Origin of the sequence: Pseudomonas sp. RIT411, from assembly GCF_003057735.2 — a bacterium.
Classification (GTDB): Bacteria; Pseudomonadota; Gammaproteobacteria; order Pseudomonadales; family Pseudomonadaceae; genus Chryseomonas; species Chryseomonas oryzihabitans.
The window spans coordinates 395609-450489 of the sequence record NZ_QBIZ02000002.1 but is presented as its reverse complement, the minus strand read 5'-3'; the positions used below and the strand labels follow the sequence as shown (position 1 = coordinate 450489).

The window sequence follows — 54881 nt, the reverse complement described above, 5'->3', positions numbered from 1 at the left end:
AGGTCTCTGATCCGAACTCTTTTTTTTCGATAGCTCTAGTGAGCGCATTATGCAATCGCACGCTGCATTGACAAGCTCGGAGAAAAGTGATGAGACTGAAGCTCTTGTAGGAGGCGGGGATAGTTAAAGGAAGAATCTGTTGAGGTGAAGCAGAAACGTGTGAGTTACCAGTTATATTGGCTTTGACATACTCATCGAGTATGCTTATTAATTCACTAGCGCCTTTTTTTTCGAGGTTAGGAACTATAAAGAGGCGCTGAATATTGTCACCTTTATTCTGAATGTATTCAGAAAAACTCTCAAAAGGCAGCCCCCCCTCGGAGGCGGCTTGCAACACGGCATGGTGCAGCCTGGCACTAACCGGCTCACGCTCTAAGATTTCTAGAATTTTTAGGTCGAGATTATCTTTCATTCCGTGGCAACTTTTGTAGTGGTAAACTGATCCCGGGCACCGATTTAAGATTTTCTTCCTCTATTTTCAGCGCAATTCAGTTATTTAAGGCATGCGGCCACTCTGTGTTGCAATATCTCCATTTTATAGCTGATATTGGCGCGCAGCTTGTCGGCGGTTGCCCAAAGGATTTTCTTCATATCCTCGATGCCGCTGGCGGGTTGTACCTTGGCCGCCTTGCCCTTGGTGACGCTGGCTGCGGTGTCGGCCAGGTAGGCGGCACTTACCTGTTCAACTGCTGCCGACTCAAAACGCTCACGCGCCTTGTTGAGCATCTGCTCAGCAAGGCCGCTGGCAACCGGTTGCGCCCAAAGGAAAGGGCCACCCAGGCCGCGCCCTTTGTACAGCACACCCTGGCCGATCAGCCCACCGCGCGCCGCACAAAAGGCTTCTTCGCGCAGCTGCGGAAAATGCTCTTTAACGCGCCCCAGCAGCGACTGATTGCCAATGTTCGAACAATCAACCGGCACCAAGACCGGCAGGGCCTGCTCCAACTCATTCATGCACAACACTCCGCAGCCGCCCGTTACAGTGCAGGCCAGCCCAATTCAAACTGGGGTGGCAATTAAGACGTGGTCAGAGGGTGGCGCGGCGGTATGCGGCGGTTACCGCAGCACATTCAGAGGGCCATCCCTGGTTTAACGCAAGTTGCCATTTTGCCATGCCTGTCACCATATCCACTGACGAATCGCGGGTAAAGCCAGACGCGCCCTTGATTCATCGGTCAGCTCCTGAGCTCAACACCAGCGTGTTTCTCATACCGGCGGATTTTGGTGGCCGACATGAAAGCTCGGGGGTCAAGAACGGCGACGGGCGACTCGTGGTGCTCAACAAGTCGGTCATCGAGGGCAGCGCGGGCTTGATCCGGTCTGGGTATTTCCTTACAGACAATCCAATCGAAACGGCAAGGCCACTCCGGTTCACCGGATGAACGACTCGGCATGGAAGAAGGCCAGGGTCAGAGCTGCGAAGAAATTCCAGGAGCGCTTCATGCGCCCAGCTCCAGCTGGGTTTGCTTCGATCCGCGTTCACGATCTGAAGCACACCTTCGGTCGAAGACTTCGGGCAGCGAGTGTGACGGAGGACGAAAGGAAGGCTCTGCTGGGCCACAAGAACGGCAGCATCACCAGTCACTATTCGGCCGCCGAGTTGGGCAAATTGATCGATGAAGCCAACAGGATTTCGGCCACCGACTCGCGCGGGCCGGCCCTGACAATTTTGAGGAGGATGGCAGGATGAAAAAAGTCCCGCAAAAGTCCCTGACACAAAAAAGCCTGGTCATTACTGACCAGGCTCTAATGTAGGGATTTGTTGGTCGGGACGGAGTGATTCGAACACTCGACCCCTTGCACCCCATGCAAGTGCGCTACCAGGCTGCGCTACGCCCCGACTGTGTTCCTCTAGGGAACGGCGTGCATCTTACTGCAACACTTTGATTAATGGAAGCTTTTTTTCACTTCTTCAGTACGACGAGGACTTCTTCGAGTTCGCTGATCATCTGGCGGATGAGCTGGTGGTACTGCGAACCCTCGTCGCGGGTCTCGTCGCCCTGGGTGAGACGCTGGCGCGCCCCGCCGATGGTGAAGCCTTCGTTGTACAGCAGCGAGCGGATCTGGCGGATCATCAGCACGTCATGGCGCTGGTAGTAGCGCCGGTTGCCGCGGCGCTTCACCGGGTTCAGCTGGGGAAATTCCTGTTCCCAGTAGCGCAGCACGTGCGGTTTGACCAGGCAGAGATCGCTCACCTCACCGATGGTGAAGTAGCGCTTGCCCGGTATGACCGGCAGCTCGTCGTTATGACTTGGTTCCAGCATAGGCCTCGACCCTGGCTTTCAGTTTCTGCCCGGGGCGGAAGGTCACCACACGGCGCGCCGTGATGGGTATCTCCTCCCCTGTCTTGGGATTGCGTCCGGGGCGCTGGCGCTTGTCGCGCAGGTCGAAGTTGCCGAAACCGGACAACTTGACCTGCTCGTTGCTTTCGAGCGCATGACGAATTTCTTCGAAGAACAGTTCGACCAATTCCTTGGCTTCACGTTTGTTCAGACCGAGCTCTTCAAACAGACGTTCGGCCATCTCAGCTTTCGTCAGGGCCCCCATGCGCTATTTCCTTAAGGTGGCGTTGAACCTTCTTTCCAGAGAAACGAGGATTTTCTGCGTCGTTTCGTTGACTTCTTCATCGGTTAATGTGCGCGATGGATGTTGCAAGGTCAAGCCGATGGCGACGCTTTTTCTATGTGGATCAATGCCTTTGCCTTGGTAGACGTCGAACAGACGCAGCTCCTTGAGACCTTCTCCGGCGTTTTCACGGATGTCGGCCAGGAGGTCGCCTGCGGCTACGGTTTCGTCCACCACCAGCGCCAGGTCACGCCGCACTTCCGGGAAGCGCGACAGCTCGCCAAAGCGCGGCAGGCTGCCGGTGGTCAGGGCATCCAGCACCAGCTCGAAGAGGAACACCGGACGATCCACGTCCAGTTCGCGCGCCACTTCCGGATGCAGGGCGCCCAGGTAGCCGACTGGCTGCCCTGCCCTTTCGATCAACGCGGTCTGCCCCGGGTGCAAGGCCGGATGCTCGCCTGCGACGAAGCGGAAGTCAGAACCCGCACCGGACTGGGCCAGCAGCGCCTCGACATCGGCCTTGACGTCGAAGAAGTCCACCGCCTCACGCCCGGACGACCAGCTCTCTGGCAGACGCGAGCCGCAGACCGCACCAGCCAGTACGTTTTCCTGTACCAGGCCTTCCAGCTGACCGACGAATCTCAGCCCCGACTCGAACAGCCGGACGCGGTCCTGCTGACGGTTGAGGTTGTATTGCACGGCCTTGACCAGACCCGGCCACAGCGACGAGCGCATGGCAGCCATGTCGGTGGAGATGGGATTGGCCAGCATCACCGGCTGCGCCTCAGGGGCGAACAGACGGAAGGTCTTTTCGTCGATGAAGCTGTAGGTGATGGCTTCCTGGTAACCGCGAGCCACCAGCAGGCGACGCAGCTGGCTCAGCTCGCCCTTACTCTCGGGCAGGGGCTGCGGCGCTAGACGGGCCTGGGGGAAACGGATCGGCAGCTGGTTGTAGCCATAGAGGCGCGCCAGTTCTTCGATCAGGTCCACTTCGATGCTGATGTCGAAACGGTGGCTGGGTACTCCCACCTGCCAACGACCGGCTTCCAGGCGGGCCACGGCCAGCCCCAGGCCGCTGAGCAGACGCTCGACCTGGGCATCGTCCAGGGTCAGACCCAGGACGCGCTCGATGCGCTCGGCGCGCAGCAGGATCGGCTCGACCTGCGGCAGGTGCTCGGCGCTGACCGCCTCGATCACCGGACCCGGCTCACCGCCGACGATGTCCAGCAGCAGGCGGGTCGCGCGCTCCATGGCCTTGCGCGCCAGCTCGAAGTCCACGCCCCGCTCGAAGCGGTGGGAGGAATCTGTATGCAGGCCATAGGACCGCGCCTTGCCGGCCACGGCGATGGTGTCGAAGAAGGCGCTTTCCAGGAACAGATCACGGGTACCGGCCGCGACACCGCTGTGCTCGCCACCCATGACGCCGGCGATGGCCAGGGCACGTTCGTGGTCGGCGATCACCAGGGTATCGTTGCGCAGTTGGATGTCCTGGCCATCCAGCAGCACCAGGCGTTCGCCGGCATCGGCCAGGCGCACGCGGATGCCGCCCTTGATCTGGTCCAGATCGAAGGCATGCATGGGCTGACCCAGTTCGAGCATCACGTAGTTGGTGACGTCGACGGCGGCGTCGATGCTGCGCACGCCACTGCGGCGCAGACGCTCGACCATCCAGTCCGGGGTCGGGCGGGACAGGTCGACGTTCTTCACTACGCGACCCAGGTAGCGCGGGCAGGCCTGGGGAGCCAGCACCTCGACCGGACGGGTTTCCTGGTGCGTAGCCGCTACGGCCTCGACCTGCAGCGGCTCGACCGCGGCGTTGTACAGGGCACCCACTTCCCGCGCCAGACCGGCGATGGACAGACAGTCGCCGCGGTTCGGGGTCAGGTCGACGTCGATGATGGCGTCGTCCAGCTGCAGGTAGCTGCGGATGCTCTCGCCCACCGGCGCGCCGGCCGGCAGCTCCAGCAGGCCGCTGTTGTCGTCGCTGATCTGCAGTTCGCTGGCCGAGCAGAGCATGCCGTGGGATTCCACGCCGCGCAGCTTGGCCTTCTTGATGGTGAAGTCGCCGGGCAGCGTGGCGCCGACGGTGGCGAAGGGGACCTTGAGGCCCGCGCGCACATTGGGCGCGCCGCAGACCACCTGGAAGGATTCCTGACCGTTGCTGACCTGGCAGACGTTGAGCTTGTCGGCATCGGGATGGCGCTCGACGGAGACCACCTCGCCGACGATGACGCCCTGGAAGTGCCCGGCCGCCGCTTCGACGCCGTCCACTTCCAGGCCGGCCATGGACAGCCGGGCAACCAGATCCTCGTGCGTAGCCGCAGGGTTCACCCAGCTACGCAGCCATTGTTCACTGAATTTCATAGGACTCCCGTCTGGCAGCTAGCGGAATTGCGCCAGGAAGCGCAGATCGTTGTCGAAGAAGAGGCGCAGGTCATTGACCCCGTAGCGCAGCATGGCCAGGCGCTCGGCGCCCATGCCGAAGGCGAAGCCCTGGCACTTCTCCGGATCGATGCCGGCCATGCGCAGGACGTTGGGATGAACCATGCCGCAACCCAGTACCTCGAGCCAGCGCGAAGCCGGTTCGCCGTCCCGGCTCGGGCGGCGGATATCCACCTCGGCCGACGGCTCGGTGAAGGGGAAGTAGGAGGGACGGAAGCGGACTTCCAGCTCTTCCTCGAAGAACTCGCGCAGGAAGGTCACCAGGGTGCTCTTGAGGTCGGCGAAGCTGACTTCCTCGTCGATCACCAGGCCTTCGACCTGATGGAACATGGGCGAGTGGGTCTGATCGCTGTCGCAGCGATAAACCCGACCCGGGCAGATGATGCGGATCGGCGGCTGCTGGCTCTCCATGGTGCGGATCTGCACCGGCGAGGTGTGGGTGCGCAGCAGCATGTTGGCGTTGAAGTAGAAGGTATCGTGCATCGCCCGCGCCGGGTGGTGGCCGGGGATGTTGAGCGCTTCGAAGTTATGGTAGTCGTCTTCGATCTCGGGACCGGTGGCGACGCCATAGCCGATGTTGGCGAACAGGCGCTCGATACGCTCCAGGGTGCGGGTGACCGGGTGCAGGCCACCGGAGGCCTGACCACGTCCGGGCAGGGTCACGTCGATGCGTTCCGCGGCGAGGCGAGCGGCCAGGGCGGCCTGCTCCAGCGTCGCCTTGCGGCTGTTGATTGCGTCCTGGACACGTTCCTTGGCGGCGTTGATCAGCGCGCCAGCCTGGGGACGCTCCTCCGCGGTGAGGTGGCCCAGGGTCTTCATGATCTGGGTCAGCTCACCCTTCTTGCCCAGGTAATTGACCCGGAGCTGTTCCAGGGCATTGGTGTCTTCGGTGTGCCGCACGGCCTCCAGTGCTTGGGAGACCAGCGCATCCAGGTTTTCCATCTAGGGACTCCAGATACAAAATAGGGGAAGAGCTATGAGGCTCTTCCCCTATTGATAACGTTGCTTCGCGCCAGAGGCGCGAGATTGCCGGGGGGCTTAAGCCAGCGAAGCTTTAGCTTTCTCGACAATCGCAGCAAACGCCGCTTTTTCGTTCACGGCCAGATCGGCCAGTACCTTGCGGTCGATCTCGATGGCCGCTTTCTTCAAGCCGGCGATCAGACGGCTGTAGGACAGACCGTTGATACGAGCACCAGCGTTGATACGAGCGATCCACAGAGCGCGGAACTGACGCTTCTTCTGACGGCGGTCACGGTAGGCGTATTGGCCTGCCTTGATTACCGCTTGCTTAGCGACGCGGAAGACGCGCGAACGGGCACCGTAGTAGCCTTTGGCGAGCTTCAGGATTTTCTTGTGACGGCGACGAGCGATGACGCCACGCTTAACACGAGCCATGAGTAACTTCCTCTAGATTCTTGACCAGGATTAACGAAGGCGCAGCATGCGCTCGACCTTTTGGACGTCGGATGCATGCATCAGCGACGTACCGCGCAGCTGACGCTTACGCTTGGTGGTCATCTTGGTCAGAATGTGGCTCTTGAAAGCATGCTTGTGCTTGATGCCACCAGCAGTTTTCACGAAGCGCTTTGCAGCGCCGCTTTTGGTTTTCATCTTTGGCATGTTCGGATACTCCGCATTGAGTGATTACGCATAACAGCAAGGCCTGCCAGTGCCCTGGTAGTTACTTTTTCTTCTTGGGGGCGATGACCATGATGAGTTGGCGTCCTTCCATCTTAGGATGCTGCTCAACGGCGCCATGTTCGGCGAGGTCAGCTTCGACCCGCTTCAACAGCTCCATGCCCAGCTCCTGGTGGGCCATCTCCCGACCACGGAATCTCAACGAGACCTTGGCCTTGTCCCCCTCGGTTAGGAAACGTACCAGGTTGCGTAGTTTTACCTGGTAATCCCCTTCTTCCGTCCCTGGACGAAACTTGATTTCTTTGACCTGAGCCTGCTTCTGGTTCTTCTTCGCCGCCGCGACTTGCTTCTTCTTCTCGAAGACGTGCTTGCCGTAGTCCATGATCCGGCAGACCGGGGGTACGGCGTCGGCGGTGATTTCCACCAGATCCAGCTTGGCGTCTTCAGCAGCCTGCAGGGCCTCCTGGATGGAGACGATGCCTACTTGCTGACCATCGGCGCCAATAAGGCGAACTTCCCGGGCGGTGATATTTTCGTTGATCGGTGCCCGGGGGGCGGCTCGCTTGTCTTGTCTCATGTCACGCTGCTTGATAGTGATTACTCCGAATCTTGCCGGCCACGCCGGGAAACCGCTTGCGTGAGCAGCTCGCGGAAACGCTCGATGGGCATGGAGCCCAGATCAACGCCTTCACGGGTACGCACGGCAACGGATCGTGTCTCAACCTCCCGGTCTCCAATAACCAGGAGATAGGGAACCTTGAGCAAAGTATGCTCGCGGATTTTAAAGCCGATCTTCTCGTTTCTCAAGTCGGCTTTGGCCCGGAAGCCCTCAGCGTTCAATTCGCCGACGACCTGCTGGGCAAAATCGGCCTGCTTGTCGGTGATATTGAGCACCACCGCCTGGGTCGGGGCGAGCCAGGCCGGGAACAGACCGGCATAGTGCTCGATGAGCATGCCGATGAAGCGCTCGAAGGAGCCGAGGATGGCGCGGTGCAGCATTACCGGACGCTGACGGCTGTTGTCCTCGGAGATGTAGCTGGCGTCGAGGCGCTCCGGCAGGTTCGGATCGTACTGCAGGGTACCGCACTGCCAGTTACGACCCAGGCAGTCCTTGAGGGTGAACTCGATCTTCGGCCCGTAGAAGGCGCCCTCGCCCGGCTGGTATTCCCACTCCAGACCCGAGGCATCCAGCGCATCGGCCAGAGCCTTCTCGGCGCGATCCCAAAGCTCTTCGGAGCCGACGCGCTTGGCCGGGCGCGTGGAGAGCTTCATGATCACGTCGGTGAAACCGAAGTCGGCATAGACCTGCAGGGTCAGCTTGATGAAATCGGCCGCTTCCTTCTCCACCTGCTCTTCGGTACAGAAGATATGGGCGTCGTCCTGGGTGAAGCCACGCACGCGCATGATGCCGTGCAGGGCGCCGGACGGCTCGTTGCGGTGGCAGGCACCGAATTCGGCCAGGCGCAGCGGCAGGTCGCGGTAGGACTTCAGCCCCTGGTTGAACACCTGCACGTGGCAGGGGCAGTTCATGGGCTTGACCGCGAAGTCGCGGTTTTCCGAGGCCGTGGTGAACATGTTCTCGGCGTAGTTGGACCAGTGCCCCGAACGTTCCCAGAGGATGCGATCAACCACCTGGGGCGTCTTGATCTCCTGGTAGCCGTGCTCGCGCTGGACCTTGCGCATGTACTGCTCGAGCACCTGGTAGACGGTCCAGCCGTTGGCGTGCCAGAACACCATGCCGGGCGCTTCTTCCTGCAGGTGGAAGAGATCGAGCTGCTTGCCGATGCGGCGGTGGTCGCGCTTCTCGGCTTCCTCGATGCGCTGGATATAGGCCGCCAGCTGCTTCTTGTCCGCCCAGGCGGTGCCATAGATGCGCTGCAGCTGCTCGTTCTTCGCGTCGCCACGCCAGTAGGCACCGGACAGCTTGGTCAGCTTGAACGCCTTGAGGAAACGGGTGTTGGGCACGTGCGGGCCCCGGCACATGTCGACGTATTCCTCGTGGTAGTACAAGCCCATGGCCTGCTCCTCGGGCATGTCGTCGATCAGGCGCAGCTTGTACTCCTCACCCCGGGCCTTGAACACCTCGATGACCTCGGCACGCGGCGTCATCTTCTTGATGACGTCGTAGTCCTTGTCGATCAGCTCGCGCATCCGCGTCTCGATGGCCGAGAGGTCATCCAGGGTAAAGGGACGCTCGAAGGAGATGTCGTAGTAGAAGCCTTCGTCGATCACCGGACCAATGACCATCTTGGCGGTCGGGAACAGCTGCTTGACCGCATGACCCACCAGGTGGGCGCAGGAGTGGCGGATGATCTCCAGGCCGTCCTCGTCCTTGGCGGTGATGATCTGCAGGTTGGCATCCCGCTCGATGAGATCGCTGGCATCGCGCAGCTGGCCATCGACGCGACCGGCAATGGTGGCCTTGGCGAGACCGGCACCAATGGACTGGGCGACTTCGGCTACGGTGACGGGCTTGTCGAATGGACGTTGGCTACCGTCGGGGAGAGTAATGACAGGCATGGCGCCTCCTCAACTCAGTGGTGACCCATACCAAGGGCCACATGGTGGGATTGGCCAGTAAGCAGCCGCACCGCTGGAAATCCCGCCGCACAGTGGCAGGGCCGCAAGGCATTCCGGGCGACGCGAAAGGATCACTGGAAAGTTTGGGACGGAAATCCTTTCAGAAACTGAGACCTGGCGCAACCTCGCGAGGAACAGTCGCCAGCTCAACGGGCCGCGTCGGGGTACTTCTTGAGGAACTGCTTCTGCATTTCCTGGCAGTTCTCCATGAGTGCCTGGCGATCGGCCGGCGAGGTTTCCGGGGCATTGGCCCGCGCCAGGCACTGATCGATGGCCTGCTGCTCGTTGGCCCGATTGGCCGGCGTCGCATTGTGGCGATAGACATAGATGATGGAGCCGAAGACCACGACCGCGAACAGGATCGATAGCAGGATCAATCCCAGGCAGCCGCCTTTACCGATCTGCCGCCCTTCACCACCCTGCGTCATCACTCTCTCCTCGCGGTAACGGACCCCTGCTCGCGCCTTGGCGAAGCAACGAAGCCCCAAGAAAAATCGTCCGCCAGTCTACGTGAAAACCCATGGCATCACGACCGAGGCACGCGGTCACACCCTCCCGAGCAATCGGCAGAACCTTTATTCGCACTTCCGGAAAGTTCTAACGCGCAAACCAGACTCACGCCCGACCCGATCAATTCCGCACTTCAATCAAGGCGCGGAAAGATCACGCGTAGTTAGCTATGCCAACTTGTTCAGCGGCTATTCAAGAAAAGCCCCGCACCTATTAATCCAGTGTTAAGCGATACGGCGGAGTATCGATTCCAGGCACTGCAGAACCTGGTTCTGGTACCTGAGCGATAGCCTTACTTCAATTGCATATCCGCTGGAGGCAGCAAATGAACGTCAAGAATAAACTGGCAAAGAGCATGCTGGTCGTCGCCATCGTAGCCGCCTGCTCATCTGCGGCCATCGCCGCGAACCAAGCCCCCTCGGCAAACGAACTGGGTAGCTTCCAGGCCCTGTCCACCCAGGGACAACGGGCCTTTACCGACATCTCCGCCGCACGCCTGGAACTCTTCCAGGGGCAAACGAAGCAGGCGGTTTCCCATGTCAAGGACGCCCAGCAGGCACTCAAACTTGCGCAATCGGACAATACCGCGCTGAAAAAAGCCGCGAGCGAATTGCAGGTCAAGGATAATCAAGGCAAGGCCGATACCAGCACTACCATAACGTCCTGGCTACCCATCTGGGGCGATACCGTAGTACAGGACAGTTACATGGCCAGCCCGCAAAAAGTTAAGGCGGTGGCCGATGCCAATAACAAACTCAAGCATGGCGACGCCAAGGGTGCTGCAGAAACCCTGCGCCTGGCCGATGTGGATATCGACACGGCCATCGCCCTGGCACCGCTCAAGCAGACCATGACGGACGTCGACCAGGCGGCCAAGCAATTGGCCAGCGACAAGTTCTATGAGGCCAACCTGACGCTCAAGCAGGTTCAGGATGGTGTGCGCTACGCCTCGACGGCCCTGGACTTCACGGCGAACAAGCATGGGCTGCAGCCGGCAGGCTCCTTCACCGAAACCGTTACCCCGAGCAGCTGATGGTTTGGCAGGGGCAACAGGGCGATCGCAGGGTCGCCCTGTTAAACGACCCGACACCCAGCAAGTCCGCCTCGATCCCAGCGCGGAGCAGGCAAACACGAAAGGGGCGGTCTCTCGGATCGCCCCTTTTCCATTACCCGCCACCGATGCGGATGTTGTTACCTGGTCCAGCTGACCCAAACCCTACCCCTCCCGCACGGGCCTCGGCGAGACCTGTCCACAGCCGCTGACGCATGAACTTCAAGGTGCCGGACATAGACTGGCGCTGCAGGAGAGGCCGTCGGCGTGCGACTGCACCTGAGCCTGTCGCCATGCTGAGACGCCGCCCGCCCACGGATTCGCACAGGCTTCCACCCCCTCCCCGCAGGCAGAGCTACCCGGTCCTGCCGAGATACCTCGATGCCAGCCAGTCTCTAACCCACCCGGATCAGGCACGGCCTTCGCGCGCCGCAGATACAGCCGTGATATGCACGATTGTGCGTATTCTTGCTTAATCATGCATGATCAGCTAACACTGGTATGAGGTGTGATCACCCCTACTGTCACTTTTTTCCGGAGCCTCTCCAATGCAACACGTGGAACTCGCCGCACAACAGCCTTCGGGAGCGATCGAGCAATGGGCGACCCGCGCTGGCTTCCTCATTGCGGGTTCTGCCATGGCCGCCTGGGCACCCCTAGTGCCCGTCGCCAAGGCGAGGATCGGCGCCGATGATTCGACGCTTGGCCTTCTCCTGCTTTGCCTGGGCCTGGGATCCATTGTCGCGATGCCCATCGTCGGCATTCTCGCCAGCCGCTTCGGATGCCGCGCGGTGATCGCGACCAGCTCGGTAGCACTCGCCCTGGTGCTGCCGCTGCTTGCCGTCGCCGATTCGATTTTCGGCATGGCCATCGCCCTGGCGCTGTTCGGGGCAAGCGTTGGCGCGCTGGACGTCGCGATCAATATTCAGGCCGTGATGGTCGAGAAGGACAGCGGTCGCAACATGATGTCCGGCTTCCACGGCCTGTTCAGTGTCGGCGGGATCGTCGGCGCCGGCGGCATGAGCGTTCTGCTGGGGGCTGGAATCCAACCGCTGGTGGCGACCCTGGTGTTCAGCGCGCTGCTGATCGTTCTACTCGCGGCCTCGATCAAGGGTCTGCTGCCCTACGGCAATCATGACGCCGGACATACCCCGTTGTTTACGCTGCCGCGCGGGATCGTCGCCTTCATCGGCTTGCTCTGTTTTCTGATCTTTCTCGGCGAAGGCGCGATCCTGGACTGGAGCGCCCTTTTCCTAATCGATACGCATGGCGTCGACCGGGCGCAGGCCGGCTTCGGTTACACGGTATTTGCCTTGGCGATGACCATTGGCCGCCTGACCGGCGACTGGATCGTTAAGACGCTGGGCGGCCTGAAAGTGGTCGTAGGCGGCGGCCTGCTTGCCGCGGCAGGCTTCCTGATGGCGGTCCTGGCACCCACCCAGCCCTTTGCCTTCGCAGGCTTTCTGCTGGTTGGCCTCGGGGCTTCCAACATCGTCCCCGTGCTCTTCAGTGCCGCCGGACGGCAGACCCGGATGCCTGCAAGCCATGCCATTGCAGCGATCACCACCATCGGGTATGCCGGCATTCTCATCGGTCCGGCCGCGATCGGCTTCGTCGCGCAGCACTGGAGCCTGAGTGCAGCGCTGCTGCTGGTGGGTGGCGGAATGGCGTTCGTTGCGCTCACCTGGCCGATGACCGCCCGACAGCGAGACGCCTAGCGCCTCGCATTCGCCGAGGCAAAGGCCAGGGCCAGGGCCGAGCAGTACGTCGCCGGGACCCATCTGAAGCCTTCACCGCTGCCACCCCAATCAAACCCCAAACGAAAAAAGGCGACCCTTTCGGATCGCCTTTTTCCTTACCCGCCAGCAGTGCGGGTTTTGTTTGGTAGGCACGATTGGATTCGAACCAACGACCCCCACCATGTCAAGGTGGTGCTCTAACCAACTGAGCTACGTGCCTGCTGTGGGTGCGCATTCTACAGCGCGGGACTTTAGCGTCAAGCCCTTTTTTCAGCTAAACGCCTGAAAACGTGAAATTTTTTTGAAGGCTAGGAAACCCGCCGGGCCGGACGTCGCGGATAGAGCAGGATTGAAAGCCAGAGCGCGAGGGTTTCCACCGTTATCGCCAGGGCCAAGCCCAGCCCTATTCCCCAGCCGATGGCTTCGGGGGTAAGCACTACCTGATAGCGATACTGCTGCAGGGTCTCGTCGCGCAGTTCGCTGTTGGGCCGTACCAGGATGTGCCAGGCCCGCTGGTACCAGGGACCCTGCAGCGCCTGCCACTCTTCGTTGAACAGCGCATTACGGCGCAGCAGTACGCCGAGGCTGTCGGCGTCGCTGCGAAAGACCGGATCCTCGCTGGCCCGGTAATGCGCCAGCAAGCCGTCGAGATTGCCTTCGAAGTACTGCTGCGCGGTCCGTCTGAAGCCGCTCAGGGCCTGATCGGATTCGAGGCGATGGGCATCCACGCGCTGCTCGTAGTCGAGCATGAAGCCGGGGATCTGCACCCCTACCAGCAAGGCCAGGGTGAACAACAGCAGACGAATATAACTGCGCAGCATCGTGAAGTGGCTTCCTGTCTAGACGCGGCCCTGGGAGACGATCTCGCCATCCCACCAGAGATGCCATTCCCCGGGCTGGTGCAGGGTCCAGACCTCGTCGGAGGTCAGCGGCTCGGTAGTGATGATGGTGACGACGTCATTGGGCGTGGTCTCGGCCTTGAAATCGATATGGACTTCCGCATCACGCAACTGGGCCGGACCGAAGGGGGCGCGGCGGGTGATATGGGCCAGCTTGGTGGTGCAGAAGCTGAACAGCCAGTCGCCGTCGCTGAGCAGGCAATTGAAGACGCCCTTCTTGCGAAAGCCGTCGCAGGCATTCACCAGCTGCGGCAACAGCATCTCCACCGGGACGGGTTCGGGAAAGCGCTCGCGGACCTGGTCCAGCAGGCTGCAAAAGGCCGTCTCGCTGTCGGTATCACCCACCGGCCGGTAGAAACGCGGCTCGGGATGGAAATCCTGCAGCTGGCCGTTATGGGCAAAGCTCCAATAGCGGCCGCCCAGTTCCCGTACGAAGGGGTGGGTATTGGCCAGATTGACCGACCCGACGTTGGCGTGACGGATATGGCCGATCACCGTGTGGCTCTTGATCGGGTAGCCCTGGACCAGCTTGGCCACCTCGGAATCGGCGCCTGGCAGGGCATCCTTGAACAGGTGCAGGCCCCTGCCCTCGTAGAAGGCCACGCCCCAACCGTCCCGATGCGGACCGGTACGACCGCCCCGCTGCATGAGGCCCTGGAGACTGAAGACCAGATCCGTGGGCACGTTGGCACTCATGCCCAGCAATTCGCACATGTCCGTCCCTCCGGGGTGGCTGCCTGGTTCAACGGCGGCTGCAGCCGCTGCCCTTCGCAATTATGCTGAAGGGGACACGTCCTGGGCGCAAGCCTGGATTACAGACGGGGTTCGACGCGCTCGCTGCGACCCCGGGGTTCGCGGCGTTCGACCGGGGCTGCCGGGGTCCGTGCGGCCACCGACGATTCCGGTTGCGGATCATCCGTCGGCCCTTCGCCGACGACCGGCGCGGGACGCGGATGAGAGCGGCGGTACAGCCAGCGACAGAGGACGAAGATCAGGTAGAGCACCACGCCGATGGTGCCGGCAGCCGCCAGGTTGGCCACCGCCGACCAGGCACTGTTGCCCACCTTGAATACCAGGTCCAGCACCGTCACGGCGATGGCCGGGGCATAGAGGCCATGCTCGGCGTCCACCAGGGCCGGCGTCACCAGCAGCACGGCCACCACCAGCCGGATGGGTTCGCGCAGCCAGCGCCAGAGCCAGCCGGTGGCCTTGAAAGACACCACCAACAACAGCAGCGCGGCGATGGCGTAGACGGCCCAGGCGATCAGGTACTCTTGCTCGGTCATTGCGATCCATGGCGATAGCGGAAAGGAGAAGCCTATGATAGCGGTTTTGCCCCGCCCGCGTGTCTTTGCGCGGCGCCCAAGGAGCCCGCATGACCCAAGCCCCCATTGCCCGCCGCGCCCCTGGCGACGATCCCTACGTCTGGCTGGAAAACCGTGACGCCCCCGAGGTGCTGGCGCACCTGGAGGCCGAGAACGCCTACCTTGAAGCCCAACTGGCACCCGAGGCCGCCCTGCGCGAGCAGCTGTTCGAGGAGATCCGCGCGCGCATTCGCGAGACGGATCTATCTCTGCCCGTCCCCCGCGGCGACTATCTCTACTATCAGCGTACCCAGGCCGGTGACGAATACGGCCGCAACTATCGCTGCCGCCGCCCGGCCAATGGCGACCTGACGCCCGATCCCACGACCGAGGAATTGCTGTTCGACGGCAACGCCATCGCCGACGGCGGCTTTCTCTCCGTCGGCCGCTTCACCATCAGCCCGGACCAGACCCGCCTTGCCTACAGCCTCGATCAGGTGGGCGATGAGACCTACCGGCTTTATGTGAAAGAGCTGGCCACCGGCATGGTGACCGAACTGCCCTTCGAGGAATGCGACGGCAGCCTGACCTGGGCCAACGACAGCCGTACCCTGTTCTTTGGCGAGCGCGACGAATCCCATCGTCCGCACAAGCTCTATCGCTATCACCTGGGCGATGCCGAGCCGCAACTGGTCTTTCACGAGACCGATGGGCGCTTCTTTCTCGGCTGCTATCGTTCGAGCTCCGAGCGCAAGCTGCTGTTGCTGTCCCACAGCAAGACCACCAGCGAAGCCTGGGTGCTGGACGCGGACCGGCCGGACGAGGCCTTCGTCTGCCTGGCGCCACGCGAGGAAGGTCACGAGTACTTTCCCGATCATGGCGTCGATGGCTGGTACATCCGCAGCAACCAGGACGGCATCAACTTCGCCCTCTACCAGGCCGCCGAGAGCAGTCCCACCCGCGCGCACTGGCAACTGCTGGTGCCCCACGACCCCGAGGTGATGCTGGAGGATGCCAGCCTCGGCGCCCACGCCCTGGTGCTCAGCCTGCGTACCGCCGGACTGCCGATTCTGGAGGTGCGCCCCTATGGGCAGGCGCCCTATCGCGTCGACCTGCCGGACGAGGTCTACAGCCTGGATGCCATGGACGTGCTGGAATTCGCCAGTCCGGTCATGCGCCTGCGCTACGAGGCGCTCAATCGCCCCGCCGAGATCCGCGAACTGGACCTGGCCAGTGGCGCCCAGCACGTGCTCAAGCAGGTCCCGGTGGAAGGCCCGTTCGATGTCGACGCCTACGAGAGCCGCCGCCTGTGGGCCACCGCCGCCGATGGCACCCGCATCCCCATCAGCCTGGTCGGTCGTCGCGACCTGCCGCAGAGCGCACCGCTGTACCTCTATGGCTACGGCGCCTATGGCCACAGCCTCGATCCCTGGTTCTCCCATGCCCGCCTGAGTCTGCTGGATCGCGGCGTGCGCTTCGCCATCGCCCATGTCCGCGGCGGCGGCGAACTGGGTGAAGCCTGGTATCGCAGCGGTAAGCTGGAACACAAGCAGAACACCTTCGACGACTTCATCGCCTGTACCGAGCATCTGCTGGAACAGGGCCTGACGACCCCGCAACAGGTGGTCATCAGCGGTGGCAGCGCCGGGGGCCTGCTGATCGGCGCGGTCGTCAACCAGCGGCCCGAGCTCTATGCCGCCGCCATCGCCGAGGTGCCCTTCGTCGATGTGCTCAACACCATGCTCAAGCCGGATCTGCCGCTGACCGTGACCGAGTACGACGAATGGGGCGATCCGAACGAGCCGGAGGTACGCGCACGCATCGCCGGGTACGCGCCCTATGAAAACGTGAAGGCCCAGGCCTATCCGGCCATCCTGGCGGTGGCGGGCTATCACGACACCCGGGTGCAGTACTGGGAAGCCGCCAAGTGGGTGGCGCGGCTGCGCGAGCGGCGGACCGATCAGGCACCCCTGCTCCTGCTCAAGACCGAATTCGGCGCCGGCCACGGCGGCATGAGCGGGCGTTACCAGGCCTTGCGCGACGTGGCCCTGGAATACGCCTTCGTCTTCCGGGTACTGGGCCTGACCGGCTAGGGAACGGCGGGGGCTCTGGGCAGGTCTTTTCCACAGCTAAAGGAGAATCTGCCATGCACCTAGATGCCCCCACTCCCCCTCTCGCTCCTCCGCCTCGCGACGCCGCTGCCATCAAGGGCGTCGAACGCCTGGCCTCCGTGGCCGGCGGCGGCCTGCTGATCAGCCGCGGCCTGGCGCGTGGCGGTCTGCTCGGCCTGCTGACCGGCGCCACTGGTGCCTGGCTGCTGAAGCGCGGACTGCGTGGACACTGCTCGATCAAGAGCACCCTGACCAAGGTGCGTTTCGAACGCGACGTCCGCCGTTCGCTGGCCTGGCATTCGGCGGCCTCCCAGACCCGCCGGGTCGTCATCGCGCGCCCCCGCGATGAGCTCTATCGCTTCTGGCGCGACTTCTCCAACCTGCCGATCTTCATGCGCCATATCGAACGCGTGGACGTGCTCAACGACCGCTACTCCCACTGGGTGGTCAAGGCACCCATGGGGCGTTTCGAATGGGACGCCGAAGTCACCGACGACATCCCCGGCCAGTTGATCGGCTGGCGCTCGTGCGGGTATGCCGGCCTGAACAACCTGGGCTGGGTCAGCTTCGCCGACGTGCCCGGCGGCACCGAGGTGACGGCGGTCATGGCCTACGAGCCGCCAGCCGGTCGCCTCGGCCATCTGTTCGCCCGGCTGCTGCGCCGCGACCCTGGCACCCGCATCGCCCAGGACCTGGCCGAGCTAAAGATCCTGCTGGAACGTGCCCATGCGGTCGGCGATCGCTACGGCGCCGTCGAGCGCACCTCGCACATGGAGTCGCCGCTGGGTTGACCTCCGGCTGTGCCGCGGCGTCTCGCTCGGGACGCCGCCACCCTCCTCCCGAGCCGTTGAGCCGCTACTGGCTTATCTCCTAACGACCCCAAATCCCGCTTTGCGACACTTGGGTAACAACCGGCGTGTCGCCGCTTGCGACGCCTGGAAAACCGATGTTAGCTTTCGAACAACGGAGCTCTTAATGACAGCTCGATAACATCGCAGGCTATCTGGTGTGACGAAGCCACTTTTCTTCCAAGCCCTCGAAGGCGCCTTCGCCGACCTCACCCCCACTGGCAAACGCATCGCCGGCTACCTGTTGGCCAATCCGGAGAAGTTGCCCTTCGAGACCGCCGACAGCATCGCCCAGCGCACCAACACCACCGGCATCTCCGTGGGTCGGCTGCTGCGCTCGCTGGGCTATCGCAACCTCGACGACGTCAAGCAGAGCCTGAGAGACGAAGGCCTGGAAGCCTGGCGCATCACCGACCGCTTCAGTGCCTTTCGCCAGCAGAGCGGACGCAGCGATGCGCTGGACCGTTCCCTGGCCGCCGAGCTCGCCGCCATCGAGGACGTCTACCAGCTGGCCCGCGGCCCGGTGTTCGAGCAGGTGGTCCAGCAGCTGACCGGCGCGGACGCCGTCTTCATCGCCGGCATCCAGACCACCCGCGGGGCGCTCGGCAGTTTTCACAGCCTGCTGGAGTACATCCGGCCCAAGGCTTTCTACGTCGACGGCCTGTCGGGCACCTACGCCGACATCTTCAACAGCGGCTTCGCCCGTCCCTACCTGGTGGTGGCCGACTTCCGCGCCTATTCCAGCGTGACCCGCAAGCTCTGCGAAGCCGCACGTGATGCTCAGCTGCCCATGGCGCTGATCACCGACTACCACTGCCCCTGGGCCCGGGATTATCCCGCCGACCTGCTGCAGCTGCGCCTGGATGTCGACCAGTTCTGGGATTCCCTGGCCCCCCTCGCCTGCCTGCTCAACCTGCTGGTGTCAGCGGTGGCGGATCGCTCGGGTGATGCCCTGGAACAACGGCTGGCCAGCAACCGCGCCCTGCAGCAGCGCTTCGGACAATTCGAATGAGCCCTGGCCCTCTTCTTCACCCCAAGGAAGCACCCCGTACCGTGAACCATCCAGAACTCGTCGAGATCGACGCCCACCACTACGGCGTGGACATCCAACTGGTCTATGCGACCGCCGACAACCTGGCCGGCAAGGTGCTCTACCAGGACGCCCACTGCCTGCTGCACCGGGATGCCGCCGCCCGCCTGCACCGCGCCAGCGCGCTGGCGCAACAGGCCGGTCTGCGCCTCCAGGTGCTGGATGCCTACCGCCCGCCCTATGCCCAGCAACTGCTGTGGCGGGTGCTGCCCGATGCCCAGTACGTGAGCGATCCGGCGCAGGGCTCGCACCACAGCCGCGGCGTGGCCGTGGACGTGACCCTGCTCGACGAGGCCGGTGAAGCCCTGGACATGGGTACCGGCTTCGACGACATGCGCGAGCTGTCGCACCTGTTCAATCCGGCGCTGCCCGCCGCCGCCCAGCGCAACCGCCTGCTGCTACTGGGCATCATGCAGAGCGCCGGCTTCACCTTCATCCCCAGCGAGTGGTGGCACTTCGAACTGCCCGACGCCCGCCGTTATGCGCTGATCGACTACCACCATCTCAGCCCGGAGGAACTCGCCGCCCTGCTGAACTGACCCTGCCGGCGACCGGGTCATTCGAATCCGGCGCCGCGAGCCCTTCGCTCGACCACCTTGCCCACTGCCGAAACACCCATAAACCCAAACAATCCGAGGTACCGGCATGTTCTCGTCTTCGCGCACCTGCGTTTCATCGGCGTCCCGCGTGCTCGCCCTGGTTTCCCTGCTGGGCCTCGGCGCCTGGCAACCGGCCAGTGCCGCCACCGCGACCGACACCCTGGTCATCGGCAAGCCTGCGGATCTGCAGACCGTCGACCCGGGTGTGACCTTCGACAACAACGACTGGACCGTGACCTACCCGGCCTACCAGCGCCTGATGCGCTACAAGGTGGAAGACGGCAAGGGCAGCACCGACGTCGAGGGCGACCTGGCCAGCGGCTGGGCCGTTTCCCCCGACAACCTGGTGTGGACCTTCACCCTCAAGCCAGGCAACAAATTCGACGATGGCAGCGAGGTCACCGCCGAGGCGGTCAAGTTCTCGGTCGAGCGCCTGATGAAGCTCAAGCAGGGCCCGTCCAGCATCTTCCCGGCGGACATGACGGTGACCGTGGTGGATCCGCAGACGATCAGATTCACCCTGCAGAAGCCCTTCGCGCCCTTCCTCTTCGCCCTGGCCCACGACGGCGCCAGCGTGATCAACCCCAAGGTGGCCAGCACCCACGGCAAGGACGTGGACGCCTGGCTGGCCGGCCATACCGCCGGCTCCGGCGCCTATCGCCTGGCGGCCTGGCAGAAGGGCCAGTCGCTGACCCTGGAGCCCAACCCGCATTACGCCGGCAAGGCACCCACGCTCAAGCAGGTGGTGATCCGCATCATCGCCGAGCCTTCGGTACGCCGCCTGCAACTGGAACAGGGCGATCTGGACATCATCGAGGACCTGCCCGAAGACCAGGTCAAGGCCCTGGCGCAGAAGTCCGGTTTCGTCACCACCGCCTACCCCTCGCTGCGGGTGACCTACCTCTACCTCAACAACAGGCGCGCGCCCATGAACGATGTGAATGCGCGCAAGGCGGTGGTCGATTCCCTCGACTACCAGGGCATCGTCGAAGGCATCGCCATGGGCAAGGCCAAGCTCATGAACGGCCCGATCCCGGACGGCATGTGGGGGCATGACCCGAGTCTGCCAATGCCCAGGCAGGACCTGGAAGCGGCCCAGGCCGCCCTGGGCAAGGCGCCCAAGGTGCGGGAGCTGCAATTCCTCTACTCGGACAAGGATCCGGCCTGGGAGCCCATCGGCCTGACCCTGCAAGCCGGCCTGAGCACCCTCGGCGTCAACTTGAAGATGGAGAAGCTGGCCAACGCCACCTTCCGCGAACGCCTGGGCAAGGGCGATTTCGACGTCGCCATCGGCAACTGGAGTCCGGACTTCGCCGATCCCTACATGTTCATGAACTTCTGGTTCGACAGCACCAATGCGGGGCTGGCGGGCAACCGCGCCTTCTACAGCAATCCCAAGGTGGACCAGCTGCTGCGCGACGCCGCCAGCGTCAGCGACGTGGCCCAGCGCAAGGCGCTGTACCAGGACGCCCAGAAGATCGTGGTGGGCGACGCCGCCTACGCCTACCTCTACCAGAAGGCCTACACGGTGCCGATGCGCGCCGCGGTCAAGGGGTACGTGTTCAACCCCATGCTCGAGCAGGTCTTCGATTTCGCTGCGATGTCCAAGTAAGGGCGACGGGTGCCGGCGCGTTCCGGCACCTGCCCCGCGAGGTATGCCATGGCCTTCTTCCATCTGCTGCGCAAGCAGCTGACCGATATCCTCATCGTGGTGATCGGGGTGTCCCTGATCACCTTCGTCATCTCCCACCTGATCCCGGGCGATCCGGCGCGGCTGATCGCCGGCGAGCGTGCCAGTGACGAAATCGTCGCCGGTATCCGTCAGCAGCTGGGTCTGGACCTGCCGCTCTACCAGCAATACTTCCACTACATGGGGGACCTGCTGCAGGGCGATCTGGGCCAGTCGATCCGCACCCATCGGCCGGTGCTGGAAGACCTGCAGCTGTTCTTTCCGGCCACCCTGGAGCTGGCCCTGGCCGCGCTGCTGCTGTCGATCCTGATCGGTGTGCCGCTGGGCGTGCTCTCGGCGGTCTACAACAATCGCTGGATCGATCACATCAGCCGTACCCTGGCGGTGGCCGGCATCTCCACCCCGGCCTTCTGGCTGGGCCTGGGGCTGATCGTGCTGTTCTATGGGCACCTCGGCTGGCTGCCCGGCGGCGGGCGCCTGGACCAGGGGCTGACGCCACCGCCCACGGTGACCGGCTTCTATCTGATCGACACCCTGCTGGCGGGCGATCTCACCGGCTTCGTCAGCGCGGCCAGGCACCTGCTGCTGCCGGCGGTGACCCTGGCCTTCGTCAACCTGGGCGTCATCACCCGGCAGATCCGTGGCGCCATGCTCGAACAGCTGGGCGAGGACTATATCCGTACCGCCCGCGCCTATGGCCTGTCGCAGACCACCGTGGTGCTGCGCCACGCGCTGCCCAATGCCCTGATTCCCTCCATCACGGTAATCGGCCTGGCCCTGGGCGACCTGCTCTATGGCGCGGTGCTCACCGAGACCGTATTCGCCTGGCCGGGCATGGGCGCCTATGTGGTCAAGTCGATCCAGGCGCTGGATTTCCCGGCGGTCATGGGCTTCGCCATCGTGGTGTCCTTCATCTACGTCCTGCTCAACCGCTTCATCGACCTGCTCTACCGGCTGGTCGATCCCCGCATCGGCAAGGTGAACTAGCATGACGACCCTGACCGCCTCGCGCCCCGGCTGGCGCGAGCAGACCGCCTGGCTGGCCTGGCGCATTCGCCGCAATCCGCTGATGCTCACGGGGCTGGTGATCACCCTGCTGGTGCTGCTGTGCATGGTCGCCGCGCCCTGGCTCGCGCCCTATCAGCCCAACGCGCTGAAACTCACCGCCCGCCTGCAGCCACCCAGTGCCCTGCACTGGTTCGGCACTGACGAGGTGGGTCGCGACCTGCTCAGCCGGGTGATCTACGGCAGCCGCCAGTCGGTGGGCGTCGGCCTGTTCGTGGCCTTTGCCGCCTGCGCCATCGGCGGGCTGCTCGGTTGCCTGTCGGGCATCGTCGGCGGCGCCTTCGATCGCCTGATGATGCGCCTGATGGACATCATCCTCTCGGTGCCTTCGCTGGTGCTGATCATGGCCCTGGCCGCCGCCCTCGGGCCGAGCCTGTTCAACGCCATGCTGGCCATCACCCTGGTGCGCATCCCCTTCTATGTGCGCCTGGCGCGCGGCCAGACCCTGAGCATCCGCCAGCTGGCCTACGTCCAGGCGGCGCGCACCTTTGGCGCCGGCAAGTGGCACCTGGTGCACTGGCACGTGGCACGCAACGCCCTGCCGCCGCTGCTGGTGCAATTCAGCCTGGACATCGGCAACGCCATCCTCATGGCCTCGGCGCTGGGCTTCATCGGCCTGGGCGCCCAGCCACCCACCGCGGAATGGGGCGTGATGGTTGCCAGCGGCCGCAATTTCATCCTCGATCAGTGGTGGTACTCGACCTTCCCGGGCCTGGCGATCCTGGTCACCGCCATCGGTTTCAACCTGCTGGGCGATGGCATCCGCGACCTGCTCGATCCTCGCCAAAAGGGCAAATGACATGGGCCAGCCCGTTCTGCACATCGATCAGTTGAATCTGGAATTTCCCGGCTTTCGCAGCAGCGCCAAGGCGCTCAACGGCGTCAGCCTGAGTGTGGCCCCCGGCGAGATCGTCGGCGTGGTGGGCGAGTCCGGCTCGGGCAAGTCGGTCACCGCCATGCTCACCCTTGGCCTGTTGCCCTCAGGCAGCTACCGGGTCACCGGCGGCAGCGTCAACCTGGTGGGCCACGACATGCTCGCCTTGAGCGAGCGCCAGCTGATGGAAGTTCGCGGCCGCGAGGCGGCGATGATCTTCCAGGAGCCGATGACCGCGCTCAATCCGACGCGACGCATCGGTCGCCAGCTGCTGGACGTGATCCGTCGCCATACCGCGCTGGATGCCGCCCAGGCCCGCGCCAGGGCGATCGAGTTGCTCAAGGACATGCACATCGCCGACCCCGAGCAGATCCTCGAACGCTATCCCTTCGAACTGTCCGGCGGCATGCGCCAGCGCATCATGATCGCCCTGGCCTTCTCCTGCGATCCGCAGCTGCTGATCGCCGATGAGCCGACCACTGCGCTGGACGTCACGGTGCAGCGCCAGGTACTGCTCCTGCTGCGCGAGAAGGCGCGGGCGCGGGGCACCGCCATCCTGCTGATCACCCACGACATGGCGCTGGTCTCGCAATTCTGCGACCGCGTCTATGTGATGTACGCCGGCGGCATCGTCGAACAGGGAGCCACCGCGGCGGTCATGCAGGCCCCCCGGCATCCCTATACCCAAGGCCTACTGGCCTGCCTTCCGGAAAAGGCGGTGCCGGGCAGCGATCTGGCCAGCATCCCCGGACAGGTGCCCAACCTGGCCCAGCTGCCTGGTGGCTGCAGCTTCAAGGAGCGTTGCAGCCGGCGCCATGAGCGCTGCGAGACACGCCCTGCGCTGCTGCCGACGGACACCCCCGATCACCTGAGCGCCTGCTGGCTGCAGGCAGAGGACGCCCCGGCATGAACACCCTTTCTCCGCCCGCCGTACCCTTGCTGGAGCTCAAGGGCATCGAGGTTCGCTATCCGGTGGGCCGCGACTGGCTCGGGCGCACCAAGGGCCAGGCCCATGCCCTCAACGGCATCGACCTACGGCTCTTTCCCGGCGAAACGCTGGGCGTGCTCGGTGAATCCGGCTGCGGCAAGAGCACCCTGGCCCAGGTCCTGATGGGGCTGGTGGCGCCGGTGAGCGGCACCCTCGCCGGCGCCGCCCGTGGCGAACGCAACATCCAGATCGTCTTCCAGGACCCGCAGTCCTCGCTGGACCCGCGCCTGCCGGTATGGAAGCTGATCACCGAACCGCTGGTGGTGCGGGGTCGCAGCTCCTCTGCCGAATTGCGCGCCCTGGCCGAGCGCCTGGCGCTGCAGGTCGGTATCCGTCCCGAATACCTGGATCGCTACCCGCACCAGTTCTCCGGCGGTCAGCGCCAGCGCATCGCCATCGCCCGGGCGCTGTCGTCGGATCCGGACATCATCATCCTCGACGAACCCACCTCTGCGCTGGACATCTCGGTGCAGGCACAGATCCTCAACCTGCTGGCCCAGCTGCAACGGGAACGCGGCCTGACCTTCGTGCTGATCTCCCATAACGTCTCGGTGGTACGCCATCTGGCCGACCGGGTGGCAGTCATGTACCTGGGGCAGATCGTCGAACTGGGGGCGGCGGCTGAGGTGCTGGAACACCCGAGTCATCCCTATACCCGGCTCTTGCTGGAGGCAGTGCCGCGCCTGGATCAGCCGCTCACCGGCGATGCCGCCGCGCAACGTACCGAGTTGCCGGGCAACCGGGTGCTGCCGAGCGGCTGCTTTTTTCGGGATCGCTGTCCCCAGGCGGGTACCGGTTGCGAGCACCCTCAGGCGCTGTTGCCAGGCAGGTTGGCGGAGGTCCGCTGCCATCGGGCGGCGGGTCTTACGACGCCGTTACGGAACAGCCCGGCGGTGGTCTGAGGCCGGGATCAGCCCGCGCGAAAGATCAGATAGTCTTCCCAGTCGTCTTCGGCGACCTGGGTCTCGCTCAGCATGCGGCCGGACTGGGAGATGCCGGCCTTGTGCACCGCCTCGGGGTCGTCGCAGATCAGCGGGTGCCATTCCGGCAGGTCCTTGCCTTCGGCCACCAGGCGATAGCCACAGGTGGGCGGCAGCCAGGCGAACTGGTCGGCCTGGGCGGGAGTGAGCTGGATGCAGTCGGGGACGAAGCGGGTGCGCTCGGCGTAGCGGCTGCACTGGCAGGTCTTGAGATCCAGCAGCTTGCAGGCGATGCGCGTGTAGTAGACGGCGCCATCGTCCTCGTCTTCGAGTTTCTGCAGGCAGCACAGGCCACAGCCGTCGCACAGCGACTCCCATTCCTGGGCATCGAGCTGGTCGAGGGTCTTGCGCTTCCAGAACGGCTGGGTGATGGCGGCCATGGCGGGGATCGTGGCAAAGAGAGGGGGCGCGCAGTCTAGTGCCGCACGCCGCGAGCGCCAAGCACCGTTCGCGCCCTTGTCGACTCCGCCCGGCCGGATTACCGTGCCGGATTCCCTTTCCTCCGTGGTGAAGCCATGACCAGCACCAGCCGTACTCCGCAATACCCCGTCGACGCGCAATTCGTGCAGCGCTGGTCGCCGCGCGCCTTCGAACCGGTCGCCATCGAGGAAGAGACGCTGCTCGGCTTCATCGAGGCCGCGCGCTGGGCGCCCTCCGCCTTCAATGCCCAGCCCTGGCGCTTTCTCTATGCACGGCGTGGCGATGCCCACTGGGAGCTGTTCCTGAGTCTGCTGGCCGAATTCAATCGTGGCTGGGCGCAACACGCCTCGGCCCTGGTGATCATCCTGTCGAAGACCACCCTGCTGCGTGCCAGCAGCGGTGAGGAGGTCCCCTTCCCCAGCCACAGCTTCGATGCAGGTGCGGCCTGGGCCTACCTCGCGCTGCAGGCGACCAATGCCGGCTGGCACGCCCACGGCATGGCCGGGATCGACCGCGAAGGCATCCAGCGCGAACTCAAGGTGCCGGCGGCGTTCAAGGTCGAGCTGGCGGTGGCCATTGGCAAGCTGGGCGACAAGGCCAGCCTGCCGGAGTCCCTGCAGGGGCGCGAGCTGCCCAGCCCACGCCTGACGGTCGAGGAGCTGGCGGTGGCCGGCCCCTATACCTTCGGCTGAGCGGCGAGCTCGACGGCGCCGCGCAGGGGCTGCCCCTGTTGCAGGCGCTGGAGATTGTCGAGGAACAACCGGACGGCCGCCGCCGGTGGCGTGGGTCCGGCGACATGGGCGGTGAGGTGCAGATTGGGCGTCTGCCAGAAGGGATGCTCGATCGGCAGCGGCTCCTGACGGAACACGTCCAGCACCGCGCCAGCCAGGTGGCCGCTTTCCAGCGCGGCGATCAGATCGGCATCCACCACGCTGGTGCCGCGTCCGGCATTGATGAACAAGGCGCCAGCAGGCACGGCGGCGAAGAAGGCCGCGTCGTAGAGATCGCGGGTGCTGGCGCTGTCCGGCAGCAGATTGACCACGAAATCGGCCTCCCGCGCCGCCTGGTGCAGCTCTGAGAGCGGCACCACCCGCGCAAAGCCAGGCAGGGTCCGCGCACTGCGGGCGACGCCGGTGAGGCTCATGCCGAACGGCGCGAACAGGCGGGCGATGTCCTGGCCGATGTCCCCTGCCCCGACCAGCAACAGGCGCCGTCCGGCGAGGGTGCCTGGCGCCCGGGTATCCCAGCGTCCTTCCCGCTGACTGAGCTGACGCGTCGCCACCTGGCGCTCATGCTGCAACAGATAGGTCAGGACGTATTCGCCGATGCTCTGACCGAACAGACCCACCGCCCGGCTGAAGCGATAGTCGCATGGCAGCTCCGCGGCCAGCAGCGGCGCATAGCCGGCCCAGGTGGATTGCAGCCAGAGCGGCTTTACGCCCTGGCGCAGCAGGGCCGCAGCGCGATCGGGTTGGCCGAGCCAGTAGCACGGTTGCTGCGCCAGACGCACGGCCGCAGCCGGGTCCGCCGGCACCTGCAGGTCTAGCTCCGGCGCCAGCTGGCGCCAGGCATCGACATAGCCGGCCGGCGTGTCTTCCAGCAGCAGGACGGCGGTCATAGCGGATCGTTGAGACGCAGCAGTTCTTCGGGCAGGTGCTCGATATAGTCGTCGCGCTCCAGCTCCGGCGGCGGCATCTGCAGGTGGTAGCCCTGCTTGGCGATGTTCTCGAGGACCTTGGCGACGTCTTCTCGTGCCAGCTTGCGCTCGGGGGTCAGCACGAATTCGAAGGCCAGTGCCGGCGGGCCGAAGGCCGTGAGCAGGCCCTCGGGGACAGGTGTCAGGCCCTTGAGCTTGTCGACGTACAGGTACATTTCCGGCTTGCGCGGGCTTCGGTAGATGGAGCACAGCAATTTCATGGGGTGTCTTCCAGGGGCGCCGGCGGGGTGCGCTGCGCCTGCAGGTGATCGAGAAGGGCCTGGCCGAAGCGCTCGCGACGCCAGCCCCGCAGGTTGTCGGGCAACTGATAGTCGCCATCGGGCCAGCCGGTGCGCAGCAGGGCTTCGAGCACTTTCTTGCGCAGCATCAGTTCCGGCGCCATGCCCAGAGCCTCGGCGTCCCGTTCGCCGATGGCGCGCAAGGCCTTGAGCAAAGGCGAGGCCTCGTGGGGCAAGGGCTCGGACTGCAGCGCCGGCCATTGCTCGGCCGGGGTGGCCGCGCCTTCGGCGATCAGCGCCAGCAGGGTATCGCCATCCTGGCGCACGGTACGCGGGTGCATGTCGTCGATGCGCGCCAGGGCCTGCTTGTCGGTGGGCTGGAAACGCGCCAGCGGCCACAGCGAGCGTTCGCGCAGGACATGGTTGCGCGGCTGGTCGCGTTCGCGGGCCTGGACCTCGCGCCAGTGGCAAAGCACCCGCAGTACCGCCAGTTGCTGGCGCGACAGGCGCCAGGCCAGCTTGACGTCGCGATAGGCTTCCCAGGGATCGCTGACGCGGCGCAGATTGGCCACCAGTTCGGCGCCATCCTCCAGCAGCCAGGCCCGCCGCTGGTCATCCAGCCGCGCATCGAGATAGAGGTAGACGTCGACCAGATAGGTCACGTCGGCCGCCGCATAACGCTCCTGCAGCGGCGTCAGGGGGCGTTGCAGCCAGTCGGAGCGGGTCTCGTCCTTGGGGATGTCGATCTTGAGCACTTCGGCGACCAGCCGCGAATACCCCATGGAATGCGCCAGGCCCAGATAGGCCGCCGCCAGTTGGGTGTCGTACAGCGGCTGGGGCAGGCTGCCGGTCAGGCGCAGCAACACTTCCAGGTCTTCGCTGCAGGCGTGCAGCACCTTGACCACGGCCGGGTCCTCCAGCAGCGCGGCGAAGGGTGTCCAGTCGCCGATGCACAGGGGATCGACCAGGTAGGCCTGTTCGCCGTCGCCGATCTGGATCAGGCCGGCCTTGGGATAGAAGGTGTCGACCCGCATGAATTCGGTGTCGAGGGCGATGAAGGGCAAGGTCTGGCAGCGCGCGCAGAGGGCGGCCAGCGCCGCGTCGTCGCGGATCCAGTGAGGGGCAGAAGTCAAGGGCGCACTCCGAACAGATGAGCCGACAGTATAAGCCACCCTGGCACGATCTTCGGTGCCGCTCGACCCGCCTTTCCGGTACCGGAACGCATGGCATTCAGCGCCTTTCCAGGCGGGTTCGTCGGATGAACGCGGGCTGACCGCCCCGAACCAAACGTGACCGAATAGTTTTTTTTGTATTCGCAAGCAGGGCCTGCTAAAAGCTGAGTGTGCGCAGGTACTCACTCGGACTTGGGAATCCGCGGAGGTAAGCGCTTCTCGCCTTTCAATGGAGCTGCAAGAGCATGAAAACAATAAAACTGACCCTACTTGCATTGGCCGTTTCGAGCGCTTCCGGCTATGCCCTGGCGAACGGTCTGGCTATCAACGAACAAAGTGTCAGCGGGATGGGTACTTCCTTCGCCGGACGCTCTTCCTCCGCGCAGGACGCCTCCACCATCTATGGCAACCCGGCCGGCATGTCGCGCCTGGGTCGCGAGGTGTCCCTGGGCGGCGCCTATATCCATGCCAAGATCGACATTAAGGATGCCAGCGGCCGCTATGCCAACGGCCAGGCCGTTCAGGGCAGCAACGACGGCGACATGGTGCCCAACTCGGTGGTGCCCTTCGGCTACTTCGTGACCCCGGTGGATGACCGCCTGCACTTCGGCCTGGGTGTGTATGTCCCCTATGCGCTGATCAGCAACTACGAGCACGCCTTCCAGGGTCGCTACCAGGGTCAGGCGAGCAAGGTGGAAGTCATCACCATCCAGCCCACCGTCAGCTACAAGATCACCGACAAGGTCTCCATCGGCTTCGGTCCGACCATCAACCGCATCGAAGGCAAGCTCAACAGCAACGTCAACTTCGGCAGCACCCAGGATGGCCAGGTCAAGATCGACGGCGACGACACCGCCTATGGCTTCAACGTCGGCCTGCTCGCGGACCTGACCGATGACCTGACCTTCGGCCTGACCTACCACTCCAAGGTCACCTACAAGCTCAAGGGCAACACCGAGGTCACCGGCGCCAACAGCCAGGCCAGCCCGATCACCAACGCCCTGGTCAGCCGGCTCAACGGCAAGTATGACGCCAGCCTCAACATCACCCTGCCGGAAAGCAGCGACGCCTCCTTCACCTACCGACTGAACAACGACTGGACGATGTACGCCGGTGCCACCTGGACCCGCTGGAGTCGCCTCAAGTCGATCGACGTGGAGAACGAGGGCACCCCCACCCTGCCGGTGCTGGGTTCGCCCCTTGCGACCGTATCGGAAGAACTCAATTGGAAGGACACCTGGTCCTACGCCGTTGGCGCGGCCTATCAGCTGAATCCCCAGTGGGTACTGCGCGCGGGCATGGCCATCGACCCCTCTCCGGCCGACAACGGCGACCGCAACGTGCGCATCCCGGTGGGCGATCGCAAGACCTTCTCGGTGGGCGCCGGCTGGTCGCCGACCAAGGACATGACCATCGATGTGGCCTATGCCTACCTCTGGGAAGACGATGTGTCGGTCAATCGGCCCGCCACCTCCACCAAGGCCGGCTACAGCGCCAAGTACGACAACAGCGCCCACGGTCTGGGCGCCCAGCTGACCTACCGCTTCTAAGCGCCAGGGTCCGCTAACGAAGCCGCCGCCAGGCGGCTTCGTGCTTTTCAGGCTATCGATCGAGCTACGGCTACCCGCAGCGGCGGCTGAAACTGGTATCAGGCTATGCTCTGAGCGCCCAGAGGCCCTGTTCCTGCTCGGCATACCAGCGCTGGAAGTCGTCCAGCGACAGGGCGCCGGCCACCAGTTGGCCCTGGATCTGGTCGCAGCCCAGGTCTGTGAGCACCTCCAGGGCCTGGCGGGTTTCCACGCCTTCGGCCACCACCCGCAACCCGCGCAACTGGCCGAGCTGGACCAGCAGCCTGATCACCTCCTGATCCCCGGGCAGCTGGCAATGCTCGATGAACTGGCGATCGATCTTCAGCTCGTCGATAGGAAAGCTGCTCAGGCAGGCCAGCGAGGAATGCCCGGCACCGAAGTCGTCCAGCGACAACTCGAAACCCATGGCCTTGAGCTGGCGCAGGCAGTCGAGCACCTGCACCGGATTGCTCATGGCGCGGGACTCGGTGATTTCCAGGCAGAAGCCGGCGGCCATGGCGCCGGTCTCGTCCAGCAACCGGCCGATGCGGGCGATGAAGGCCGGGTGCTCGAGGTCCAGCAGCGACAGATTGACGTTGAGTTTGAGGGCGCCCAGCTGCCGCTCCCGTTGCAGGCGCATGCAGCGCTCCAGCACCCAGAGGGTGATGTCGCAGATCTTGCGACTCTGTTCGGCGATGCCGACGAAGGCATCCGGCTTGAGCAGGCCCAGTTCCGGATGCTGCCAGCGGATCAGCACCTCGGCGCCCTCGACGCGGCCGTCGGGCAGCGCGATCTTGGGTTGCAGATAGAGCCGCAGCTGATCGTGGTCCACGGCCAGGTCCAGGGCGTCGAGCATAGCGATGCCCAGCTGCCGCTGACGCTCCTGGTCCGGATCATGGAAGGCGAAGGGCAACTGGCGCCGGCGCGCGTCCTGCAGCGCGGTCTCGGCGTTGGCCAGCAGGGCTTCGGCGCTGGCGCCGTGCTCGGGGTAGCAGGCGATGCCAAAGGTGATGCGCAGGGACACCCGCTGGTTGCCGCTGACGAAGGGTTTCTCCACCAGGTTGCGCAGCGACAGCAGCGCCGCCTCCGCCGAGGCGTCGTCGAACCAGGGCAGCAAGAGGACGAAGGTGTCGGCGCCGATCCGCGCCACGCCATTCTCTTCCGGCGCCGCGACCCGCAGCCGACGCGCCAGGTGGCGCAGGATCTTGTCGCCGCCTTCCTGGCCGAGCAATTCGTTGATGTTGCGGAAATTGGCCACGTCCAGCAGCAGCACGGCGAAGCGTCCGGCCGCGGCGCGCTCGATGCGCTGGCGGATTTCCAGCACCAGCCGCACCTGATTGGGCAGCCGGGTGAGCATGTCGCGAAAGGCCAGCTGGCTGATGCGCCGCTCGCGCGCGGCCAGGGCGGCGCCCATCTGGTTCATGGCGCGGCCCAGCCGGCCGACCGGATCGCGACCTTCCTTGAGCCCTAGCTGATAGTCACCGTCGGCGATACGTTCAGTAGCCTGCCCGAGACGGGCCAGATAGCGATTGAGCGCGCCAGCCAGAATCCGGCTGACCAGGGCGCCCATCGCGAAGATGATCGCCCCTATGAGCAGCGAATCCAGCAGAGCCGACTGCTCCGCCGCTGCTATTCCTTCCATGAACATGTCCGCCCCTATGACGACTGCTTGCCCGTCCTGTCCTGGAATGGCCAGGAACAGGGAACGGAAACTGCCAAAGTTATCCTGATACTCCGCGAAACGCGGTTGATGATCGGCAAACACCGCACCGAGTTCCGGGGGGGCCTGATCGTAGAGCTGGCGATAGTCGCCGAAGTAGCCAACGCGGATTTCCTCCTCGTTGGCCGAATCCATGATGAAGCGAAAGTCTGACCCTTCCTTGACGAAGGCATAGAGCGAGGCCAGTCCGGCCTTGCGGGCATAGCGATCCAGGGTGACAAGCGTCCGCTGGTAGCGCTCCGGGTCCGCCTTGGCGGGGTCCTGCAACTGGGCGAGATAGTCTTCGCCGAGGATCTCCGGCAGCGCCAGGGCCGCGCTCATCAGGCGATAGTCGATGCTCTGGCTGCTGGCGTCGCGCGCCTGACGATAGCTGTGCAGGGTGAACAGCAGGGTACCCAGGGCGTCCACCAGGATGAACGCCAGAAAGAACTTGGCGAACAGGCTGCGAGGCTTGAGGCGGAGCCGCGACGCGGGGGCGACTTCCCGGGGCGAGGCGGCGCTGTGAGGCGCATCGGTCATTGGGGCTCCTTGTCCAGCTGACGACGACTCCCTCTGGATCCGCACAGGCCGAGGTGGCTTCGCTGGGCGCGCAACCAGGCGCCTTATTAACCCGTTAACCCGGGTCGTTCAAGGACGGAGATCGCAAAATCCCGGGTATCTCACGCTTGGGCCGATTTTTCAGCCCAGCGTCAGGGCCAGGGCGACCAGCACCCCGGCTTCGACGATCTCCAGCAGGGCGCCCGCGGTATCGCCCGTGGTACCGCCAAGCCGCCGGCGCAGGGCGCGACGCACCAGCAGCGCGATCCCGGCGGTCACCAGCAGCGCGGTCAGGCCCTGGGGTAGCAGGACCATGCCCAGAGCCCCCAGCAACAGCACCCGGACCAGGACCTTCCGCGGCAGGTGACGACTGAGCAGCTCGCCCAGACCGCCAGGGCGCACATAGGCGGTGGTCAGCAACAGCCAGGGCAACGCCAGGCGACCGGCCAGCGGCGCCAGCCACAGCGCGGCCGGCGCGTGGGGCAGAAGCACCACCAGGGCGCTCCACTTGAGCAGCAGGGTCAGCAGCAGCGCCAGCACGCCCATGGGGCCGCAGGCCGGATCCTTCATGATGGCCAGGGTCCGCTCGCGGTCACCGTAGCCGCCGATCCAGGCATCCGCCGTGTCGGCCAGGCCGTCCAGATGCAGGCCGCCGGTGAGGATCACCCAGCCGGCCAGCACCAGGGCCGCCTGCAGCAAGACACCGACCGACGCCCCCAGCCAGGCGATCAGACTGAGCAGCGCCCCCAGTAGCAGGCCCACCGCCGGATACCAGAGCACCGAGCGGCCGACGGCTGCGGCGGGCGGCATGCCGGGCAGGCGCACCGGCAGGCGGGTCAGAAACTGCACGGCGATCAGCAGCGGCAGCGGCATCAGCCCTCCTCCAGCGCCAGCGGCCGCAGGGTCGCGTAGGGCGCCTCGACCTGCAGCAGGTCCTTGGGTGGCAGCCCCCGCTGGCGGGCCAGCAGCAGGCGGATGACGCCGCCGTGGGTGACGATCAGACTGCGCCGGCCCTGCAGCCGTGGCCGCCAGCGGGCCACCGCGCCCAGGACCCGCGTGGCGAAGGCCGCCACGGGTTCGCCCCCGGGCGGGGTGTAGGCATAGGGATCGGCCCAGAAGCGGCCCAGGGCCTCTGCCTGGTCCTGCATGAGTTCGGCGGCGGTACGGCCTTCCCAGGCGCCGAAATCCAGTTCGCGCAGATCGGCTTCCACCGCCAGCTCGGCGCCCTGCTCCGCCGCCAGCCACTCGGCGAAGCGCGCGCAACGCTGCTGCGGCGACGTCAGGATCAGCTCGAAAGGCGGCTGCGGGGCGACGGCGGCGCGCAACTGCGCCCAGCCGTGTTCCGCCAGCGGCGGATCGAGGCGTCCACGAAAGCCCTCGGGGCCTTCGGTGACGCCATGGCGCAGCAGCCAGCAATCAGTCATGGGCGCGACTGGAGACGCTGGCTTCGGCGAAGGTCGCCATCTCGCTGTGCAGGCGGCAGGACAGCTGCAGCAGCGGCACGGCCAGGGCCGCGCCGCTGCCTTCGCCCAGGCGCAGGCCGAGATCCAGCAGGGGTTCGCCGCCCAGCGCCAGCAGCACCGCAGCGTGGCCGGGCTCGGCGCCACAGTGGGCAAACAGCAGCCAGTCGCGGGTATCGGGTTGCAGGTGCTGGGCGCAGAGGGCTGCCACCGAGCAGATGAAGCCGTCGACCAGGGTCGGCAGGCCCTGCTGGGCGCAGGCCATATAGGCACCGGTCAGGGCGGCCAGCTCGAAGCCGCCCAGGCGGCGCAGCAGTTCGTAGGGATCCTCCAGGGCGTCGCCATGGCGCAACAGGGCGCGCTGGATGACCGCCACCTTGCGCGCCACGCCATCGGCGTCCAGCCCGGTCCCGGGGCCGGCCAGGGCCAGCGGCGAGGTATCCAGCAGCACGCTGGCAATGGCGCTGGCGGCGGTGGTGTTGCCGATGCCCATCTCGCCACCGATGAACAGGTCGGCGCCGCCGGCACAGGCGCGCAGGACGGCGTCGCGACCGGCCAGCAGCGCCGCCTGGCACTGGTCATGGGTCATGGCCGGGGTCAGGGTGAAGTTGGCGGTACCGCGCCCCAGGGGCAGGTCGATGACGCCGGGCAGGGCTTCCAGGGGCGTGACGGTGCCCAGGTTGATGACTTCCAGAGCAGCATCCAGTTGCCGGGCGAGCACGCTGATGGCTGCCCCGCCGCAGACGAAGTTGCGCACCATCTCGGCGGTCACCGACTGCGGATAGGCCGAGACGCCCTCTTCCACCACCCCGTGATCACCGGCGAAGACCGCGATGGCGGTGCGCTGCAGCAGCGGCCGCGGCGTGCCCTGCAGGGCCGCCAACTGGATGGCCAGCACTTCCAGATCACCGAGCGAACCGCTCGGCTTGGTCAATACCGTCTGCCGCTGGCGTGCGGCTTCGGCCGCAGCGGTATCGGGTTGGCGGCAGGGTCCTTGCCACCAGGGCATGCTCATAGCGGGGTTCCTTTGAGGGTCAGGGGGAGACCGGCGACGGTCAGCACCACGCGCTCGCAGCGCGCGGCCAGGGCCTGGTGCAATTCACCGGCGGCATCGACATAACGGCGGGTCAGCTCGCCCAGCGGGACGACGCCCAGGCCGGTCTCGTTGCTAACGAAGATGAGGTGACCGGGCAACTGCGGCACGAGCTCGAGCAGCTCCGCGCAGGCACCATCGAGGCGCTGGGGATCGTCGAGCAGGAGCAGATTGGTCAGCCAGAGGGTCAGGCAGTCCACCAGCAGGCAGCGCTCCGGCGCCGCCAGGGCCGCCAGACGTTCGGCCAGCGCCAGGGGTTCTTCCACCAGCGCCCAGTGCGCCGGCCGGCGAGCGGCATGGCGCTCGATGCGCCGCGCCAGCTCGGCATCGCTGCCACCGGCAGTGGCGATATAGGTGACGGCAAGGCCGGACTCGGCGGCCAGGCGCTCGGCCAGGGCGCTCTTGCCGGAGCGCGCGCCACCGAGGATGAATTCACGCATCTAGAGCTCGCAGAGGGCGCGCAGGCGCCCGGTGTCCAGGTGGTGTTCGACCAGATCGGCCAGGCGCTCCAGATCCCGTTCGCGCAGGGCGTGGTAGTCCAGCTGCCGCGGCTCGGCCAGGCCGGCCCAGCGCAGCAGGGCGACGCTGGCGGCTGGCGACTCGAACAGGCCGTGCAGGTAGGTGCCCAGCACCTGGCCGTCGGCGCTGAGGCTGCCGTCGACACGGCCATCGGCGAAGCGCAGTACCGGGCGCTCCAGGGCCGGGCCCTGGCTGACGCCGGCATGGATCTCGTAGCCGGCCACCTCGGCATCGCCGTCGTTCAGCCAGCCGTGCACGTTGCGCAGCTGCTTTTCCGCCGCCAGCTCGGTGGTCATGGCCAACAGGCCCAGACCGGCGCTGTCACCCGGCGCGCCTTCCAGTCCGAGGGGATCGGCGATCCGCTCGCCAAGCATCTGGAAGCCGCCGCAGATGCCCAGCACCCGTCCCCCGTATCTCAGGTGACGGGCGATGGCCGTATCCCAGCCCTGGGCGCGCAGGAAGGCCAGGTCGCCGCGCACGCTCTTGGAGCCGCCGAGGATGATCAGGTCGGCGGCGGGCAATTCCTCGCCCTGGCGGACAAACAGCAATTCCACCTGGGGATGCAGGCGCAGGGGATCGAAATCGGTGTGGTTGCTCAGCCGCGGCATCACCGGCACCGCCACCCGCAGGCGCGGTCCCTGCTTGGCGACCTGGCCGGTGGCCAGGCGATCCTCGGCTTCCAGGTGCAGGTCGTGCAGATAGGGCAGCACGCCGAGCACCGGCTTGCCGGTACGGGCTTCGAGCCAGTCCAGCCCGGGTTGCAGCAGGGCCAGGTCGCCACGGAAGCGGTTGATGATGAAGCCGGCGACGCGCGCCTGTTCGCTGGGTTCGAGCAGGTCCAGGGTGCCGACCAGATGGGCGAAGACGCCGCCGCGGTCGATGTCCGCCACCAGCAGCACCGGGCAGTCCACCGCCTCGGCGAAGCCCATGTTGGCGATGTCGCCCTGGCGCAGGTTGATCTCGGCCGGCGAACCGGCGCCTTCCACCAGCACCACCTGATAGCGCTCGGCCAATCGCGCATGGGAGGCCAGCACCGCTTCCCGCGCCACCGGTTTGTAGGCGTGATAGGCCTTGGCATCCATGCTGGTGACGGCGCGACCATGGATGATCACCTGGGCGCCGACATCGGTATTGGGCTTGAGCAGCACGGGATTCATGTCGGTATGGGGCGCCAGGCCACAGGCCTGGGCCTGAACCGCCTGGGCGCGGCCGATCTCGCCGCCATCGGCGGTCACGGCGCTGTTGAGCGCCATGTTCTGCGGCTTGAAGGGCACCACGGCCACGCCCTGGCGATAGAGCCAGCGGCACAGGGCGGCCACCAGGGTGCTCTTGCCGGCGTCGGAGGTGGTGCCCTGCACCATCAGCGTACTCATAGGGGACTCCGGTAGCTGGCGAGGCCCTGGTCCAGGCGCTGCCAGCCGGCCTCGTCGCCGGGCAGACCGAATCTCAGAGCGCCAAGCGCGGGAAACAGACGGGTCAGGATGGCCTGGCGGGCCAGGTGTTCGTGCAGATCCGCGACATCCGGGCGCTGCAGCAATTGAAACAGGGCGCAACCACCTATGGGCATAAGATCATGGCGGGCGAGCATGGCGGCCAGACGTTCGCCGGCCTCGAGCAGCGCCTCGCGCTGACGCTGCTGGCCCGACTGATCGGCCAGCAGTTGCCGGGCGAGATAACGACTGGGGCCGTTCACCGTCCAGGGCCCCAACTGCTCGTCCAACTGCGCCAGCAGGCTCGGCGCCGCCAGCACGAAGCCCAGCCGCATCCCGGCCAGTCCGAAGAACTTGCCAAAGGAGCGCAGCACGATCAGGCCGGGCAGATCGCTGAAGGGTGCAAGGCTTGCCCCCGGGGTGGGATCCATGAAGGCCTCGTCCACCACCAGCCAGCCACCCCGGCGTTCGAGCCGGGCGTGCCAGTCCAGCAGCCGGGCGGGCGACAGGCGCTCGCCGGTGGGGTTGTTGGGATTGACCACCACCACCACGTCCAGCTGGTCGAGATGAGTCGCGATGCCTGTCTCGTCCCACTCCAGCACCTCGTGCCCGGCGCGACGCCAGGCCAGGGCATGCTCGGCATAACAGGGCGCCAGCACCGCGACCCGCGCGGCTGGACGCAGGGTCGGCAGCGCCTGGATGGCGGCCTGGGAGCCGGCCACCGGCAGTGCCGCGCTGGCCCGGTAGCAGGCGCAGGCGGCTTCCACCAGGCCGTCGTCGGGCTCGGGCAGCCGTGCCCAGGCGCTGGCGGGAATCTCCGGCAGCGGCCAGGGCCAGGGGGCCAGGCCGGTGGATAGGTCCAGCCAGTCGCCCAGGGGAATGTCGTAGGTGCGCGCCGCGCGCCTCAGGCGACCGCCGTGCTCAAGCAAGCAGCAGTCCTCCCAGGGCGATGAGTGCGGTCCACAACCAGGCGCCACGGCGGACCAATTTCAGGGCGCGGGTGATGGCCAGGAAGGTCGGCGCCGGGCCACGGCCCAGCACCGGGCGCTCGTGCCACTCGCCGTGGTAGCGGGCCGGACCGCCCAGGCTCACGCCCAGGGCACCGGCACCGGCCGCCATCACTGGGCCGGCGTTGGGGCTTTCCCACAGCGGCGCCTGGGTCCGCCAGCTTTCGATGGCGCTCCAGAAACGGCCGAGGCCGGCATAGGTCAGGGCCACCAGGCGCGCGGGGATATAGTTGAGGACATCGTCCAGGCGCGCCGCGGCCCAGCCGAAACGCTCCAGGCGCGGCGTGCGATAGCCCCACATGGCGTCCAGGGTATTGGCCAGGCGATAGAGCACCACGCCGGGTGCGCCGAGCAGGGCGAACCAGAACAGCGCGGCGAAGACCGCATCGCTGCCGTTCTCCAGCACCGATTCGGTGGCGGCGCGGGCCACGGCGGTCTCGTCCAGCTCGCTGGTCTCACGACTGACCAGATAGCCGACCCGACGCCGCGCCTCGGGCAGGTTGTTGCGTTGCAGAGCGCGCGCCACCGGCTCGGCGTGCTCGCCCAGGCTGCGCAGTCCCACGGCCAGATACAGCGCCAGGGGCTGGATTATCCAGGCCAGCCAGCCGATCTGGCAGAGCAAGGCGGTGAGCAGCACCCAAGGCAACACGGCCAGGCTCCAGGCCATCACGCCATGGCTGCGCCAGCCGCGCCCGCCGGGATTGAAGCGGGCCTCCAGGCTATCGGCCAGGCGCCCGAACAGGACCAGGGGATGGGCGCGGCGGGGTTCGCCGAGCAGCAGGTCGAGCAGCATGCCGCCGACGACCGCGAAGGCCAGCATCATGGCTTCTGGCCCCAGCGGTTCTCGAAGACCAGTTCCTCCAACGGCCGCCCCTGGCGCCAGCCCTCCTCTTCCAGCATGGGCCGCGGGTAGAAGGCTTCCACCGGCCCCAAGCAGAGGATGGCCGCCGGCTGGGCGCCTTCCGGCATCTCCAGCAGGCTGCGCACGGCTTCCGGTTCGAACAGCGACACCCAGCCCATGCCCAGGCCTTCGCAGCGGGCGGCCAGCCAGAGATTCTGGATGGCGCAGGACAGCGAGGCGAGGTCCATCTCCGGCAGGGTACGGCGGCCGAAGACGTGGGCTTCGCGGCCGTCCATGAGCGCCGCCACCAGCACCTCGGCGCAGTCGAGGATGCCCTGCACCTTGAGCTTCATGAAGTCGTCGCTGCGCTCGCCAAGGGCCTCGGCGGTGGCGCAGCGCTCTTCTTCCACCAGTTCGTGCAGCCGCTGGCGCAGGGCCGGATCGCTGATGCGCAGGAAGCGCCAGGGCTGCATCAGCCCGACGCTGGGCGCCTGGTGCGCAGCGCCCAGCAGACGGGCCAGTTGTTCGGGAGGCACCTCGCCACCGCAGAAATGGCGCATGTCGCGGCGCTCGGCGATGGCTCGGTAGACGGCGGCTTGTTCGGCGGGGGTATAGGGGGTCGTGGTCACGGCTTGAGCATCGCGGCGGCCGCGGCGGGTGCCGACGGCATGTAGAAGTGAATATAGCTGGCGGTGAGGCGACCGTCTCGGTAGACCGCCTCGGCCACCGCCTTGCCGTTGGGGCACAGCCCGCGCGCCCAGGGCGTCTCGGGTGACTCCAGGGCGGAGTGGTGATAGGTGTGGCCGCGCAGGGTGCCCTGTTCGAAATCCACCGACTGCAGGGCCAGGGCGGTGAGTCGCGCCTGCATCCGCGCGCTGCCCGGCAGCAGCCCGAGCAGGCTGGCGGATTCGCCGGCCTTGTCGGTCAGTTCGTCGAGCAGATAGAGCATGCCGCCGCACTCGGCGAGGATCGGCTTGCCCGCTGCGTGGTGGGCGCGGATGGCCGCGCGCATGCCCAGGTTGTTGGACAGCGTCTGCAGGTGCAGCTCGGGATAGCCGCCCGGCAGATAAAGGCTGTCCACCGCCGGCAGCGTCGTGTCGGCCAGCACGGAAAAGAACTGCAGCTCGGCGCCCAGGGCGCGCAAGAGATCCAGGTTGGCCTGGTAGATGAAGGCTAGCGCCGCATCCCGGGCCACGCCAATCCGCACTCCGGCTAGCAGTGGCTCGACCGCGGTCGGCTCCGGCGCGGCGAAGGCCACGGGCGGCGGCAATTCGATGTCGGAACTGGCGCCCAGGGCATCGGCCGCCATGTCCAGACGGCGATCCAGGTCGGTGACCTCGTCGGCCTGGATCAGCCCCAGGTGACGACTCGGCAATTCGATGCCGGCATCGCGCGGCAGGCTGCCAAAGAAGGTCATGCCCGCCGGCAGGCTGCCGCGGATCAGCTGGGTCTGCCGCGGACTGCCGCTGCGATTGGCCAGCACCCCGGCGAAGGGCAGACTCGGCCGGTAATGGGCGAGGCCATAGGCCAGGGCGCCAAAGGTCTGCGCCAGGCCGGCGGCGTCGATCACGCCCAGCACCGGTACGCCAAAGCGCTCGGCCAGGTCGGCGGCCGAGGGCTGGCCGTCGAACAGCCCCATGACGCCTTCGATGAGGATGAGATCCGCCTCCCCCGCCGCTTCCCACAGCAGGCGCCGGCTCTCGGCCTCGCCGATCATCCACAGATCGAGCTGATAGACCGGCGCGCCGCTGGCGCGGGCCAGGATCATCGGATCGAGAAAGTCCGGGCCGCACTTGAACACCCGTACCCGCCGCCCCTGGCGGGCATGCAACCGGGCCAGGGCGGCGGTGACGCTGGTCTTGCCCTGACCCGAGGCCGGGGCGGCGATCAGCAGCGCCGGGCAATGCCGCGTCTCGCCTACCATTCGATGCCCTGCTGGGCGCGGACGCCGGCCTGGAAGGCGTGCTTGACCAGACTCATGTCGGTCACGGTGTCGGCGGCCTCGACCAATGCCTGTGGCGCACCGCGGCCGGTCACCACCACGTGCTGATGAGCCGGACGCCCGGCCAGGTCGGCCAGCACCTGGTCGACCTCCAGGTAGCCATGCTTGAAGGCGATGTTGAGTTCGTCCAGCAGCACCAGGCCGATGGCCGGATCACGCAGGAGCTCCACCGCCACCGCCCAGGCCGCGGCCGCCGACTGCAGGTCGCGGGCGCGGTCCTGGGTGTCCCAGGTGAAGCCCTCGCCCATGACGTGGTAGCGCACCTCGTCCGGGAACCGCTTGAAGAAGAGTTGCTCGCCGGTATCGCGGCGGCCCTTGATGAACTGCACCACGCCCACCTTCATGCCGTGGCCGAGGGCGCGCGCCGCCATGCCGAAGGCGGAGCTGCTCTTGCCCTTGCCGATGCCGGTATGCACCAGCAGCAGGCCGCGTTCGTCCTGGGCTTCGGCGATGCGGGCGTCGATCACCGCCTTCTTGCGCACCATGCGCGCGCGGTGGCGCTCGTCGCGCTCGGGGCTGGTCGAATCGGGGGTGTCGGTCATGGGCGGTTCTCCGGGTGCGGGCGCGGCGGAGAAACGGGCAGAGACGCCGCCCGCGCGAGGCAGGTGGCGACGCCGCGCGACGCCCTCCGCATCGCCGAGATGAACGCAAGCGTGGCCGGTCTCCGGGCTGGTGAGCCGATGCCCTGAGGGCATCCGCTGCGCCCCTTCCCGGCCAGGGCCAGTGGGCATCGCGCAGCTACTGCTCAACTACCGTTGCGGGGGCAGCGCCGGCTCGACCGGCTTCCCTGTTTCACCCCGCTCCAGGCGGGGCACCACGTGCAAGGGCGCAGGGTACGGACTAGCCGGGAGAGCGTCAATCGATGGCGCCGCCCGAACTCGGCGTCGCGCGGACGGGTCCACCCTAGACACCCACCGCCAGGAGCTACCGGATGAACGATGCCACCCTCGCCGCCTGCATCAAGGCCTGCCTCGATTGCGCCGCCGCCTGCGAAACCTGCGCCAGCGCCTGCCTGGGCGAAGCCAATCTGGACATGATGCGCGACTGCGTTCGCCTGGATCGCGATTGCGCCGACGCCTGCCGCCTGGCCGCCACCTTCATGCAGCGCGGCAGCGACCGCATCGCCGAAGCCTGCGCCCTGTGCCTGGCCACCTGCCGCGCCTGCGCCGCCGAATGCGGCAAGCACAAGGCTGAGCATTGCCAGGCCTGCGCCCGGGCCTGCGCAGCCTGCGCCGACGCCTGCGCGGCCATGGCCGCCTGAGGCGGCTGCCGACAACCGTATCCGCTGAGCGCCGGCTGCCGTGCTGCGCGCTCTGGTCGCAGCCGAATCCCGCACAGGAAGCCGCCGCTCGGGCGTTCGGCATTGGCATTACCCGGCGACGCCAGGGATAATGCCCGCCCTTTCATCGATATCCAGGCCTTCGCCATGACCGATACCAACCAAGATCCCCGTTTGAGCCGCATGAAGCGTCGCCTGCGCAAGAAGCAGTACCTGGGCGAATTCCAGGAACTGGCCTTTGAAATCAAGGTGAGCTTCAAGAACGAACTCAGCGAAGACGATCTGGACACCTTCCTGGGCGACTTCATCGACTACGTCGAAGAGCGCAAGCTGGACTACATCGGCGGCTTCGACAACGCCTGGGTCGAAGGCACCATCATGGCCAACAAGCGCTACACCTCGCCCACCGCGGAAGACCGTACCGCGCTGCTGGACTGGCTCAAGGCCCGCGCCGAAGTCGGCGAAGCCAACGCCTCTGATCTGCATGACGCCTGGCACCACGACGGCGAAGTCTAACTAGTCTTCGCCGGATAGCTTGGCGTCCGTTGCGGTCGTAAAGGGGAATCCGTTGGAAACCAGGTCCTCATGACGACCCTCCTGCAAATCTCCGATACCCACTTCGGCACCGAGCAACCCGCCGTGGTCGCGGCCCTGGAAGCCCATGTCCGCGAACACGGCGCCGATGTCCTCATCCTTTCCGGGGACATCACCCAGCGTGCCCGCCGCGAGCAATTCGCCGCCGCCAAGACCTTCGTCGAACGCCTGGAAAGCTACGGCATTCCCCGCACCCTGGTGATCCCGGGCAATCACGACCTGCCGCTGTACAATGTCTTCGCTCGTTTCCTGACGCCCTATGGCAACTATCGCCGCCATTTCGGCCAGGACCTCGAGCCCAGTTTCGAGAACGACGAGCTCCTGCTGGTCGGACTCAACACCACCGCCCCGCGACGCCACAAGGATGGCGCGGTGAGCACCGAGCAGATTGAGCGCGTCGCCGAACGCCTGCGCCGCGCCGGCCCGGGCAAGTTGCGCATCGTCATCGCCCACCAGCCCTTCGGCGCCCTCGAACTCAGCGACCTGAGCAATCTGCAGCACAATGCCGATCACGCCCTGGCCACCTGGGCCGATGCCGGCCTGGATCTGGTGATGGGCGGCCATATCCACCTGCCCTATGTGCTGCCGCTGAGTCGCCAGTACCCCACCCTCCCCCGCGAGGTCTGGATCGTGCAGGCCGGCACCGCCCTCTCATCGCGCGTGCGCGGCACCTCGCCCAACTCCTTCAATCGCCTGCTGGTCGGCGAAGGAACGGAGAAGACCGTGGACGTGGAGCGCTGGGACTTTCAGGGCGATCGTTTCGTCGTCGGCGAGCGTCACGCACTGCGCTGGCAGGCTGCGCAGGACGCCCTCGCGGAAGGCTGAGGCGTTCGACCGGGACGCCTATGCGCGCTCGCGCGCACTTCCAGCAATGGAAATTGATTCAAGCTGTTGAAACGGCTGGCAGGCCACGGGCGCCGCGTAGTCTTAGGACTTTCGGCAAGAGTGGCCTCCCATGGAATCCCTGACGCAATCGCTGCTTGGCTTTATCGAAACCCACCAGGCCTGGGCACCGCTGCTCGTCGGCCTGCTCGCCTTTGGCGAGTCCCTGGTGCTGCTGGGCGTCTTCATTCCGGCCACGGCGCTGCTGCTGGTGGTCGGCGGCCTGGCCGGCTCCGGGGTGCTCTCGCCGGTGCCGCTGGTGCTGGCCGCCATCGTCGGCGCCATCCTCGGCGACATCTGCTCCTATGTCATCGGCCGCTGGCTCGGTCCCAGCATCGTCCACCGCCCGCCCTTTCGCCGCTATCGCAAGCAGGTGGCCCGGACCCGGCTGTTCTTCCGCCGCTATGGCTTCTTCGCGGTCTTCGGCGGGCGCTTCCTGACCATGATCCGCAACACCGTGCCCTTGGTGGCCGGGATGATGGCGATGAACCAGCTGCGCTTCCAGTCGGCCAACGTGCTCTCGGCCATTGTCTGGGCGCCACTGATGATGGGCCCGGGTTATCTGGCGGCCAAGGGCGCCAACCACTTCAGCTTCGCCGGCAACGAGTCGCTGTGGATCGGCGCGGCGGTGGTCGCCGTGCTGGGCGCCGGCGCCGCGCTGTTCTTCAAGCAGCGGCTGAAACGCGCCTAGCGGCGGGCGGCCAGCGCCTCGCGCAGACGCTGGCGATTCAGCGGTACCTCGCGCAGGCGCAGACCGGTCGCCGCCGCCACGGCATTGGCGATGGCCGCTGGGATGGCGGCGGTGGTGGCCTCCCCGGCCCCCACCGCCGGCTCTTCCGGCCGATCGATCAGCTCCAGTTCCAGCTCGGGCAATTCGTTGAAGGTCAGCGGCGGATAGGCGCCCCACTCCAGACTGGTCACCCCCTGCTGATCGAAGCGCACCGCCTGCTTGAGGGTCCGGGCGATGCCCTGTACCACGCAGCCTTCCAGCTGGTTGCGCAGGCCATCCGGATTGACGATCAGCCCGCAGTCATGGGCCACCACCACCCGGGTGACGCGGATCCCCGCCGCCTCGCTCACCGCCACCTCGACCACCGCGGCCACATAGGCGTTCTCGTTCTCATAGCGCAGGAAGGCCAGGCCCTGACCTTTCGCCAGGGCGCCGTCCCAGGCCTTTTCCTGCCGGGTGGGTGGTTGCCAATTAGCCTTGGTGGCGGCAGCCTGCAGCACCGCCCGCGCACGAGGGTCCTGCAGATAGCGCAGGCGGAATTCGAGCGGATCGACCCCGGCCGCCAGGGCCAGCTCGTCCATGAAGGACTCGTTGGCGAAGGTATTGCCGACCGCCCCCAGGGCGCGCAGGGCAGAGGGTCGCAGCGGCGAATCCCCGGCTTCCAGCCAGTGGGTCGCTACCTGGACATTGAGCAGGTCGTAGTCCAGCGGCGCATTGCGATTGCCACCACCTCGCCCACCCTTGAGCGGCAGGTTGTAGGCCAGTTGCCCGGCGAGCAGCGCCGCCTTGCCGGTCTGGCCATTGGGGCGGGTCAGATGCGTGGGCGTCCAGTTGGCGAAGCGCCAGGCCAGCAGATCGCCAGCCGCGCTCAGGCCGCCGGCCAGGCGCATCAGCATGGCCGGTCCCTTGGGATTCCAGCCGTGTTCGTCGGCGCGACTCCATTGTACCCGGACCGGGCGGCCGCACAGCTTGGAGAGCAGCGCCGCATCGGCCGCCGCGTCATCGGCGCCGTTATGGCCATAGCAACCCGAGGCCTGCTGGTAGATGACATGGATGCTGTCTTCCGGCAGCGCCAGCAGATCCGCCAGCGCCGCCCGGAGCTGATAGACGCCCTGGGTACCGCTCCAGACGGTGGCGCCGTCGGCACGCACCTCTGCCACCGCGCAGGACGGACCGATGGAATCGTGATTCTGATAGGGCCAGCGATACTCGGCGTCCAGGCGCTGGGCAGCGTTGGCCAACTCCCCCGCGACATCGCCGGCCTCCTGCTGGAGGTCGGCCGGTCCGGCCTTGGCTTCCAGCCGGGCATAGAGTTCGCCTGGCAGGGGCAGGTCCGGCACCAGGCTCCAGTCCACCCGCAGCGCCGCCGCGCCCTGGCGCGCCAGCCAGGGCTGCTCGGCCACCACCGCGACGAAGGCGCCCTCGTACACCAGCTGAGCGCCCGCCGGCAGCGCGCTGGCATCGATACCGCGAACACTCACCCCCGCCAACCGCGCCGAACCGACGCAGGGCGGCCGCACCACGCAACCGTGTAGCATGCCGGGCAGGCGCAGGTCGTGGACGTAAGCGAAGCTGCCGAACAGCTTGGCCGGGATGTCTTCCCGCGGCACCGAGGTGCCGACCAGACGATAGTCCTTGACGGCGCGGGTCCGCACCGCCTGATTGACCAGCCGCCCCAGCGGCCGTCCGCCGACCAGCTCGCCATAGCTGACGAAACGCCCGGTGGGATCGCCACGATAGACCACCCGGCCATCCACCGTGTCCACCACCGCCAGATCCAGCCCCAGGCGCCGCGCTCCTTCCAGAAACAGGAATTGCCGCGCGCTGGCGGCGGCCTTGCGCAATTGGGCGCCGCCCACCTGCAGGCTCTTGCTGCCGGCGGTGATGCCCTGGTCGGGTGTCAGCCGGGTATCGCCCTGGATCAGCCGGGTGGCGGCAAAGGCCACGCAGAGTTCCTCGGCCACGATCTGCCGCAGCGCCGTGCTGACCCCAGTACCCAGTTCCACCTTGCCGCTGTAGACAATGACCTGGCCCTGGGCATCCACCGCCAGCCAGGCATCCAGTTGCCGTTGATCGAGGGTCTTGGCCAGACTCGCAGTGTCAGTAGGTGCGGGCAATACCTGGGCGGCGACCGGTCGCTGCAGGCTGAAGCCCAGCAGCAGCACCGCGCTGCCGCCGAGAAAGGTGCGGCGGGACAGCGTCATGCCGGGGCCTGCCCGTCGCGCAAGAGCACCGCCGCCCGCTTGACCGCGCGCAGGATGCGATAGTGGGTCCCGCAGCCACAGAAATTGGCCGCCAGCGCCTGGCGGATCTGCGCATCGCTGGGATCGGGCACGCGCTCGAGCAGTGCGCGGGCGGTCATCACCATGCCAGGGATGCAATAGCCGCACTGCGCCGCCTGCTCTTCGATGAAGGCCCGTTGCAGCGCATGCGGCGCCGCTGGCGTGCCCAGGCCTTCCAGGGTCAGCAGCTCGCGACCAGCAAAGGACGCCGCCGGCAGCAGACAGGCACGCACCGGCTTGCCATCCGCCAGCACCGTACAGGCACCACATTCGCCCAGGCCGCAGCCGAATTTCGGCCCCTTGAGGCCCAGCTCGTCGCGCAGGGCGTCCAGCAGAGGCATGCGTGGATCGACGTCGAGCTGGCGCGACTCGCCATTGACCTTGAGTTCGAGGACCGCCACCGCTAGTGCTCCCGTTCGCGCGCCGCCGCCACGTCCTCGGGACGAATATCGGCGGCGTGACCACCAAAGCGGCGGCCGATGTAGGTGGCCAGATCGGCCAGTTGCTGATCACTGAGCAACGCCCGATAGGCTGGCATGAAGGCGCGCTGGGTGCGTCCCTGGCGGTCGAGCCCGTCGAGCAGCACGCGCACCAGGTTGGTTCCTGCCGGATCGCGCACCGCCGAATAGTTGCTGAAGGAGCGCGGATAGGGACCGGCCGGCCCCCGGTCGTCCGGCGCATGACAGCTGGCACAGGCGGATTGCAGCAAGGCCGCGCTTTCCGCCTCGGCGGCGGTGAGCGGTCCGGCCTCCCCGGGCGGCTGCACCTCGGCACGCGCCGGCACCGCTCCGGGCTGCGCCGGCAGGGTCCGCAGATAGGCGATCAGCGCCCCGAGATCCGCATCGTTCAGATGGCGGGTACCGCCGCTCACCACCTCGGCCATGGGTCCCGCCGCCACGGCCTCGCCGCGCTGATGACCTTCGCGTAGATAGCCGGCGAGCTTGGCATCGCTCCAACCACCGAGGCCGCGCGGATCCGCGGTGAGATTCCAGGCGGTCCAACCCTGCTGGGTTGCCCCGGCATAGGCCCGGCCGCTGTCGAGACCCTGACTCCAGGTCCGCGGCGTATGGCATTCCTGGCAATGCCCCACCGCCTCGGCCAGGTAGGCGCCCCGCGCCACCTGCGCCTCGGCAGTAACCGGTAACGGACCCGGCGTGAAGTTGAGCCATTTCCAACCGCGGATCAGCGCGCGCTGATCGAAGGGAAAGCGCAGGCCGTTGGCGGGCGGCGCATAGGGCACCGGTCGCTGGATCTGCAGATAGGCGAAGATGGCGGCGATGTCCTCGTCGCTCAAGCGGGTAAAGGCCGTATAGGGAAAGGCCGGATAGAGCTGCTCACCATCGCGCCCCAGCCCGTCGTGCAAGGCTCGGCGAAACTCGTCCGCCGTCCAGTCACCCAAGCCGTGCTCGCGATCCGGCGTGATATTGCTTGAGTAAAGACGGCCAAAAGGCGTATCGAAGGCGACACCGCCGGCGAAGGGTGCACCGTCGGGACGGGTGTGACAGCCCTGGCAGTTGCCCAGCCGGGTCAGGTATTCGCCCCGCGCCAGGGTCGCCTCGTCGGCGCGCACCGGCGCGGCCTTGGACAGGAGCAGCATCCCCGCCAACAGGGGCAGGGCCAGGGATCTCATCAGCTCTCCTCTTGAGGTCGAACCGGACGGGCGGATTCCGCCGTGGCATTGCCGTCATCCTAATCGCAGCGGCAAGCGCCCGTGGCGTTCGCCCCTGGAGGTGAGATGCAGGCGACAGTTTCGGCCCGCACGTCAACGGCGGCCTTTACATTCCCGCTCCACTCCGGCTGCGCCCTGGCGCGAGCTACTGAGTCGCCAATAACCACCAGTTTTGATTACCCGTACTCAGGACAGGAAAGAAGACTTTCCAAGTATAAACACTGAAGGGGTGGTATTACTCAACGCTTGGGCACGAAGCCATCGGGCTTGGCCGCCAGCCAGTCGACGAACTGGCGAATGCGCGCATCGCTGAGCAGCAACTCGCGGCTGTTGTATTCCAGCGCCAGGGTCTTTTCGTCGAAGGTCTGGTGGATATGGTTGTGGCAGGGTCGGCAGACCCAGAGGGTGGCGGTGATCCGACTGACGCGGTCGAACCTCTTGCGCACGTAGGCCTTGTCGTGCAGCGAGCGAGGGATCAGGTGATGGCGGGTGAGCGGCGCCGCCCTACCACACAGCTCGCAACGAGCCGGCTGGGGCGGCAGACGTATCGCCTGGGGCATGATGGGCTCCGCACGGGCTGGATGCCTATTCGAGCGGCCCGGGCGGAACGGGGTTCAATAGCCGCCGGCGAGACTCGACGTGACCAGCACGCGCTTGGCCTGCAGATAGCTGTTCTGCCAATAGGGCTTGGCCAGGCTGTCCAGGCGCACCGTCCCGCCAGTGCGCGGTGCATGGACGAAGCGCCCTTCCCCGACGTAGATGCCGGCATGGCTGACCTGACGGCCACCGGCGGTGGCGAAGAAGATCAGATCACCGGGCTGCAGGGCATTGCGCGCCACATTGGGCGAGCCGAGGGTGATCATCTCGCGGGTCGAACGCGGCAGGGTCACCCCGGCCGCATCGCGATAGACGTAGCCGATCAGCCCGCTGCAATCGAAGCCACCCGCCGGGGTATTGCCGCCGTAGCGATAGGGAGTGCCGACCAGGCCAATGGCCCGAAAGAGCACATCGTTGGCGGCCTGGGCCTGGCTTTCCAGCAGGGGGCGGGAGACGACCGGGGCGACCGGTGCGGGTGCCTGGGGCGGCCTGCCGGCACAGGCGGCCAGCAGCACGAAGGCGCAATACAATCCGAGGCGAGCCGCATGCGGCATTGGAGACATCCTTAGTTATCCATCGATCACCGTCGGCCTGCCACGCAGCCTCGACGGGTCCTCGAAGCGCACCGGCGAAGATCGCGGCGATACGCCTCAGCGCAATACGCGCTTGCCTTCCAGGAAACTCACCTTCCAGTACTGGTCGTCCAGGCTGTCCACCCGCACCCCGCCGCTGCGGCGACTGGAGGAATGGATGAACTTGCCCTCGCCCATGTAGATACCGGTGTGACTGACCCGGCCACGGCCGTTGCTATTGAACAGCAACAGATCGCCAGGTTCCAGATCGTTCTTGCTGACTACCGGTACTTCGAGATCGATGATCTCGCGGGTGGAGCGCGGCAGGGTCATGCCGGCCCGCTCGCGAAAGACGTAATTGACGAAACCGCTGCAATCGAAACCGGCCAGGGTGCTGCCGCCGCGGCGATAGGGCGTGCCCACCAGCTGGGTGGCACGATTGAGGATCTGGTCCGCCAGATTCGGCAGCGCCTGGCGCGGACCGACCTCGCGATCCCAATCCAGTTGATGCGGCGACTGGGTATGGGGGAAGACCGGACGTTGCTGAGCGCTCTCGGTCTCCACCGCGGCGGAACCGTTGCCAGCACCACCCAGACCATGCAGCGAGGCGGTCTGGAAGGTCCGGGAGGTAGAGGACTGATCAGGGGCAACGGCGGTGTCAGGACTTTGCGGCGCACTCGCACAGGCGGCGAGCAGACAGACAAAAGACAGGGGCACGAGGGGTGCGAAGCGTTTCCTTGGCATGGGCACGACCGTGTCGTTTTCTCAAAGTTTCGACACCTTGCCGACCTGGATCACAGATGGCAAGTTTTTTTAGCCTTCGATGTGACTCAAAAGCCGAGGAAGGACGTCTACGGCCCTTTTTTTGATCTGAACGGTCGCCAAGCCGCTCAGCGACGAGCGGTCCGGATTGATTTCGATGAGGTCACCACCCTGCGCCAGGGTCTGGCCAATCGGCGCCTGGATATAGCCGAAGGCGGCCGTGGTGCCGACGGCGATCACCAGGTCGAAGCCCTCCTCCATCGCCTCCTGCAGACGTTGCAGCTCAGTGGCCGGCAGCGCTTCCTCGAACAGCACCACCGGTGGCCGCAGGATGCCGCCGCACGCGGGACAGCGCGGCGGCAGCGGACCGGCCAGGCGATCTTGGGCATCTGCGACCGTCTGCGCGCAACTCATGCAGGCGAGCGGCTCCAGTTGTCCATGGATCTCGATCAGCCGCTTTGGCGGAAAGCCTGCCTGCCGATGAAAGCCGTCGATGTTCTGCGTCAGCACCCAGCTGCCGGGGTGACAGACGCCGAAGTCGGTGATCGCCTGGTGCGCCGCATTGGGCCTGGCCGCGGCGCAGGCCCGGCCGAGTTGCGCCAGGTAGCGCCAGCAGAGCTCCGGACGCTCCCGGAGCATGCTGCCCGAGAGCGCCGCCTCGATGGGGATGCCCTCTTCGGTGAGGCCGTTGTACAGCCCGCCCAGGCCGCGATAGGTCGGCAGTCCCGAATCGGCGGACAGCCCCGCCCCGGTGATGAACAGCACCCGACCGGCCCGCTGCAGCAGGCCTTGAGCACGCACCAGGGCGTCGGTCAATGATTCACCGTCAGGGCCAGCATCACCGACAGCTGGCAGAGCGGGCGGCCGCTCTGTTCCTGCCAGAGGTTGAAGGCCTCCTGCATCTTCTGCCGATCACGCTTGGCGGTGGGCGCCTTGTCGAGGATGTTCTGCGCCTTGAGTGCCGTCACCACGTCGTCGGTCGCCAGAAAGGTGTCCTTGCCGGCCATGCGCAGGAAGCGCTGCGCTGACAGGCCACCGAGCTGATTGCCACGCTTGGTCAGCAGCTCCCAGAGGCCAACGATGTCCTGCGTCGGCCATTCGGCCAGCAACTGGCCGAAGCTGCCGTGACTGCGCTGGAAGTCCAGCACCATCTGGGCGTTGATCGGCACGCTGCGCAACTTGCCCAGGTGGCGGATCAGACGGGCGTCCTGCATCAGCCGCTCCAGACGCTCGCCGCCCATGAGCACCACCTTCTCCGGATCGAAGCCGAAGAAGACCTCCTCGAAGGCCGGCCACTTGGCGTCCACCAGGCTGTGCTTGAGTCCGGCGCGAAAGATGCGCCGGGTCAGCAGCGACAGATAGCGGTCATCGCCCACGGACGCCAGGGTGGCGGCGTCCACCGGTTGCGGCAGCCGTGCCTCCAGGGCCGCTCGTGAGCCGCAGCGATTGAGAGCGTATTCGAGCAGCCAGGCGTAGTCCCGCATCAGAGATTCATCACCTGGACGAAGCGCGGCGTGGCGCTGTCATCGACCCTGAGACTGGCGAAGTCGAACAGCTCGCGATCGGCCAGTTGCGAGGGCACCACGTTCTGCAGGGCGCGGAACATGATCTCGGTACGCCCCGGCGTCTTGCGCTCCCACTCCAGCAGCATCTCCTTGACCACCTTGCGCTGCAGGTTCTCCTGGGAGCCGCAGAGGTTGCAGGGAATGATGGGAAATTCGCGCAGGACGGCGTAGGCCTCGATGTCCTTCTCGTTGCAATAGGCCAGCGGACGGATCACCACGTTGCGCCCGTCGTCGGCGCGCAGCTTGGGTGGCATGGCCTTGAGCGTGCCGCCATGGAACAAATTGAGGAAGAAGGTTTCTACCATGTCGTCGCGATGATGGCCGAGCGCCATCTTCGTCGCGCCGATCTCGTCGGCGAAGGTATAGAGGATGCCCCGCCGCAGGCGCGAGCACAGCGAACAGGTGGTCTTGCCCTCGGGAATCTTTTCCTTCACCACGGAATAGGTATCACGTTCCAGAATGTGGTACTCGACCCCCAGTTCCTTCAGGTACTGAGGTAAAACGTGTTCAGGAAAGCCCGGCTGCTTCTGGTCGAGGTTGACCGCCACGATCTCGAAGCGAATCGGTGCGACCTTCTGCAAGTAGAGCAGCATGTCGAGCAGGGTGTAGCTGTCCTTGCCACCGGACAGGCAGACCATGACCTTGTCGCCGTCCTCGATCATGTTGTAGTCGGCGATGGCTTCGCCGGTAAGACGGCGCAGGCGTTTCTGCAGCTTGTTCTGGTTGACCGAAAGGGTGCCCATGGATGAATCCGCGAAAGGAAAAAACGAAAGGCCGGCATTTTACGCGCAAAGCGTCCGCCGCCCTACCCCGAACGTCAGTCCATGGCGACCGGCAGCCATGAGCGAAGCCCAGGCGCTCATGACGGCGCTCCACCAGGAACTGCTCAGGGCCCAGTCCAGCCTGTCGGAGTACGAGTTGCTGCAGGCCTTGCGCCGGGCGGGATCACCGCTGATCCCGCCGCGCCCGGTGACCGACAACTACGAACTCTTCCGCCTGCACTTCCGCGTCTTCAACGCCCTCTATCGACTGCGCGATCAACTCCGCGCCGAGCAGCGCGCCGAACTGGTCATCAGCGCCCTGCGCATCGAATTGCGCCCCTATCTGCGCGCCCGTGCCGGGCTGGTGGTGGCCGATCCGCTACGCGCCTACTACCTCGATGTCACCCAGCTGGAGACCACCACCCCGGAAGACGTGGCCAACCTGCTCAATCACTTTTGGGCACTGGTCAACGGTGAGTCCGAACTGCTGGAGGCCCTGCGCCTGCTGGGACTCGATCGCTCGGCGGACTATGGCCAGATCCGCCGCCGCTATCGCCAGCTCGCCAGCCGTCATCACCCCGATCACGGTGGCAGCACCGGCCGACTGCAGGCCATCAATGCCGCCATGGATACGCTGAGGCGGCACTACGGCCACCAGCCGACCGCGGACGCTAGGGCGCAGGCACAGGCTTCGGCATAATCACCCGCCTCGCCAGAGGTTGCCCATGCCTGAACAACTCACAGCCCGGGTCGAAGACTGCTATCGGCAGGCCGAGGCCTTCTTCAAACGCCGCTTCCCTCGCCCCGAGGTCAGCCTGGCCCTGCGTGGCCAGCGCGCCGGCGTCGCCCATCTCACCGAGAATCGGCTGAGATTCAACCGGCAGCTCTATCAGGAAAATCGCGCCCACTTCCTCGAGCAGACCGTCGCCCACGAGGTGGCGCATCTGGTGGCGCATCAGCTGTTCGGTGGCGGCATCCGCCCCCATGGCGAGGAGTGGCAGCTGATCATGCGCGGGGTCTATGGCCTGCCGCCGGATCGCTGCCATACCTACGAATTGCCGCAACGGGCACGCACCCTGTACCTGTATCGCTGCAACTGCCCCGACGGCCGCTTCGAATTCACCGCCCAGCGTCACGCGCTGGTGCGCAAGGGACGGCGCTATCTGTGCCGGCGCTGCCGCGGTCCGCTGGACTTCACCCAGGAAGTCATCCGCGGCTGATCCTGCCGGCCCCGATCCGGGTCCCGGCAGGCAGGCTGCGAAAGCCCTCAGCCCTGGGCGAAGACTTCGTCGAACAGGTTGTGCATCGCCAGGAAGGCGCGTTTGGCCACCACCGGGTGGTACTGCTGCTTGCCCGGATTGTTGGCTTCGGGATCGGTGAAGGAATGCACCGCGCCACCATAGCTCAGCAGTTGCCAGTCCACCTGGGCGGCATCCATCTCCTGGCGGAAACCAGTGAGTTGCTCGTCCGGCACCAGCGGATCGGAGGCGCCGTGCAGCACCAGCACCGGGCCGGTGATCCGGTCGGCATCGGCCGGGTTGGGCGTATCCAGATTGGCGTGGAAGGTCACCACGGCGCTCAGCGCCGCGCCGTCACGGGCCAGTTCAAGCGCCGCGCAGCCACCAAAGCAGAAGCCGATGGCGGCGATCTGATGGACATCCACCGCCGCCGTCTCGGCCTGGGCGACCAGGGCCGCATAGGCCGCCTGCATGCGCTGGCGCAGCAGCGCGCGATCGCCGCGGATCGGCGTCATGGCCGCCAGGGCTTCGTCGGCGTTTTGCGGACGCACGTTGCGACCATAGAAATCCACCACCAGGTAGGCCAGGCCGTCGGCCTCGGCCAGGCCCTTGGCCTGCTCGACGGCGCCATGGGATACCCCCATCCAGTTGGGCGCCAGGAGCACGCCCGGGCGGGTGGGATTGCCGCTGGTGGCATACACCAGCTGGCTCTCGAACGGCTGGCCATCGATTTCGTAGGCGACGGGTTTTACAGTGACTTCGACCATGGGGTCCTCCAGAAGGTGGATAGAAAGAAGCCCGCCGAGGCGGGCTTCTTCGTTGTTAAGCGGACAATTCCACCAGCAGTTTGTTTAACCGGCGGACATAGGCGGCGGGATCCTTGAGGCTGTCGCCCGCGGCCAGCGCTGCCTGATCGAACAGGATGTGCGACAGGTCGGCGAAGCGGTCCTCGTCGGGCTCGCCATCGAGTTTCTCGATCAGCGGGTGCTGCGGATTGATCTCGAAGATCGGCTTGGAATCCGGGGCCTTCTGGCCGCTGGCTTCCAGGATCCGGCGCATCTGCAAGCCGAGGTCCTGCTCGCCGATGGCCAGGATCGCCGGCGAATCGGTCAGGCGATGGGAAACGCGGACTTCGCTGACCTGGGCCTCCAGGGCCTGCTTGAGGCGCTCGACCAGGCCTTCCTTGGTCTTGGCGACCTCTTCCTGGGCCTGCTTGTCTTCTTCGCTGTCCAGCTTGCCGAGATCCAGATCGCCACGGGCGACGTCGACGAAA

General features: G+C 65.9%; 58 protein-coding genes, 2 tRNA genes, 1 pseudogene and 1 riboswitch (1 of these 62 cut by a window edge). Of the genes and pseudogenes, 20 read left to right on the top strand and 41 right to left on the bottom strand.

The window, feature by feature from the left end; all coding sequences use genetic code 11:
- Positions 1 to 492: 492 nt before the first annotated feature.
- Positions 493 to 954: a hypothetical protein gene (locus DBY63_RS04810; protein WP_108581379.1), complete on the bottom strand. Its 462-nt coding sequence runs from the start codon at positions 952 to 954 to the stop codon at positions 493 to 495.
- Positions 955 to 1181: 227 nt separating this feature from the next.
- Here DBY63_RS04810 and DBY63_RS04805 point away from each other — a divergent pair.
- Positions 1182 to 1690 (top strand): annotated as a pseudogene (locus DBY63_RS04805) (tyrosine-type recombinase/integrase); the annotation flags it as partial.
- A 73-nt stretch (positions 1691 to 1763) separates the two neighbouring features.
- On the opposite strand, the gene DBY63_RS04800 reads toward DBY63_RS04805, so the two are convergent.
- The 10 genes from DBY63_RS04800 to DBY63_RS04755 all read right to left on the bottom strand — a co-directional run bounded on the left by DBY63_RS04800 (position 1764) and on the right by DBY63_RS04755 (position 9653).
- Positions 1764 to 1840 (bottom strand) — tRNA-Pro (locus DBY63_RS04800).
- Positions 1841 to 1904: 64 nt separating this feature from the next.
- Positions 1905 to 2264 carry a MerR family transcriptional regulator gene (locus DBY63_RS04795; protein ID WP_007159195.1) on the bottom strand — a complete coding sequence of 120 codons (360 nt, stop codon included), beginning with the start codon at positions 2262 to 2264 and terminating at the stop codon, positions 1905 to 1907.
- Positions 2245 to 2547: an integration host factor subunit alpha gene (ihfA, locus tag DBY63_RS04790; RefSeq protein WP_007159196.1), complete on the bottom strand. Its 303-nt coding sequence runs from the start codon at positions 2545 to 2547 to the stop codon at positions 2245 to 2247. The genes DBY63_RS04795 and ihfA overlap by 20 nt, the downstream gene beginning before the upstream one ends.
- Before the next feature lie 3 nt (positions 2548 to 2550).
- Positions 2551 to 4929 carry a phenylalanine--tRNA ligase subunit beta gene (pheT, locus tag DBY63_RS04785; protein WP_108581378.1) on the bottom strand — a complete coding sequence of 793 codons (2379 nt, stop codon included), beginning with the start codon at positions 4927 to 4929 and terminating at the stop codon, positions 2551 to 2553.
- 18 nt (positions 4930 to 4947) lie between these two features.
- Entirely contained in the window at positions 4948 to 5949 is a 1002-nt protein-coding gene (gene pheS / locus DBY63_RS04780; RefSeq protein ID WP_108581377.1) for a phenylalanine--tRNA ligase subunit alpha, read from the bottom strand.
- Positions 5950 to 6045: 96 nt separating this feature from the next.
- Complete coding sequence (rplT, locus tag DBY63_RS04775) at positions 6046 to 6402, bottom strand: 50S ribosomal protein L20 (protein WP_007159199.1); 357 nt, start codon at positions 6400 to 6402, stop codon at positions 6046 to 6048.
- 30 nt (positions 6403 to 6432) lie between these two features.
- Positions 6433 to 6627, bottom strand: a complete 195-nt coding sequence (gene rpmI / locus DBY63_RS04770) for a 50S ribosomal protein L35 (RefSeq protein WP_007159200.1) — start codon at positions 6625 to 6627, stop codon at positions 6433 to 6435.
- Positions 6628 to 6688: 61 nt separating this feature from the next.
- Positions 6689 to 7222: a translation initiation factor IF-3 gene (gene infC, locus DBY63_RS04765; RefSeq protein WP_007159201.1), complete on the bottom strand. Its 534-nt coding sequence runs from the start codon at positions 7220 to 7222 to the stop codon at positions 6689 to 6691.
- Between the two features lie 20 nt (positions 7223 to 7242).
- Entirely contained in the window at positions 7243 to 9165 is a 1923-nt protein-coding gene (thrS, locus tag DBY63_RS04760) for a threonine--tRNA ligase (RefSeq protein WP_108581376.1), read from the bottom strand.
- 206 nt (positions 9166 to 9371) lie between these two features.
- Positions 9372 to 9653, bottom strand: coding sequence for a hypothetical protein (locus tag DBY63_RS04755; RefSeq protein ID WP_007159203.1), 282 nt, complete (start codon positions 9651 to 9653; stop codon positions 9372 to 9374).
- A gap of 407 nt (positions 9654 to 10060) precedes the next feature.
- Between DBY63_RS04755 and DBY63_RS04750 the strand changes: the two genes are divergently transcribed.
- Positions 10061 to 10768 carry a YfdX family protein gene (locus DBY63_RS04750; RefSeq protein ID WP_058792121.1) on the top strand — a complete coding sequence of 236 codons (708 nt, stop codon included), beginning with the start codon at positions 10061 to 10063 and terminating at the stop codon, positions 10766 to 10768.
- Positions 10769 to 11334: 566 nt separating this feature from the next.
- Complete coding sequence (locus DBY63_RS04745) at positions 11335 to 12504, top strand: MFS transporter (protein WP_108581375.1); 1170 nt, start codon at positions 11335 to 11337, stop codon at positions 12502 to 12504.
- 164 nt (positions 12505 to 12668) lie between these two features.
- Here the strand turns inward: DBY63_RS04745 and DBY63_RS04740 are convergent.
- From DBY63_RS04740 to DBY63_RS04725, 4 genes are all read right to left on the bottom strand, one after another.
- Positions 12669 to 12745: transfer RNA gene (locus tag DBY63_RS04740), tRNA-Val, on the bottom strand.
- 88 nt (positions 12746 to 12833) lie between these two features.
- A complete protein-coding gene (locus tag DBY63_RS04735; RefSeq protein ID WP_027596904.1) occupies positions 12834 to 13346 on the bottom strand; it encodes a DUF2937 family protein in 513 nt (170 codons plus the stop codon).
- An 18-nt stretch (positions 13347 to 13364) separates the two neighbouring features.
- Positions 13365 to 14138: a class II glutamine amidotransferase gene (locus tag DBY63_RS04730; protein WP_108581374.1), complete on the bottom strand. Its 774-nt coding sequence runs from the start codon at positions 14136 to 14138 to the stop codon at positions 13365 to 13367.
- Positions 14139 to 14236: 98 nt separating this feature from the next.
- Positions 14237 to 14710, bottom strand: a complete 474-nt coding sequence (locus DBY63_RS04725; protein WP_077172188.1) for an MFS transporter — start codon at positions 14708 to 14710, stop codon at positions 14237 to 14239.
- Positions 14711 to 14799: 89 nt separating this feature from the next.
- Between DBY63_RS04725 and DBY63_RS04720 the strand changes: the two genes are divergently transcribed.
- From DBY63_RS04720 to DBY63_RS04680, 9 genes are all read left to right on the top strand, one after another.
- Positions 14800 to 16821 (top strand): S9 family peptidase, encoded by a 2022-nt coding sequence (locus DBY63_RS04720; RefSeq protein WP_108581373.1) that lies wholly within the window; start codon positions 14800 to 14802, stop codon positions 16819 to 16821.
- A gap of 53 nt (positions 16822 to 16874) precedes the next feature.
- Positions 16875 to 17630: an SRPBCC family protein gene (locus tag DBY63_RS04715; RefSeq protein ID WP_044342419.1), complete on the top strand. Its 756-nt coding sequence runs from the start codon at positions 16875 to 16877 to the stop codon at positions 17628 to 17630.
- A gap of 217 nt (positions 17631 to 17847) precedes the next feature.
- Positions 17848 to 18699, top strand: a complete 852-nt coding sequence (locus tag DBY63_RS04710; RefSeq protein WP_108581372.1) for a MurR/RpiR family transcriptional regulator — start codon at positions 17848 to 17850, stop codon at positions 18697 to 18699.
- A gap of 41 nt (positions 18700 to 18740) precedes the next feature.
- Entirely contained in the window at positions 18741 to 19316 is a 576-nt protein-coding gene (ddpX, locus tag DBY63_RS04705) for a D-alanyl-D-alanine dipeptidase (protein WP_108581371.1), read from the top strand.
- 106 nt (positions 19317 to 19422) lie between these two features.
- The gene (locus tag DBY63_RS04700) at positions 19423 to 20988 is read left to right on the top strand and encodes an ABC transporter substrate-binding protein (protein ID WP_077172183.1); all 1566 of its coding nucleotides are present in this window, start codon (positions 19423 to 19425) and stop codon (positions 20986 to 20988) included.
- A 48-nt stretch (positions 20989 to 21036) separates the two neighbouring features.
- Positions 21037 to 22053: an ABC transporter permease gene (locus DBY63_RS04695; RefSeq protein WP_108581370.1), complete on the top strand. Its 1017-nt coding sequence runs from the start codon at positions 21037 to 21039 to the stop codon at positions 22051 to 22053.
- Position 22054: 1 nt separating this feature from the next.
- Positions 22055 to 22930 carry a D,D-dipeptide ABC transporter permease gene (gene ddpC / locus DBY63_RS04690; protein WP_074584400.1) on the top strand — a complete coding sequence of 292 codons (876 nt, stop codon included), beginning with the start codon at positions 22055 to 22057 and terminating at the stop codon, positions 22928 to 22930.
- 1 nt (position 22931) lies between these two features.
- A complete protein-coding gene (locus DBY63_RS04685; protein WP_108581369.1) occupies positions 22932 to 23915 on the top strand; it encodes an ABC transporter ATP-binding protein in 984 nt (327 codons plus the stop codon).
- Entirely contained in the window at positions 23912 to 24895 is a 984-nt protein-coding gene (locus tag DBY63_RS04680; RefSeq protein WP_108581368.1) for an oligopeptide/dipeptide ABC transporter ATP-binding protein, read from the top strand. Before DBY63_RS04685 ends, DBY63_RS04680 begins: the two co-directional genes overlap by 4 nt.
- Before the next feature lie 8 nt (positions 24896 to 24903).
- Here DBY63_RS04680 and DBY63_RS04675 read toward each other — a convergent pair whose 3' ends face one another.
- Positions 24904 to 25353, bottom strand: a complete 450-nt coding sequence (locus tag DBY63_RS04675) for a YcgN family cysteine cluster protein (protein ID WP_007159211.1) — start codon at positions 25351 to 25353, stop codon at positions 24904 to 24906.
- A 135-nt stretch (positions 25354 to 25488) separates the two neighbouring features.
- Between DBY63_RS04675 and DBY63_RS04670 the strand changes: the two genes are divergently transcribed.
- Positions 25489 to 26085, top strand: a complete 597-nt coding sequence (locus DBY63_RS04670) for a nitroreductase family protein (protein ID WP_027596916.1) — start codon at positions 25489 to 25491, stop codon at positions 26083 to 26085.
- Here the strand turns inward: DBY63_RS04670 and DBY63_RS04665 are convergent.
- From DBY63_RS04665 to rnd, 3 genes are read right to left on the bottom strand one after another with little or no spacing between them, the layout of a single operon-like run.
- Positions 26070 to 27011: a D-2-hydroxyacid dehydrogenase gene (locus DBY63_RS04665; RefSeq protein ID WP_108581367.1), complete on the bottom strand. Its 942-nt coding sequence runs from the start codon at positions 27009 to 27011 to the stop codon at positions 26070 to 26072. The genes DBY63_RS04670 and DBY63_RS04665 overlap by 16 nt on opposite strands.
- Positions 27008 to 27310, bottom strand: coding sequence for a YcgL domain-containing protein (locus DBY63_RS04660; protein ID WP_027596918.1), 303 nt, complete (start codon positions 27308 to 27310; stop codon positions 27008 to 27010). The genes DBY63_RS04665 and DBY63_RS04660 overlap by 4 nt, the downstream gene beginning before the upstream one ends.
- Positions 27307 to 28461: a ribonuclease D gene (gene rnd, locus DBY63_RS04655; protein WP_027596919.1), complete on the bottom strand. Its 1155-nt coding sequence runs from the start codon at positions 28459 to 28461 to the stop codon at positions 27307 to 27309. The genes DBY63_RS04660 and rnd overlap by 4 nt, the downstream gene beginning before the upstream one ends.
- 284 nt (positions 28462 to 28745) lie before the next feature.
- Here rnd and DBY63_RS04650 point away from each other — a divergent pair, with 284 nt between their 5' ends.
- A complete protein-coding gene (locus DBY63_RS04650; protein WP_108581366.1) occupies positions 28746 to 30050 on the top strand; it encodes an outer membrane protein transport protein in 1305 nt (434 codons plus the stop codon).
- A gap of 103 nt (positions 30051 to 30153) precedes the next feature.
- On the opposite strand, the gene DBY63_RS04645 is transcribed toward DBY63_RS04650, so the two are convergent.
- The 11 genes from DBY63_RS04645 to cobO form a co-directional block, all read right to left on the bottom strand.
- Positions 30154 to 32307 (bottom strand): bifunctional diguanylate cyclase/phosphodiesterase, encoded by a 2154-nt coding sequence (locus DBY63_RS04645; protein ID WP_108581365.1) that lies wholly within the window; start codon positions 32305 to 32307, stop codon positions 30154 to 30156.
- 159 nt (positions 32308 to 32466) lie between these two features.
- Complete coding sequence (locus DBY63_RS04640; protein WP_108581364.1) at positions 32467 to 33198, bottom strand: adenosylcobinamide-GDP ribazoletransferase; 732 nt, start codon at positions 33196 to 33198, stop codon at positions 32467 to 32469.
- Positions 33198 to 33749, bottom strand: a complete 552-nt coding sequence (gene cobC, locus DBY63_RS04635; RefSeq protein ID WP_108581363.1) for an alpha-ribazole phosphatase family protein — start codon at positions 33747 to 33749, stop codon at positions 33198 to 33200. Before cobC ends, DBY63_RS04640 begins: the two co-directional genes overlap by 1 nt.
- On the bottom strand, positions 33742 to 34800 hold the full coding sequence (gene cobT, locus DBY63_RS04630) for a nicotinate-nucleotide--dimethylbenzimidazole phosphoribosyltransferase (protein ID WP_027596926.1): 1059 nt from the start codon (positions 34798 to 34800) through the stop codon (positions 33742 to 33744). Before cobT ends, cobC begins: the two co-directional genes overlap by 8 nt.
- The gene (gene cobU, locus DBY63_RS04625; RefSeq protein ID WP_108581362.1) at positions 34797 to 35318 is read right to left on the bottom strand and encodes a bifunctional adenosylcobinamide kinase/adenosylcobinamide-phosphate guanylyltransferase; all 522 of its coding nucleotides are present in this window, start codon (positions 35316 to 35318) and stop codon (positions 34797 to 34799) included. The genes cobT and cobU overlap by 4 nt, the downstream gene beginning before the upstream one ends.
- On the bottom strand, positions 35319 to 36770 hold the full coding sequence (locus tag DBY63_RS04620; RefSeq protein ID WP_108581361.1) for a cobyric acid synthase: 1452 nt from the start codon (positions 36768 to 36770) through the stop codon (positions 35319 to 35321).
- Entirely contained in the window at positions 36767 to 37756 is a 990-nt protein-coding gene (gene cobD, locus DBY63_RS04615; protein ID WP_108581360.1) for a threonine-phosphate decarboxylase CobD, read from the bottom strand. The genes DBY63_RS04620 and cobD overlap by 4 nt, the downstream gene beginning before the upstream one ends.
- Positions 37749 to 38657, bottom strand: a complete 909-nt coding sequence (cbiB, locus tag DBY63_RS04610; RefSeq protein WP_042135862.1) for an adenosylcobinamide-phosphate synthase CbiB — start codon at positions 38655 to 38657, stop codon at positions 37749 to 37751. Before cbiB ends, cobD begins: the two co-directional genes overlap by 8 nt.
- The gene (gene bluB, locus DBY63_RS04605; protein WP_027602691.1) at positions 38654 to 39304 is read right to left on the bottom strand and encodes a 5,6-dimethylbenzimidazole synthase; all 651 of its coding nucleotides are present in this window, start codon (positions 39302 to 39304) and stop codon (positions 38654 to 38656) included. Before bluB ends, cbiB begins: the two co-directional genes overlap by 4 nt.
- On the bottom strand, positions 39301 to 40599 hold the full coding sequence (locus DBY63_RS04600; RefSeq protein ID WP_027596932.1) for a cobyrinate a,c-diamide synthase: 1299 nt from the start codon (positions 40597 to 40599) through the stop codon (positions 39301 to 39303). The genes bluB and DBY63_RS04600 overlap by 4 nt, the downstream gene beginning before the upstream one ends.
- Entirely contained in the window at positions 40593 to 41219 is a 627-nt protein-coding gene (gene cobO / locus DBY63_RS04595; protein ID WP_027596933.1) for a cob(I)yrinic acid a,c-diamide adenosyltransferase, read from the bottom strand. Before cobO ends, DBY63_RS04600 begins: the two co-directional genes overlap by 7 nt.
- A gap of 95 nt (positions 41220 to 41314) precedes the next feature.
- Positions 41315 to 41511: riboswitch (cobalamin riboswitch) on the bottom strand.
- Between the two features lie 97 nt (positions 41512 to 41608).
- On the opposite strand from cobO, the gene DBY63_RS04590 reads away from it, so the two are divergent.
- The 4 genes from DBY63_RS04590 to DBY63_RS04575 all read left to right on the top strand — a co-directional run bounded on the left by DBY63_RS04590 (position 41609) and on the right by DBY63_RS04575 (position 44123).
- A complete protein-coding gene (locus DBY63_RS04590) occupies positions 41609 to 41938 on the top strand; it encodes a four-helix bundle copper-binding protein (protein ID WP_027596934.1) in 330 nt (109 codons plus the stop codon).
- 165 nt (positions 41939 to 42103) lie between these two features.
- Positions 42104 to 42472: a YggL family protein gene (locus tag DBY63_RS04585; RefSeq protein WP_037007217.1), complete on the top strand. Its 369-nt coding sequence runs from the start codon at positions 42104 to 42106 to the stop codon at positions 42470 to 42472.
- A gap of 69 nt (positions 42473 to 42541) precedes the next feature.
- A complete protein-coding gene (locus DBY63_RS04580) occupies positions 42542 to 43375 on the top strand; it encodes a metallophosphoesterase (RefSeq protein WP_027596936.1) in 834 nt (277 codons plus the stop codon).
- 130 nt (positions 43376 to 43505) lie between these two features.
- Complete coding sequence (locus DBY63_RS04575; protein ID WP_027596937.1) at positions 43506 to 44123, top strand: DedA family protein; 618 nt, start codon at positions 43506 to 43508, stop codon at positions 44121 to 44123.
- Here the strand turns inward: DBY63_RS04575 and DBY63_RS04570 are convergent.
- The 9 genes from DBY63_RS04570 to ttcA form a co-directional block, all read right to left on the bottom strand.
- Entirely contained in the window at positions 44120 to 46366 is a 2247-nt protein-coding gene (locus tag DBY63_RS04570; RefSeq protein ID WP_108581359.1) for a molybdopterin cofactor-binding domain-containing protein, read from the bottom strand. The two genes, DBY63_RS04575 and DBY63_RS04570, sit on opposite strands and share 4 nt — an antisense overlap.
- A complete protein-coding gene (locus DBY63_RS04565; RefSeq protein ID WP_027596939.1) occupies positions 46363 to 46845 on the bottom strand; it encodes a (2Fe-2S)-binding protein in 483 nt (160 codons plus the stop codon). Before DBY63_RS04565 ends, DBY63_RS04570 begins: the two co-directional genes overlap by 4 nt.
- Positions 46846 to 46847: 2 nt before the next feature.
- Entirely contained in the window at positions 46848 to 48074 is a 1227-nt protein-coding gene (locus DBY63_RS04560) for a cytochrome c (RefSeq protein WP_108581358.1), read from the bottom strand.
- A gap of 278 nt (positions 48075 to 48352) precedes the next feature.
- Positions 48353 to 48673: a hypothetical protein gene (locus DBY63_RS04555; RefSeq protein ID WP_007159236.1), complete on the bottom strand. Its 321-nt coding sequence runs from the start codon at positions 48671 to 48673 to the stop codon at positions 48353 to 48355.
- A 54-nt stretch (positions 48674 to 48727) separates the two neighbouring features.
- Complete coding sequence (locus DBY63_RS04550) at positions 48728 to 49264, bottom strand: C40 family peptidase (protein WP_108581357.1); 537 nt, start codon at positions 49262 to 49264, stop codon at positions 48728 to 48730.
- Between the two features lie 96 nt (positions 49265 to 49360).
- Positions 49361 to 50032, bottom strand: coding sequence for an NlpC/P60 family protein (locus DBY63_RS04545; RefSeq protein ID WP_027602684.1), 672 nt, complete (start codon positions 50030 to 50032; stop codon positions 49361 to 49363).
- Between the two features lie 63 nt (positions 50033 to 50095).
- Entirely contained in the window at positions 50096 to 50860 is a 765-nt protein-coding gene (locus DBY63_RS04540) for an NAD-dependent protein deacylase (RefSeq protein ID WP_108581356.1), read from the bottom strand.
- Positions 50857 to 51528: a DNA-3-methyladenine glycosylase I gene (locus tag DBY63_RS04535; protein ID WP_027596943.1), complete on the bottom strand. Its 672-nt coding sequence runs from the start codon at positions 51526 to 51528 to the stop codon at positions 50857 to 50859. The genes DBY63_RS04540 and DBY63_RS04535 overlap by 4 nt, the downstream gene beginning before the upstream one ends.
- On the bottom strand, positions 51528 to 52352 hold the full coding sequence (ttcA, locus tag DBY63_RS04530; protein WP_027596944.1) for a tRNA 2-thiocytidine(32) synthetase TtcA: 825 nt from the start codon (positions 52350 to 52352) through the stop codon (positions 51528 to 51530). The genes DBY63_RS04535 and ttcA overlap by 1 nt, the downstream gene beginning before the upstream one ends.
- A 97-nt stretch (positions 52353 to 52449) precedes the next feature.
- Here ttcA and DBY63_RS04525 point away from each other — a divergent pair, with 97 nt between their 5' ends.
- Positions 52450 to 53070, top strand: coding sequence for a DNA-J related domain-containing protein (locus DBY63_RS04525; RefSeq protein WP_108581355.1), 621 nt, complete (start codon positions 52450 to 52452; stop codon positions 53068 to 53070).
- A 19-nt stretch (positions 53071 to 53089) separates the two neighbouring features.
- Complete coding sequence (locus DBY63_RS04520; protein ID WP_255211827.1) at positions 53090 to 53590, top strand: SprT family zinc-dependent metalloprotease; 501 nt, start codon at positions 53090 to 53092, stop codon at positions 53588 to 53590.
- 47 nt (positions 53591 to 53637) lie between these two features.
- Here DBY63_RS04520 and DBY63_RS04515 read toward each other — a convergent pair whose 3' ends face one another.
- Complete coding sequence (locus tag DBY63_RS04515; protein WP_108581354.1) at positions 53638 to 54375, bottom strand: dienelactone hydrolase family protein; 738 nt, start codon at positions 54373 to 54375, stop codon at positions 53638 to 53640.
- A gap of 55 nt (positions 54376 to 54430) precedes the next feature.
- Positions 54431 to 54881, bottom strand: partial view of a molecular chaperone HtpG gene (gene htpG / locus DBY63_RS04510; RefSeq protein ID WP_108581353.1) — the final stretch only. It continues 1454 nt past the right edge of the window; 451 of the gene's 1905 nt are visible here — the last part of the coding sequence; the start codon falls outside the window, past its right edge; its stop codon occupies positions 54431 to 54433.

Bases quoted from the DNA above. Each gene is read 5' to 3' on its own strand.
- cobU (WP_108581362.1), bottom strand. From the start codon at position 35,318: ATGCGTGAATTCATCCTCGGTGGCGCGCGCTCCGGCAAGAGCGCCCTG.
- DBY63_RS04660 (WP_027596918.1), bottom strand. From the start codon at position 27,310: ATGAAATTGCTGTGCTCCATCTACCGAAGCCCGCGCAAGCCGGAAATG.
- DBY63_RS04645 (WP_108581365.1), bottom strand. From the start codon at position 32,307: ATGACCGATGCGCCTCACAGCGCCGCCTCGCCCCGGGAAGTCGCCCCC.
- DBY63_RS04670 (WP_027596916.1), top strand. From the start codon at position 25,489: ATGACCAGCACCAGCCGTACTCCGCAATACCCCGTCGACGCGCAATTC.
- DBY63_RS04755 (WP_007159203.1), bottom strand. From the start codon at position 9,653: ATGACGCAGGGTGGTGAAGGGCGGCAGATCGGTAAAGGCGGCTGCCTG.
- DBY63_RS04585 (WP_037007217.1), top strand. From the start codon at position 42,104: ATGACCGATACCAACCAAGATCCCCGTTTGAGCCGCATGAAGCGTCGC.
- DBY63_RS04700 (WP_077172183.1), top strand. From the start codon at position 19,423: ATGTTCTCGTCTTCGCGCACCTGCGTTTCATCGGCGTCCCGCGTGCTC.
- DBY63_RS04600 (WP_027596932.1), bottom strand. From the start codon at position 40,599: ATGGTAGGCGAGACGCGGCATTGCCCGGCGCTGCTGATCGCCGCCCCG.
- DBY63_RS04675 (WP_007159211.1), bottom strand. From the start codon at position 25,353: ATGGCCGCCATCACCCAGCCGTTCTGGAAGCGCAAGACCCTCGACCAG.
- DBY63_RS04580 (WP_027596936.1), top strand. From the start codon at position 42,542: ATGACGACCCTCCTGCAAATCTCCGATACCCACTTCGGCACCGAGCAA.
- DBY63_RS04695 (WP_108581370.1), top strand. From the start codon at position 21,037: ATGGCCTTCTTCCATCTGCTGCGCAAGCAGCTGACCGATATCCTCATC.
- DBY63_RS04555 (WP_007159236.1), bottom strand. From the start codon at position 48,673: ATGCCCCAGGCGATACGTCTGCCGCCCCAGCCGGCTCGTTGCGAGCTG.
- DBY63_RS04715 (WP_044342419.1), top strand. From the start codon at position 16,875: ATGCACCTAGATGCCCCCACTCCCCCTCTCGCTCCTCCGCCTCGCGAC.
- cobT (WP_027596926.1), bottom strand. From the start codon at position 34,800: ATGAGCATGCCCTGGTGGCAAGGACCCTGCCGCCAACCCGATACCGCT.
- pheT (WP_108581378.1), bottom strand. From the start codon at position 4,929: ATGAAATTCAGTGAACAATGGCTGCGTAGCTGGGTGAACCCTGCGGCT.
- cobC (WP_108581363.1), bottom strand. From the start codon at position 33,749: ATGACTGATTGCTGGCTGCTGCGCCATGGCGTCACCGAAGGCCCCGAG.
- DBY63_RS04745 (WP_108581375.1), top strand. From the start codon at position 11,335: ATGCAACACGTGGAACTCGCCGCACAACAGCCTTCGGGAGCGATCGAG.
- infC (WP_007159201.1), bottom strand. From the start codon at position 7,222: ATGAGACAAGACAAGCGAGCCGCCCCCCGGGCACCGATCAACGAAAAT.
- rpmI (WP_007159200.1), bottom strand. From the start codon at position 6,627: ATGCCAAAGATGAAAACCAAAAGCGGCGCTGCAAAGCGCTTCGTGAAA.
- ddpC (WP_074584400.1), top strand. From the start codon at position 22,055: ATGACGACCCTGACCGCCTCGCGCCCCGGCTGGCGCGAGCAGACCGCC.
- DBY63_RS04525 (WP_108581355.1), top strand. From the start codon at position 52,450: ATGAGCGAAGCCCAGGCGCTCATGACGGCGCTCCACCAGGAACTGCTC.
- DBY63_RS04515 (WP_108581354.1), bottom strand. From the start codon at position 54,375: ATGGTCGAAGTCACTGTAAAACCCGTCGCCTACGAAATCGATGGCCAG.
- thrS (WP_108581376.1), bottom strand. From the start codon at position 9,165: ATGCCTGTCATTACTCTCCCCGACGGTAGCCAACGTCCATTCGACAAG.
- DBY63_RS04720 (WP_108581373.1), top strand. From the start codon at position 14,800: ATGACCCAAGCCCCCATTGCCCGCCGCGCCCCTGGCGACGATCCCTAC.
- ihfA (WP_007159196.1), bottom strand. From the start codon at position 2,547: ATGGGGGCCCTGACGAAAGCTGAGATGGCCGAACGTCTGTTTGAAGAG.
- DBY63_RS04570 (WP_108581359.1), bottom strand. From the start codon at position 46,366: ATGACGCTGTCCCGCCGCACCTTTCTCGGCGGCAGCGCGGTGCTGCTG.
- DBY63_RS04560 (WP_108581358.1), bottom strand. From the start codon at position 48,074: ATGAGATCCCTGGCCCTGCCCCTGTTGGCGGGGATGCTGCTCCTGTCC.
- DBY63_RS04550 (WP_108581357.1), bottom strand. From the start codon at position 49,264: ATGCCGCATGCGGCTCGCCTCGGATTGTATTGCGCCTTCGTGCTGCTG.
- DBY63_RS04735 (WP_027596904.1), bottom strand. From the start codon at position 13,346: ATGCTGCGCAGTTATATTCGTCTGCTGTTGTTCACCCTGGCCTTGCTG.
- cobO (WP_027596933.1), bottom strand. From the start codon at position 41,219: ATGACCGACACCCCCGATTCGACCAGCCCCGAGCGCGACGAGCGCCAC.
- DBY63_RS04640 (WP_108581364.1), bottom strand. From the start codon at position 33,198: ATGCCGCTGCCGCTGCTGATCGCCGTGCAGTTTCTGACCCGCCTGCCG.
- DBY63_RS04575 (WP_027596937.1), top strand. From the start codon at position 43,506: ATGGAATCCCTGACGCAATCGCTGCTTGGCTTTATCGAAACCCACCAG.
- pheS (WP_108581377.1), bottom strand. From the start codon at position 5,949: ATGGAAAACCTGGATGCGCTGGTCTCCCAAGCACTGGAGGCCGTGCGG.
- DBY63_RS04665 (WP_108581367.1), bottom strand. From the start codon at position 27,011: ATGACCGCCGTCCTGCTGCTGGAAGACACGCCGGCCGGCTATGTCGAT.
- DBY63_RS04725 (WP_077172188.1), bottom strand. From the start codon at position 14,710: ATGACCGAGCAAGAGTACCTGATCGCCTGGGCCGTCTACGCCATCGCC.
- DBY63_RS04685 (WP_108581369.1), top strand. From the start codon at position 22,932: ATGGGCCAGCCCGTTCTGCACATCGATCAGTTGAATCTGGAATTTCCC.
- DBY63_RS04620 (WP_108581361.1), bottom strand. From the start codon at position 36,770: ATGAGTACGCTGATGGTGCAGGGCACCACCTCCGACGCCGGCAAGAGC.
- DBY63_RS04680 (WP_108581368.1), top strand. From the start codon at position 23,912: ATGAACACCCTTTCTCCGCCCGCCGTACCCTTGCTGGAGCTCAAGGGC.
- cbiB (WP_042135862.1), bottom strand. From the start codon at position 38,657: ATGATGCTGGCCTTCGCGGTCGTCGGCGGCATGCTGCTCGACCTGCTG.
- DBY63_RS04750 (WP_058792121.1), top strand. From the start codon at position 10,061: ATGAACGTCAAGAATAAACTGGCAAAGAGCATGCTGGTCGTCGCCATC.
- rplT (WP_007159199.1), bottom strand. From the start codon at position 6,402: ATGGCTCGTGTTAAGCGTGGCGTCATCGCTCGTCGCCGTCACAAGAAA.
- DBY63_RS04795 (WP_007159195.1), bottom strand. From the start codon at position 2,264: ATGCTGGAACCAAGTCATAACGACGAGCTGCCGGTCATACCGGGCAAG.
- DBY63_RS04535 (WP_027596943.1), bottom strand. From the start codon at position 51,528: ATGCGGGACTACGCCTGGCTGCTCGAATACGCTCTCAATCGCTGCGGC.
- DBY63_RS04650 (WP_108581366.1), top strand. From the start codon at position 28,746: ATGAAAACAATAAAACTGACCCTACTTGCATTGGCCGTTTCGAGCGCT.
- DBY63_RS04730 (WP_108581374.1), bottom strand. From the start codon at position 14,138: ATGTGCGAATTGCTGGGCATGAGTGCCAACGTGCCCACGGATCTGGTC.
- DBY63_RS04590 (WP_027596934.1), top strand. From the start codon at position 41,609: ATGAACGATGCCACCCTCGCCGCCTGCATCAAGGCCTGCCTCGATTGC.
- DBY63_RS04810 (WP_108581379.1), bottom strand. From the start codon at position 954: ATGAATGAGTTGGAGCAGGCCCTGCCGGTCTTGGTGCCGGTTGATTGT.
- ttcA (WP_027596944.1), bottom strand. From the start codon at position 52,352: ATGGGCACCCTTTCGGTCAACCAGAACAAGCTGCAGAAACGCCTGCGC.